Genomic DNA, 57,671 nt, shown 5'->3' on the forward strand with positions numbered 1-57,671 from the left:
GCAAAAAATATATACACTACATAAACTGGAAAGCCTTAGCTATAAGGAGATTGCGACAATGACAGATCTTTCTGAAAAGACAATTGCCAATCATATTTATCTCGCCAGTAAATTTATTCGAAAAAAAATCGAAAACCATTAGGAACTTTTGTGATCTCGTTTGTTATATATAAAACAGAATCATAAAAATGAATATTGAGGCTTATAAAACAGATATTACCACAAAGGAAGATGCAAGGTTTATTGTAGCTCTGCTTCAATTTGTTATCTCTGATTGTATCATGAATTTTGATCTGGAAGATTCTAATCATGTGCTAAGAATCGAAACCAACAGAGAGATAAAAGAAATGGTTTATGGTGTTTTTAATAAGCAAGGATTTTATTGTCAGAAACTTTAACGCCCCAAAGACATGAATGATAAAAAAATAGAAGACGAATTAAAAAAGATCTGGGATGAAACTCCCATTTCACACTCTGATAGTGAAAAAGAAGCTTCGTGGGAAGACTTTCAGTCGAAAGCTTTTACAGCAAAGAAACCTAAATTTAAAATTTGGCGTTATGCGGCAGCAGCGGCAGTTTTAATTTTTGCACTTATTGGAACCGGAATTTATTTTACCAAAGGTTCTGTAGAACAAAATATTATGGTTGCTTCGACAGTAATTGAAAATACGACTTCAAAAATAAAAACAGTTTTCTTACCGGATAGTTCTAAAGTTGAATTGAGTCCGAATTCGAAACTTAGGTACGCCAATAATTTTACGACTAATAGAAAGATTGAAATTGAAGGTGAAGGCTATTTTAAAGTACAGAAAGATAAAAAGCATCCTTTTGAGGTTTTTTGTAAAGAAACTACAACAACCGTTTTAGGAACTTCTTTTACTGTAAAAGAAAATACAGAAAAAGGTGTAAGTGTTTCACTTTACGAAGGAAGCGTTGAGATGAGTATAAAAAATCAGGACAAAAAATGGATACTGGTTCCGGGTGAAACTTTTACTTATGGGAACAATACTGCTGTTGTAACTGAATTTAACCGATTTACTGATTTTGACAATGAAAAACTAACTGCTGTCAGTGTATACATTCAGGAAAATTATGGTTATAAAGTGATAATTCCGCAGGAATATCATAACCAGCGAATTACAGTAAGAATCAATAAAAAAGAAGATTTAAAAATAATTGTACAATTAATATCAGAAATGTATAACCTAAACTTTGAAATAAACGATGAATTAAAAGAAGTTACTTTTCAATAGAAAAGAAAAGGATGTACTAGCCGCGAAACTACACATCCTCCTCATAGTAAGGATAGTATAAAACTATTCCATTTAATAATATTCAAAAATACAAAATTTCATGAAGCATATAATTTCCGCATGCTTTTTTTTATTCGGTTTGAGTGCGTTCTCCCAAAACATAACAGTAACGGTAGATAAAACAGTAGTCTTAAAAGAATTTTTTAAGCAAATTGAAAATCAAACTGATTTTAAATTTGCCTTTACGGATCAGATTAATACAAGTCAGAAGTATTTTAGCCATCACAAAACTTATAAGAATATTGAAATAAAAGAACTTATCAATGAATTAAACAAGACCGCATTAGTTCAGTTTTCAATCGTTGGCAATAATATTTTTGTAAAACAAAAAGCTACCAAAACACCTAAAAAAAAAAACAAGCTAACCGGTCAGGTTTTTGACGATAACAATGAGCCTATTATTGGAGCCAATGTTTATGTAAAAGAGGCAGAAACTGGCGCCACAACAGACAGAAACGGAATGTTTTCTATAGATCTGGACAAAGGCACTTATACGGTTGCAATTAGTTATATTGGGCTAAAGAATAAAGAAAGACAAGTTGAAATTACAGATGATGCAAGGATAAATTTTACCATGGATTCTGATAGTCAGGAACTGGAGCAGGTAATTATAACCACAAACAAAGCCGTTGATGTAAAAAACACTCAAATGAGTGTTAGTAAGCTTTCAATGGCAGAGATCAAAAGAATTCCGGCTGCTATGGGCGAGCCGGATCCTTTAAAATCATTATTGACTTTGCCGGGTGTTACAAATGCGGGCGAAGCTTCATCCGGTTTTAATGTTCGTGGAGGTGCGGCAGATCAGAATTTGATTCTTTTGGATGGTGCTCCCGTATATGGTGATTCTCATATGTTTGGATTTTTCTCCATTTTTAATGCAGATATTATAAACGGATTAGAATTATACAAAGGTGGAATTCCTTCTAAATATGGTGGGCGAGTTTCGTCAGTTCTTGATGTAACGCAGCAAACGGGTGATTTTGAAGATTATAAAGTAAGTGGTGGTATTGGTTTAATATCAAGCCGACTTATGGCACAAGGACCTATCGAGAAAGGAAAAGGTTCGTTTATTATTGCCGGACGTGCTTCTTATGCCCATTTATTTTTGAAACTGGATGGTAACAGTAATACAGCCATGTTTTATGATCTTAATGCAAAACTTAATTATCGTTTAGGTGCTAATAACTCCATTGCTTTTTCGGGATATTTTGGGAATGATGTCTTTGATATCGACAATCGTTTTACCAGCACTTTTGGAAACACAATGGGAATCGTGAGTTGGAAGCATAAATTCTCGGATAATTTAAATACCAATCTATCAGTTTTCTATAGCGATTACAGGTTTAATCTTGGCTTACCAACTGAATTTTTTAAATGGAACAATAACATTCAGACTTCCGGACTTAAGTATGCATGGAATCATACTTTATCTGAAAAGTTAAAATTGAATTACGGAATCGACGGTCAATATTATAATTTCAATCCGGGAACGGTAAAACCAACAAGATCAGATTCGCAGTTTAATTACGAACAACTAGATAGAAAATATGCTTTTGAATCTTCCATTTATCTGGACTTCGAACATCAAATTACAGAGAAACTTAATTTAAGATACGGACTTCGTTATAGTATGTTTTACCGTTTAGGAGGCGAGGAAATAAGCACGTATCAAAATGGACAAGCGGTTGTTTATAATCCGTTATACAACATTTATGAAGAAGGAACTCCAACAGGAACGATCTCTTATAAAAGAGGAGAAACAATAAGTAAATTCGATAATCTGGAACCGCGTGCGGCGTTGTCATACGCTTTTAACGACAACACTTCTGTAAAGGCAAGCTACAATAGAATGGCGCAATACATTCATATGCTGTCTAATACGCAGTCGCCTTTGCCAATGACGATCTGGACACCAAGCGGACCTTTTACAAAACCACAGATTCTGGATCAGTATGCAATAGGATATTTTAAAAATTTCAAAGACAAAGAATATTCTTTTGAAGGAGAATTGTTTTATAAGAAAATCCAAAATCGTATCGATTATATCGACGGAGCAGATATATTGGCAAATAATAATATAGAACAGGTAATCCTGAATGGTAAAGCGAGATCGTACGGTATGGAATTATCGCTAAGAAAAAATACCGGACGTTTTACAGGATGGGTTTCATACACTTTATCAAGAGCCGAACAAAAAACGCCGGGAAGAACACCTGAGGAACCTGGTATTGCAAATGGTGATTGGTATTTGTCAGGATATGATAAACTGCACAATTTGAGTATTGTAGGAAGTTACGAATACAATCCTAAATGGTCTTTTAATGCCAATTTTACTTTGCAATCAGGTCAGCCTGTAACGTATGCAAATAGTTATTATGAATTTGGGAAGATCAATATTCCTAATTTTTCTTTGAGAAATGAAAACAGACTTCCGCTTTTTCATCACTTAGATTTGGCAGCGACTTACACACCAAAACCGGACAAAAAGAAAGGATGGCAAAGCTATTGGGTATTTAGTCTTTATAATGTTTACAACAGACAAAATGCCGCCTCAATTACGTTTACAACAAACGATGATACAGGAGAAAACGAAACCAGAAGACTGTCTATTTTTGGTGTAGTCCCAGGTGTTTCTTATAATTTTAAATTTTAATGAATATGAAAAGTATTAATAAGTATACTTTTAAGAGTAAAGCATTGGCTTTTTTAAGCCTTCTTTCAGTCTTGTTTTTTTCATCTTGTGAAGAGGTTGTAAAACTGGATTTAGAAACCGGACCAACAAAACTAGTTGTAGATGCAGAAATTATTTGGCAAAAAGGAACAACTGGTAATGTACAAGTTATCAAGGTTAGTAAAACGGCGCCATATTACAATAAGACCACTCCAAAAGTTTCTGGAGCACAGGTAAAAGTTGAAAACAGTAATGGTGATGTTTTTACTTTTACCGAAACAGAGCCGGGTTCTTATGTATGTAATAATTTTGTACCTGTGATAAATATGGATTATACACTGTCTGTAACTGCAGAAGGACAAAGTTTTAAAGCAGTTGAAAAACTAACACCTGTAGTGCCAATTGACAGAGTAGAGCAAGAAATCCATAAAGATGGAGCGGGAGAGGAAAGCATTGAAATAGTATTTTATTATAAAGATCCTGTTGATCAGACGAATTATTATCTGACTGATTTTAAAAGTGATTTCCTGATATATCCGGAATATGGACTTTTAGATGATGAATTATTTAATGGAAACGAGATAAATAACCGATTCGCAAATGAAGACGGCAAAATAGTACCGGGAAAAACTATTGAGATTACACACCGCGGTATTTCTAAGAATTTCTATAATTATATGAAATTAATTTTAGAAATATATGGAGGAAGTCCTTTCTCAATTCCTCCGGGAAATATTAGAGGAAATATTGTAAATACAACTGATCCAAATAATTATGCTTTTGGTTACTTCCGACTTTGCGAAGCCAATAAAGTATCTTATTTGGTAAAATAAAAAATTATTGGACGTTGATTTGTAATTGCATCTGACATATAAGCATTTATGTCAGATGTTTTTTTCAATGATTTATAAATTTCTTGATTTGCAATAAGTTTTATCAGAGTTGGTTGTTTTTAAATTCTATTTTGTTCAAATCAATAGTGTCAGCTTCTTGTCTGTCAATTTCGTATGATATCTCTATTTCATTTTCAGATACAAACTCTATTTTCTTATCACATCCTGTAGCGCAGGATTCTACAGTAATTGGGAAATATAATTTTTTATTCTTGTCATATCCAATAATATTATTGCGAAAATAGGTAACAATCTTATAATCGGCATTTTCGATGAATTGATCTTTATCATAATCTCCATTATACTTAAAAAGATCTTCAGAATAATAAGTGCTTTTAACAATAGCAGGATATAAAGTTTCACTATCTTCGCCTTTGGGATAATTGTCCAAATACCATTTTTGTTCAAAGTTCCTGTAATAATTAATGTCTTTATCTCGTCCAGAAGGATTGTAAATCCATTTGCTTTTATTGGCAAACTCATATAATTCTTTCTTTATGGCTAAGTTAGAATCTAAACTTTTATCTTCACTGAATTTACCATCAACAAAATTTCCAGATCTTAAAGTAGATTCTCCCTCATATTTTAAGGTATAAAATTTTAAAGTCTTGAGATTTAACATAAAAAAACTCAAGTATAATCCTGGATCTCCATTACCAAGAGGTGATTCCATTGTCGCAAATAGAAAATAATCCTTTTTTCTTAAAAAGTGTTTTCGGTCAATAGTTACATGATTATAGTCACTTATAAGCAAGGTATCCTTCTGAATTAGTGACTGATTTTTCTTGTCTTTTTTATATTTCGAAACAATAAGTATATTTTTTTCACCAACTAGAAAAAAATCATCATTATCACTGGCTTCACTACCAGATATTTTAATTATTTCAGTATTGCCCTCATTGTTAAAGTTGAATAAAGTAACAGTTCTGACACTCATTTCAGTACTATCTTTTTTCGTATTTGAGATGCTGTTTGTTTTTTTTATATCATCAGATATTTTCTGATCATTTTTACAAGAAGAAAGCACGATGAAAGGCAAAACAACGGTAATCAATATCTTATTTTTAATCTTTTTCAATTAATTTTTATTTTTAGGTTATTGGCAAAATCAAAATTACAATTGATAATTTATACTTTAATTATTTTTGAGTAGGTAATTTTTTTCTGCACAAAATAATTATTTTTTAGTGTAAGTTATATAGAAAATAAGAAAAAAAAATATATTATTTTCGTGTCTGTATGAAAAACAAAGAATTAATCAACTAAGATAGAGATGAGAAAAGTTAGTATAGTTCTTTATTTTATATTTCTTTCTTTAGGTATATATTAGGTGATTTTTTTGAACAATTTAATATTTGAATTTATGTGCGAAACCGGAAAAGAAATTAAACTCTGTACTTGCTTTCCAGCAACTATGAATAAGGTTGTACATCACAAAAATTCCAGAAAAGCTAAAAATAAAAGACTTAATGATTTTACGTGGACATTAGATAGATGCTTGGGACCAAGTAATACTACAATGGACGGAATGGGTTATATGCCAGAAGAAGCTTTATCTGAAGATTTAACAAACGAAAAAATGCTTGTTTATCTTAATAGTAAAAATTGTTTTGATTTTGATTATGAACCCCAGGAAGGAGATAATCTTAAAATTTATACTCCGGAAAATCGCATTAGAGAACACCTGTCTTTTATTTTTGAAAACGGAGAATGGATAGCTGATCATTACGGACCTTTTACACATCTGTTCGAAAAAATAAATTATGGTAAAGTAACTTTTGAAGATAATAATGAAGATAAAAAGGATTAATTTTTCAGCTACACTATTTCAAAATAAGTACTTATAAAATGTTGATTGCCATTTCTTTGAAGTAATTCCATTTCTAATTGATTTGAGTTGAATTTCTGACCTCTGTAAATCCATCTGAAAATATTGGGATAAAGGTTTTCGTTGACAATATTTCTTTGATTTGTAATTTCTTCTTCTTTCAAATCATAAACAAAACAAAGATTTGAAAACGCCTGAATAATTTGAATTTGTTCGGAATTAATAAAGTACGCCCATTCGATATCAACGTGTTCATCAAATTTGATTCTCTTTTTTTCTAAAGTTGCCAAATCTGTTACGACTAAACTTCTTTTGTTAATTAATAAATGAAAATCAGGATAAAAAAAACTGCCAACTAAAGAATCCAAAACCATCGTTCTGTCAACTCTGTGATACGTATCTAAGTTTGTTTTGTTATAATTGGAAATATTAATCAAAAAAGAACCGCGAGCCGAAATGAAACCAAAATTTTTAGTGGGATGTTCAATTTCGATTTTTTCATCAATAGAAGATTGAATTTCCTTTTCTCCAAAAAGCTCCTTTGTTCTGTCAAATTCATCAATTAAAACAGCATGATAAACAATCATTTGCCCGGCACTTCGTTCTTCCCAACCTTTGTATTTTAATTGTATTCGGTTGTTTATATTTTTAATGGAACTAAGGCTTTCTATTTGTTTTAGTTGTATCATATTGTAATACCAGATCCGATTTTGTTATTATTAAATTTATTACTTAGAAGCAAAAAAACAGTTTCAGTTTGAAAGGTAAGATAAATATCTATTGCGATTATTTTGCTTTTTAAAAATCTTCAAGAAAAGAATACTGTTTAATAATTTCATCATATTTTACGGCAGGAATTAAACCTTCTGAAATTAATTTTTCCTTCATCATTACAATTATTTGAAAAACTTCTAGATCGTAAAAGTTTACAATATCTTCGATAAGTTCTCTTTCATTGATGTAAAAACTATATTCTGCCCGATGTTTAAAGAACTCAAAAAAGAGTCTCTTTTCTTCAATAGTAAATTGTGGATTAGTGAAAAGATATTCAAAAGGATTGACACCAATAATTCCGTTTAAAAATAAAATATCACAGTATGATCCTGAATTTATATCTTTAAAAGAATGTTTATCAAATTTTTCTCGAGGAAACATTTTCGTTATTAATGTCGTCCAGTTTTTTAAGTCAAAATCTTTCCATAAATGTGGGCAACAAAGCATTAATGATACATTAAATCCTTTATCGTAATTTTTAAAACAATGTGCTAAGAGATCAATTTTGTTATCATTAGATAAATTATAAAGTTCATTTCCAAAATTAAATTGAAAACCTTTCAATAGAGGAGACGAGTTATAAATTTTATGGGCTAATGTTATTATTTTTTCCACTTAACTGATTGTAAATAAAGTTTGAATTTCTGTATGTTAAAATTATTTCAAATGTAGAGTTATTTTTATGCGAATAATAAAGTAATTTAGAAAATTATATAGTTTTAGAGAATGAAAGAACAGCTTGCCAAAATAATAAAGGAAGTTTATAGTAAAAAAAATCGAAATCTATTTACATTTTTGACAGGAGCCGGAATTTCTGCAGATAGTGGTATCCCAATTTACAGAGGAGTAGATGGAATATGGGTTAAAGGGACAAAATTTCATAAACCGGAGGAATTTGGAACCTTCAAATATTTTAAAGAAAATCCAGAAGAAGTCTGGCAATATTCGCTATTTAGAAAAAAGATGTTTGAAAATGCTCATGCCAATGAAAGTCATAAGGAAATAGTCGAAATAGAAAACCTTTTACAAGATAGATTTCATTTAATAACTCAAAATATAGACAATCTGCACAGACGCTCCGGTACAAACAGAATCTATGAAATACACGGGAATAACAGAGAGATTAAGTGTTCGAATGGCTGTCAAGCAATTGAATATCTTCCTGCCGAGATTGAAGGAAAAGACATAGACGAAGATTTAACAGAGAAAGATATTGAATTATTAAAATGTAAAGAATGCGGTGGTTGGATGCGACCAAATATTTTATGGTTTGACGAACGGTATGATGAAAAAACAAACAAGAAATTTAGTTCCTTAAAAATGGCTAAGAACTCTGGACTTCTTTTTATTGTTGGAACATCCGGAGCGACAAATCTTCCAATGGCAATTGCAGAAACAACATTAAAATATGGCGGAACAATCGTTGATATCAATACCGAAGACAATTTGTTTACAGAACTTATTAAAGACAAGAAAAATAAAATTATTATTCGCGAAACTTCAACCGAAGCATTAAAAATAATACGAGAATTATTAGAAAATATCGTAAAAGAATAATTAGTTTAATAGCGAAATTTATGTGTGAAACCGGAAAAGAAATTAAGCTTTGTACGTGCGTTCCAAATGGTATAGATAAAATTGTACACAACAAAAAATCCCGTAGATTTAAGCATTTGCGTAAAGAATATACCTGGACATTAGCAAAATACGTTGGCGATACTGATTTTACAATGGACGGAATGATAATTTTTCCAAACGATTCTTTATCAGAAGATTTGACAAACGAAAGTATGTTGATAGTTCTTAACAGCAGACATTCTTTTGATTTTGATTATGAACCCAAAGAAGGAGATAATCTACAAGTTTTTGGTCCACAAAGTGATTTCAGAAAGTTTTTATCTTTCATCTATAGAGATGAGAAATGGATCACGGATTATTATGATGGTTTCAAGGATAAGACAGAAAAAATAAATTATGGTACAGTAGCTTTTGAAGATAAAACGGAAAATAAAAATGATTAAAAAAATATTTTTTTTACTATTAACACTTTTGATAATTACAGCGTGTAAAAATCAAAAGGATGAGAATAAATCTCTAAACAAAAAACAAGAAAATGACAATGATTCCATCTATCTTTTAGCAAAGAATAAAAACGCTCAACCTTTTAATTTAGAAAGCCTCAAAGGGAAATGGGAACTTAAAAAGTCATCAAAATCAGGAGATTCTAAAACTTATAATTTTGAATTATTAGACAGCGAGTTCATTTTAAATGACGGTATTTGTGATGCTTCTTTTGAAATTGATACAATACATAATTTGGAATATCATGTTGAGGGACATTTTTACAATCATTCGCTAAAAGAGGAAATGAAAACTCTGGAGGACAAATTGTATAATTTGTTTAAAATTAATTTAAACACATTTCAAGGCGTTATAACAATGAAATGTTCTCCTCCATTTCATAAAATATATGTTTTTGGAGATGATTTACTAGTTTGGTACTCCGGAAATTATATGCATTTTACCAAAAAAAGCGAACCAAAGGAACTTCTTTTCAAATGCAAAGAAAATGACAACGGTAAATCAAGGTACGACGATGCTTTAAACAAAACGTGTGTTTGTAATAAAAACACGTTTAATAGTGCTTATAAGATATTTTATAATGAGTCACCGGATTACCTAAAAACTAGTTTGCTGAAAGAATTGCCACAGCAAAATCGCGAGTGGAAATCTAAAGATGCGGATGTTTCTTATAGGTGGATTTTGCAGGATACCTTAAAAATAGATATGTATTTTCAAGGTGGCGAAAACTATTATGTCTTTTATAAAAACAGTGATAATAAAATTGAATACAAAGAATATTTATCACTGCCATAACTTAGATTTTTAATCGCACGCCATACCAAATAAATCTAATCCCTGAACATATATTGTTTTAAACGAATTGTCTTTTTTCTGAATAAGAATTCGTCTTTCGGGAAATAGACATTTTGATTTTTTTACATTGGTGTTCCATAAAAAATCATCATTATAAACAAAATAGGCCGGTCCTATATTTGCGAAAACTTTTACTTTAATACTGTCAAGGTCACTATATCTGTAAACAATACTATCATCTATTTTTTGAATTTTCCTTTGGGTTGCAAAATAATTTTTGCCGTAATTTAATTTTATTGGTTTGCTGGAGCAAAAAAGAGGCTTTCCGTTTTTAGCGGTATCGAAATTTTTAATGGTCAAGGCAATAAAATTTTCTCTGCAATCATCAATTCGGCAAACCACTTCGTCAACAGTCATTTCGGCAAAACCTTTAGTTCCGTAAACATAATATTTAGGAGCAATGATTTTTTTAATCTCAGTTTCTAATTTTTTACTTTTTATAAGCTGGATGGTTCCCAGGGTGTCGTAGTATTCAAATTTTCTGTTTATAGCAGCCGGATGTTTATAGAAATCATTTTCTAGTGAATCAGCATCGTTTATTTTTCTGTATACTTTTTCAAATTTAGATCTGGATAGGCTATCAGTGTCAAACATTGTAAGTACAATAGCAGTTGTTTTACTGGTTAAATTATATACAGGATAGATTGTATCTTTTAGTATTTCTAATTCTAAATCTTTAGTATCATCTTCTATTTTTTTTATCAGAACACTCGGTTTTGCTGCATTTTTGTCTTTACAGGAAATAAACAACGAAAATGAAATTATGAAGATTATAATAAATGTCTTTTGCATTGGTAATAGCGGTGTTTTTTATAAAAAGGATTAGCTGTATTCAGGCTTTTAAAGTATTAGAATCTTTAACAACATCCAGTAATGTCAACTGCTTTTTTTAGTTTTTTCGAATAACCAATATAGGTTGTATCTTCTTCTCCACGTGAGATCGTGAATAATGGCGTTTTATTATTTCGGCACTCTATAAATGCATCATAATCTATAAAATCTTCTTTTGGCCAATTAAGAATATCATCAGCATCCATTTTATTTTTATCAGGTATAACAACAAAAGAATCTCTGTCTAATATCTCTTTAGCCTTAGATAAAATATATTTTTCCATTTCATCATCATTTCTAATATGCCTTAAATCATAACCGTTTGCGAGATAACTTGTTTGAAATTTACTCTCGTATATTAGTTCACCGGCATTATTGAAAATTTGAAATACGGAGGTAGTTTTATTTATATTTCCTTTAGGAACATTAAAAACAAATTTATCTTCTGTTGAAAGGTCAGAAAAATTTGCGAACAGGGAATCGTTGAATTCTTCTTTAAGTTCAGTATTAACAGCATTATAATAAACATCAGAATCTGCTTGTGTAACTGAAGCTAAAGTGTCTTGTTCAGGTTTAATTTTTGCGCTATCATTTGCAATTGCAGTATTTTCGGTTTGTTTCTTTTCAACTCGGTTACAGGCAAAAAGTAATAGAATAGTGATGGCGCAAATTATAGTGTTTTTAAGCATATTGGTTGTTTGGATTGGTCATGGTTCCTTTAATCAAATATAGAAAAGTATTCTTTTAAACTTACAACGAGTAAAGAAATTGATTAATTCATTCTAAAAAAAAAACACTCAGTACAAATTTGAACTGAGTGTTTTTCTAAGCTATAAAAGTAAAATTTAAACAATAAGTTTTCTTCTAAATTACCATTTTATATGCATACTTCCCCAAGAGAATCCTGCACCAAAAGCGGTTACTATAATATTATCTCCTTTTTTGAAGTCGTTTTTAAAATCCCATAAACATAAAGGAATCGTTGCTGCTGTAGTATTTCCGTATCGCTGAATGTTTATTTTAAATTTGTCGATACCAATTCCGATATCTTCACTTACAGCCTGAATAATTCTCAGGTTAGCCTGATGTGGTATTACCCAGTCTACCATTTCGGGAGTTAATGAAGCTTTTTCCATTAATTCCTTTGATGTTGCGCTCATATTTTTTACAGCTTGTTTAAAAACAGTTCTTCCTTCTTGCTGTACAAAATGCTGTTTATTATGAATCGTTTCTTTAGATGTCGAAAGTAGAGAACCACCGGCACGTACAGTAAGATATTCAGCACCCGTTCCGTCAGTTCTAAAAATATTTTGTTGTATACCTCGTCCTTCTGTATTTGGTCGCAAAAGTACTGCTCCGGCACCGTCACCAAATAAAATACAGCTGTTTCTATCTTCATAATTAACAATAGAACTCATTTTATCTGCACCAATTACGATTACATTTTTATATCTGCCGCTTTCAATGAAACTTGCACCAACTGAAAGAGCGTATAAAAAACCGCTGCAAGCAGAATTAAGGTCAAATCCCCAAGCGTTTTTCAAGCCTGCTTTTTCGCATACTAAGCTAGCTGCGGGAGTTAAAATACGGTCTGGTGTAGAGGTTGCCAGAATAATACAATCAACATCCAGAGGATCGATTGCGTAGTTTTTAATTAAATCTTTAACTGCAAAAGCTGCCATATCTGAAGTCGCCAATGTTGGATCATCAAGTATTCTTCTTTCTTTTATACCTGTGCGCGAAGTAATCCACTCATCTGAGGTATCAACCATTTTTTCTAAATCAGTATTGCTTAATACCGTTTCCGGTACATATCCTCCAATAGCAATAATGGAAGCGTTAATTGTATTCATTTATTTTAATGTTTCTCTATTGTGTGTTTTTTTTATTTTGGTTCCCATTTACCTGGCCCATTTTCTTAAAGTCAGTTAAAAGAACCTGCGGAGTAAAATGAAGTTCTGTGTTTTCTTTAATCAAAGTCATTCTTAATATTGTTTGTTTTTAAGTCAGGACAGCGGGAGAATCATTTCACGATAGCAATCAAAATGATTTTTTACCGCGAATAAAAAAACGTCTGACTCATAAATTTGAACCTAAGTAATTTTTGGTGCAAAGATAGAAATGAACTAGAAGTAAACCTAAATTTATTTGCCTGTACAAGAGGTTTACAGTATTAAAAAATTGTTAAACATGCAAAAAATGAGAGTGAATTATGTTTTGTACACCATTTTATCCCTGTTATGTCTATATGAACTTAGAATTTTATAAAATTTATGTCTTCGGATTTTAGTTTGAAGAAATTGGCTACATTAAATTAAAATTTATAATAAAGTGACCGTTTTTGTTTGTTGTGGTATTAATTGGAGCGATTTACAAATTAAAACCTATAAGATGTTAGAAGAAAGATGTTAGAAGAAAGAAGTTAGAAGGAAGATGTTAGAAGAAAGAATTTAGAAGAAAGATGTTGAAAGAAAGATGTTAGAAGAAAGATGTTGGAAGGAAGACTTAAAAAGAAGAAAGAGGTGCTGAATTAATTATTTAGCACTTCTTTTTGTTATGAGAAAGGAATGTGTTTTACTACGGATTTAAAATTTCACTTATAAACATCAAAATGTCTTTGAATACTATATGTATTAATTGCAAAAATATCCAGCTACAAACGATGCCTATTCCTATAAATTTTAAAAAATAAAACAGGCTTATTGTCCAGTTTTCTAATTGTTTGGAGTAAATTATGGTATTGTTTAAATAATAATACTTTTTAGCTATTGCATAAGAGACTCCCAATAGAATTAGCCAGTAAATTAAAATTGTAGTTTCCAGATTCATAATTTTAATTTTATGTTATAAAAAAACTATTGTTTTGAGGACCATGACTTTAGGTGCTTTATAATTGCTTTTTTAGCAAATCTCTGATGTCATTTTTTGAAATGTGTTACGAGAAATCGACTCGGAATAAATAAACAATCGGGATATCTAATCCATTACAGTAAAATTATAAAATTTAAGTTATTTGAATTCAGGTTTTTAAGTGAAGTTATTGTAAAGTTTTCTGACTTAATTGGCTTATTTAGCACTTCTTTCTGTTTATGTTTTGATGAAAAAAATCTGTTGTATTTAAAGATAAATTTTATTTTTAGTCTATTTCTATTTTACGGATTGTATTCTTTCTTTAGAATTTTATCTTTAAATTTGAATAGCTGCTAACGTATAAATTTAAAGTATGAGTCAATCACAAAACGTCACCGATTATCCAAATAATAATACCATTTTCATGGTATGGAAATTTAAAAATGAGGCTAATATAAAGTCTGCATTTGAGAAACTTTGTGCATTAGTAAGCAATTTAAATAATTCGTATACCATAAGAATCCCAGACGGACGAACCAGTTGTGTAATGGGTGTTGGACATGATGCCTGGATAAAACTTGGTTTACCAACACCGTTGCCTAAGGAATTGGTAACTTTTGAAACTATTGCAGGCGTGAAACATACAGCAAAATCTACTGCCGGCGATCTTCATTTTCATTTAAGGGCTCAAAATGCGGCGATTTGTTTTGATATGGCGATGGCTATTTCGAAGGTTTTAGAATCTGTAGCGGAATGTCTTGAAGAAGTTCACGGATTCAGGTATTGGGATGGTCGTTCTATAATTGGTTTTGTAGACGGTACAGAAAATCCGATAGGCGGGGAACGAGATTTTTTTAGTGTAATTGGTGACGAAGATCCTGCGTACAAAGGAGGAAGTTACTTGTTTGTTCAGAAGTACTTTCACAACATGAAAAACTGGGAAAACTTATCTACAGAAGATCAGGAAAAAGTAATTGGAAGATCTAAAATGAACGATATTGAAATGGCAGACGATGTGAAACCAACAAATTCTCACAGTGCTCTTACCGCCATTACAGACGAAAATGGTAATGATCTTAAAATTGTAAGAGATAATATGCCTTTCGGAAATCCTTCTAAAGGAGAAGTTGGAACCTACTTTATTGCTTATGCGAGTAAATTTAGCACTACAAAAAAGATGTTGGAAAACATGTTTATAGGTAACCCACCCGGCAATTATGACCGAATTTTGGATTTTAGTACGGCACAAACCGGAACATTATTTTTTGTACCTACATTAGATTTATTAGATGATTACTCCGCTGATGCTTAAATTGTTTTAAGAAATCGGGAACAACAAAAGAAAAAGAAGAACAAGTAACCAAACAAACTTATGCAGATTGAAACTACGATCACGATCATAGAAGAAAATGTTCATCACTTTTTATTGGACCTGAAAAAAGAAGGACAAGGAGAAGAGGAGGCAGGCTTAATTATTCAGAAATATATAAAAGAAGGGAAAATAAGCGACGAAGAAGAAAATATCTTAAAAATACAACTTTGTGATTCGTTCAAGATAATTGGTATTGGGATTCCTTTTTTATTGATTCCCGGAGCTTCTGTTTTAATGCCAATATTGATAAAAGTAGCCAGTAAATATAATATCGAACTGATGCCTTCAGCGTTTAATAATCCTGGTCAAAACAATGATGAGTAAATTTAAATCTTTTAAGTGTAACTCACAAAATTTCATTCAACACATAGAAACATAGACTTTTAATCTTCACATACTTTGACGCTGGCTCACCTGTGTTTTTTGTTTCTTTGTTAAATCTCTCGCAATCCCGATAGCCATCGGGAGCAGAGTCGCAAAGTTTTGTCTCCTCATTTTATGTCATTTCGACGGAGGAGAAATCACACGCGTAACTCGACAAAGATTGGAACCTTTAGGAATGGAATTTCTCGTGTGATTTCTCCTCCGTCGAAATGACAATATTGGGTTTTGATTGCGAATGATGGATTAAAATCCATCCCTACAATATATTTCCTTCCTGCGGAACTGCCTAAAAAAAATCGGAGAAATGATTTATATTCTAGCAAGGTCCCAAGGATAAACTTTGCGACTCTGCGCCTTTGCGCGAAATTAATTTTTGTTTATAAAAGCTTAATTTATTGACATTGCCCGAAAAGACGAATCAAATTACAATTGATTTATTCGGTCATAAATTGTGCTATCGTGTTTTTTAATTTTAATCTTCACGTATTTTGATGCCGGCATATTACTGTCCTTAACCACATTGTTTACCGAAACAAGAACGTTTGTTTCAGGAAAATAAGTAACTGTATTTCTCTCCGGTATTTGATATGAAACAATGATAAACAAAGGTGCAATTCGCTCGATATTGTCATCATAATTAAACAAATCGACCTTGTCGCCGGCTTTAAAACCTGCTTGTTCAATATCTTTTTGATTCATGAATATTACCCTGCGTTCGTTTTTTATACCACGATAGCGATCGTCAAGCCCATAAATTGTGGTATTAAATTGATCGTGTGTTCGGGTTGTGGCCATCATGTATTCGTCAGGAGCAAGTTCATTATTTGGTACAGCAGTTAATGTAAAAGGTGCACGATCTCCAAACGTTTTAGTGATAAATTGTCCCTCTCGCGCTGCATTAGGCAAATAAAAGCCTCCTTTTTGACGCACTTTTGTATTATAATTTTCAAAACCCGGAATACATTTTTCGATATCGTCTCTCACAGCATCATAACTATCATGATAACGCTGCCAGTCAATCACTGATTTGCTTCCTAATGTTGCGATTGCCATTTTACAGACAATTTGCGTTTCATTAATAAGATTATCAGATACCGGTTTAAGCATTCCTTTTGAGGATTGTACAACTCCCATAGAATTCTCTGTAGTTACAAACTGAATTTCACCATTTACCATATCAATATCGCTTCTGGATAAAGTAGGCAATATGAGGGCTTCTTGTCCGTGAATCAGATGAGTACGATTGAGTTTAGTAGATACGCAAACCGTTAAATTAAGTTTTCTTAATGCACTAGCGGTATAAGTTGTATCTGGTGTTGCCGATAAAAAATTACCACCCATACAAAAAAGTAATTTTATTTTTTCTTCCTGCATTGCTTTAATGGCCCGTACAACATCGTAACCATGTTTGCGAGGCGGATTAAAACCGTAAAATGCCTGTAGACGATCCAATTGTTCATCTGTAGGTTTTTCATCAATCATCATCGTTCTGTTTCCCTGCACATTGCTGTGACCACGAACAGGACAAACTCCTGCACCGGGTTTACCAATGCTTCCTTTTAGCAAGAGAATATTAAGAATTTCCCTGATCATTTCGACACCGTTGGGTTGTTGTGTAAGTCCCATTCCCCAGCAAACTATAATTCGTTTTTTGAAGGCTAACATTTCGGCAGCTTCATAAAGCGCTTCTTTCGAAACTCCCGAAAGCTGGGCAAGATCATCCAGATTATAATCGTCAAACTGTTTTAGAAATGCATCATATCCAGTTGTTTTTTCTTTGATGAAGTCGTAATCAAATACTTTTCCGGGATTTTTCTTTTCAAATTCAATCAATATAATTTCGAGAGCTTTTAGCAAAGCCATATCCCCGTTTATTTTTACAGGCAAAAAAAGATCTGCTAGTTTAACACCGCTTCCAATAACACCATTTATTTCCTGCGGATTTCTAAATCCCATTAAACCTGCTTCGGGTAAAGGATTGATAGCAATAATTTTGGCTCCGTTTTTTTTACCCCTTGAAAGTGCGCTCATCATTCTGGGCGCATTGGTTCCAGGGTTTTGTCCAATAATTACAATCACATCGGTATCATAAAAATCATCCAGTGTTACGGTACCTTTTCCAATTCCAATTGTAGGTCTTAAAGCAGATCCGGAGGTTTCGTGACACATATTTGAGCAATCCGGCATATTATTGGTACCGTATTCTTTTGCAAAAAGCTGATAAAGAAATGAGGTCTCATTACCTGTTCTTCCTGAGGTATAAAAAGCCGCCTGATCTGGAGATTCCAGTGCGTTAAGATGTGCTGCTATTTTTTTGAATGCATCATCCCAGGTTATTGGCTGATAATGTGTACCATTTTTAGGCAAATACATCGGATCAGTCAATCGTCCCATTTTGCCAATCTGATAATCGTCTAATTTGGCAAGATCATAAACGGAGTTTTCTTTAAAAAACTCGGCTGTAACTTTTTTGGTAGTTGCTTCCTCTGCCAATGCTTTAGCACCGTTTTCGCAATATTCGCCAAGCGGAGATCGTTCATCATCAGGATCAGGCCATGCACAGCTTGGACAGTCAAAACCACCAACCTGATTCATCTTAAATAGCGCTTTTGTTCCTCTAACCATAGTTTTTTCTTCAATAAGATCACTAAAAGCCGCCATAACAGCAGGAACACCCGCAGCCCAATCTTCAACTTTTGTTAATTTCAAGTCTAAAAGTCTGTATGGATTTTCAGCGTCCGGTAGTTTTTTATTATCAGTATTTTTGTTGTGTTGATCCTCTTTCATGGCTTTTCTATTTAATTAGCACGTTAACAGAAGTTTTGAATAATGATGATTTTTGTTCTTTTTTAATTCTTAATCAGTTTAATCCTGATAAGAAGTTTGTATGACTACATTATCACAAGAATTATAGATATTGAATCGATCTTCTTTGAGAAAACCCAAAAGGGTTATATTAAATTCTACGGCTAATTCTACCGCAAGACTTGATGGAGCACCAATTGCCGCAACAACTGATATACCTGCCATAGCCGCTTTTTGAATTAACTCAAAACTGGCCCTTCCGCTAAGAAGTAAAATATGTTTGTTTAGCGGCAGTAAATTGGCAGCCAAAGCAGCGCCAATAAGCTTGTCTAAAGCATTGTGTCTGCCTACATCTTCCTGTAAAAGGATAAGATTTCCTTCATCCGAAAAAAGACCGGAAGCATGAATACCTCCCGTAGTTGCAAAATCGCTTTGGGCTATTCTTAATTTTTGAGGTAATTGATATAATACATCCAAAGAAAGATTTAATCTTTGTCTGTTTAAAGTACTAAATGAGCTAACGGTTTTTATAGATTCAATAGAACCTTTTCCGCAAACGCCGCAGCTGGATGTGGTATAAAAGTTTCGGTCCGCTTGCATTAAATGAGGAACAAAGTCTTCTTTAAGTTCGACCTGAATACTGTTTTTCTTTTCTTTTGTGCATCCTGTTTGTAAATGACTGACCTCTTTTACAACTTCGTAAGATGAAATGATTCCTTCAGTAAATAGAAAACCTACCGCAAGTTCCGGATCATTGCCGGGAGTTCGCATTGTTACTGATATATTTTTTTGTATCCTTTGATTTTCAGGTCCGTATAAGATTTTGATTTCCAAAGGTTCTTCGACAGAAAGAATATCTGATACTGCCGAACTTTTAAAACCAGCGACTTTTTTAATTAGTACTTCCTTAACGGAAACTAATTCCAGATTATTCATTTCCATGTAAGTTGATTATAAAAAGATAAGTAAATTTAAGAAAATAAATGATTAATAAAGATATCTTACTTCTTATAATTAAATGCTATACGGAACAAATATTAGGAGTCTTTTTTCTTGATACATCGACCTCTGGGTTCATCTCCTTCATGAAGTACAATGTCAGAATGTAGAAACTGTGCGGCTTCTGCTGAATCTTTTACTTTGGTAGCACTGCGTTCTAACATTTCTGATTCAAACTCTGTTAAGACACTTTTTCGTATTCCAATTTCTCTCCATTGAGAGGAAGGTCTGCAGCCTCTTACTATTTTTCGGGCCAGTTTCAAAGCATCGAGCAATGCCTGATTTGCACCCTGTCCTTTAAACGGACTCATTGGATGTGCTGCATCACCAATCAGTGTTATTTTTCCGGATTTCTCCAATAATTCTGATTGCAATAATTCGCGGTCATATACAGGATATCCTGAAATTTGAGCTTCGTTAGTTGCGGATAAAATTTGAGGAATAGGATCGTGCCATTGTGTTCTGCGACAAGCTTCTTCTTTGAGTGCCTTAGGTCCTTTGGCACTTAATGCTTTAGCTTCTTCTTCGGACATTGGAAAACTAAGCTGCCACATTACAGAATCTGCTGTATAGGGCATTATATAAATTCGCTCATTGCCATTTGCAGTTTGAAAAACAGTAGCTGAGTCGAGTAAAGAACTGTCAAGATTTTCGAGAACATTCAAAGGACAAATTCCTAAAATTACGATACAAGCCAGATAACGCAAAGGAGAAATATCCTCACCAATTATTAATTTTCGAACTGTGCTTCGAATTCCGTCTGCACCAACTATAAGATCAGCTTTGGTGGTTTTTATTTCGCCATTTACCTGAAAGTTTAGTTCAACGCCTTTATCTCCAAGATCTTTAAAATCTATTAATTGATGTCCCCATTGTACGGCATCATGTCCGCCAAGCTGTTCAAGCAGTGCTAAACGCAAAGATTGGCGTGCAATATGCATATTGGAACGTTTGGTAGAGGTTTTCTCTTCGGATTGTATCCATTTTCTGATTCCCCATTCTCCAATTACTTTTCCCTCGGTAGTATGAACCAAATGTCTTGTTGAAATAACACGATCTTTCAGGGAAAAAATCCCTAATCCTTCAATGGCTTTACTAGCCTGCTGCAAAGTAAGTCCGTAACCCTGAGATCTGGCATCAAAACTAGTATCGCGCTCATAAATAGTAAAAGGAATTTTGCGATGTAAACAAGCTATAGCCAGAGCTGTACCGCCAATTCCACCACCAATAATAGTAACGTGTGGATAATTTTCATTGTCGGCAACAGGAGGTTCTGCAGTAGGAATCAATCCGGAACCGGAACATTTTAAACAAATATGCTGATGTCCTTTAGGAGGAATAGGAGGTGTTCCTTCACCATTGGCTTGTTCAAATTGCTCTAAGGCTTTCTGATAGCGAAGTCGTGCTTTGTTGGTAATTCCCCGACTTTTTTTTCCACGTCCCAGACAGTCTTCACAAATCGTCCAGTTTTTTCCTTTATTTTCTACTTTTTTCACTTCGTTTTTTACTTGGTATTGACGCGCATCCTGATTGGACAAATAAAAACAATCATTTAATTAAAGATTGATTTCAATGGAACAAAAAGATATTAAAAAATGCTGAATTTTTGGATTTAGCATTTTTTATTAATGATTGCAAAAATACAATTTTCAAACCATTTTAGGTGAGATTTAAAGAAATTGGATAGGAGTGATGCTTTATAGGATTAATTAAGCCGGCTGTTTCATGTAATTATTTTAACACATAGAGACATAGATTTTGTATGTTCAAAAAAGGCGTTTCACTCAGCATTAATTCATCCCGAAGCTTCGGGACTATGTGTGAAGAAATGTGTTTCTTTTTTTACAATCTTTTTACAACTCAAAAACCTATGTTTCTATGTATTAAATGATGTATTAAGGCATAAAGCAGGCATAAAACATATTTAAACCGATAGTTCAAATAAACTTACTGCTGCATTATGATAATGTTCCGGCAGTTCGCTGGTGTCTTTTAAATCAAATAAACCTAAATATTCGAAACCTAGTTTTTCATAATGACTAATCAGTCCTAAATTTTTACCTACAGTATCTAATCGGATCAATTTTTTATTGTTTTCCTGAGCGTATTCTTTAGCCCATTTTATGATAATAGCGACTAAGTTTTGCCCTCTAAAAGATGGATTTGTAGCGATACGATGAATGTAGATTGAAAAGATATTGTCTTTCTCTTCCCAAATTTGCGGATCCTTATAGGTTAATGTCCAGATACAGGCTATTTCATTATCAATAATAATTTTATACTGGCGTTTTTCGTTAATGTCGGTTTCAATAAGATTGTGACTGAATATTGGCCAGATTGTGGCTGATTTTATTTTTTGATATTGTCGTGCTACTTCATAAAGTTCTGAAATTTTTTCAATATCGGCGAGGGTACAATTTGTTATCTGCATTGTTGTAAAATTTAGTTTAAAGAGTGTTTTTAATATAAGACGCTAAGTCTTTTTCTACAGTATTATTACTTTGTTCAAGTTCCTGTATAATTCTTTTTCTTTCAATTTCTGATTTGTTCTGACTGAGTTTTTTTTGCCCTTGTAAATCAGATACTTCAAGATCAAAAGCAACGATACCTTTTATCATTCCTTTTTTGAATTTATCAGAAAGATTATCCCATTGTTTTTTATAATCCTTATCATAGAACTGGATCATTTGTTCTAAGGCTTTAATTTTAGAATTTTCATCTGTTATAATATTTGCTTTTCCGTAAGCGTGTACCGTAATATAATCCCAGGTTGGAACGCTTTGTTCCTTATCATAATGCGAAGGAGAAATATAAGCATGAGGTTCAGAAAAAATTACCAAAGATGTATTTGCTTCGATGTATTTAGTTTGTTCATTAGCTGCTGCAAAATGAGCGCTTAATATTAATTTACCAGAACGTTCCTCAATTATAAAAGGCAGTTGTGTCGCAATGGGTACATTGTCTTTGTTTGTAATTATGGTTGCAAAACTGTATTGTTTCATAAAAGCAATTTTATCAATTTCGCTTTCGAATTTAAACATATTGGGGATAAACATATAGTGTTGTTTTAGGGTTAATTGTAGCTTTTGATTGGTGTTGGTTTTTTAGAAAACTTCTTAGTTCCGGCAACGCAAAGAACAACACCTGCGGTAACTCCTAACATGCCGATACTCACTTTTTCATGAAGTAGTGTTGAAGCTAATGCTAAGCCAAAAAGTGGTTGCAGTAATTGTAATTGTCCTACAGTTGCGATTCCGCCCTGAGCAAGTCCGCGATACCAGAATATAAAACCAATGAACATACTAAATAGCGAAACGTAGCCTAAACTCATCCATGAACTTGTTTTTATTCCTGAAAAAGATTCCGGCTGAAGAAAAAAACTTAGAGGAATCATAAGAGGCAAAGACAATACAAGCGACCAGGAAATTACCTGCCATCCGCCTAATGTTTTTGAAAGTTTTGCGCCTTCGGCATATCCAAGTCCGCATAAAATAACTGCTGATAACATAAAGAAATCACCAATTGGGGAAGCAGTGAGCCCTTGAGAAATGGCATATCCAACTACTATAAGACTTCCTATAACAGAGAAGAGCCAAAATATTTGGGGCGGACGTTCTCCTCCTCTGATTATACCAAATATTGCGGTGCATAAAGGCAAGATTCCCACGAAAACTATCGAGTGGGCAGAAGTAATATATTGTAGCGCCAGGGCAGAAAGTAAAGGAAATCCAATCACTACACCTAATAAAACAATAATTAACGGGAATATTTGTTTTTGCGTTGGTCGTTTTTCTTTAGAAAGTACTAAAAGACACAGAGCAAGTAAACCCGCAATAGTGGCTCTGGCAACGGTTAAAAATTGCGGATTAAAATCTGAGACAGCAATTCGGGTTGCCGGCAAAGATCCGCTAAATATTATCACGCCAATTAAGCCGTTTATCCAACCGTCTGATGTGTTTTCTACAGAGTTATTAATGTTGTTGTTTTTCATGTTTTGATTAATTATCTGAACAAAATTATGAAGACATAAAAACTAAGCACAGTATCAATTTTGTATATTTGCATGGATACAGTTTAAAATATAAAAATGAGCAAGACCTTTAAGTATATTGAAATTGCAAACGGAATTGCATTTCAAATTAGAAATGGAGTTTTAAAATCAGGGGATAAATTGCCCTCTGTAAGAGCCTTATGTCAGGATTATGGCATTAGTATGAATACGGCAAAACGGGTTTTCTGGGAATTGGAAGCGCAATCTTTAGTAGAATCAAGACCGCAATCGGGATTTCTGGTGAGCAAATTAACGTACTTAAATTTACCTCTGTCAGAAGTGAGCCGTCCTTCTCTTGTAGCAAATAATAGTGAACCTGATGAGTTGATTACCAAAGTTTATTCAAACATGGGACGTGAAGATCTTACGCTATTTTCTATTGGTATTCCTTCGGGAAATTTATTGCCGGTCGCTAAGTTAAAAAAGGAGATTGTTTATGCTACACGTGAGCTAAAAGAAGGTGGTACCGAATATGAACCTTTGCAGGGCAATGTTAAACTAAGAAGAATGGTTGCTGTAAGATCTCTGGCATGGGGTGGTAATTTACATGAAAATGATCTGATTACTACAAGCGGAGGAATGAATTCTTTGTCTTTTTGTTTAATGGCTTTAGGAAAACCAGGGGACACAATTGCGATAGAAAGTCCGTGTTATCCGGGTATTTTGCAACTTGCTATCAGTTTAGGTCTAAAAGTGTTAGAACTGCCTACGCATCCAACAAAAGGAATAGAGCTGGAGGTATTAAAAGCAGTTGTTTCAAAAATCAATCTTTGCTTGTTGATTCCAAATTTTAATACGCCTTTAGGAAGTTGCATGTCTGATGAAAACAAAAAAGAGGTCGTAAATATCCTGTCAAAGAATAATATACCTCTAATTGAAGATGATATTTATGGCGATTTGTATTTTGGTTCACAGCGCCCAAAATGTTGTAAATCTTTTGATACTGATGGTAACGTTTTATGGTGTAGTTCGGTATCCAAGACTTTAGCACCGGGATTTCGTGTTGGTTGGATTGCTCCGGGAAAATACAAAGACAAAATATTGAAATTAAAACTGGTTCATTCCATATCTTCGACTTCTATTATTCAGGAAGCAGTTGGTAATTTCTTAAAAACAGGAAGATATGAAAATCATTTGAATCACCTTCGCCGCACCTTACAGCAAAACTATCAAAATTATGTTGAGGCAATAGCAGAATATTTTCCGGAAGGCACCAAAACGAGCCGGCCACAAGGAGGACTTGCGATTTGGGTTGAGTTTAATAAAAACATTGATACTGTTGAATTGTATGATTTGGCTATAAAACACGGTATAAGTATTTCTCCGGGCCGAATGTTTACGCTGCAAAATCAATTTGAAAATTGCATGCGCCTTAGTATTGGTTTACCATGGACAGACGAACTTAGGTTAAAACTGAAACAACTTGGAGATTTAGCACAAACACTTTCATAAATTGCTTGGTACTGTTTTTTTGCACGCTATTAAAATAAAAATAAAGTATCATTTTATACTAAGTAAACTAACATTTTTGAATTCGTATTCATAAATACTATTCCTTTAGGTATTAATTACTATTTAAATTGTGCTAAAAACTTATAAACGAGTACTCTAAAAAGTAGCTTTGTAAATTTTGATAAAAGTTAAGAAGTAAAAAAGTAATTTTGAGTTGATTTTTATAGATTTGTATAATCTATGCAGTCCCAAAAAAATAGTTGGGAAATAATTATAAATGCTGAAAACAATGAAATCTGTTACAACGATATTTTTATTTTTCATTTTTATTTGCTCTACATCTTACGCACAATTGAGCTCAGATCAAATATTTGACAGCTTTAAACAAGGAGAACGAACAAATTGCTCATCAATTGCTTTAATCAAAGCTTCGCTAAACGTTTATGGATTAGACCTTTTTGTGACTGAAAAAATAAATGACAGTTTACAAAAAATAACATTGAAGAATAATGCATCGTTTAATCTGAAAGAAGAAGAATTAGATAAAGCTAAATTTTCTGCCGGTTTTGTATTTATAAAAGACAATTGTGAGAGCGAAGAAATTACTGAATATGCAATATTGGCCTACGCCGTTATGGCAAAATACAAGCAGATTGTAGATAATGAATCAACTTTTGCTAAAGCATTAGAAGATTTAGAAGATGGCGAAGTTTATACACCAACAATTTATAAATATCTGGGATTTGAAAAAGGCAAACAAATAGAAAAGTTAAAACGAGAATCAGGAAACGAATTTTGCGGAGTTGTTGCCTGGTCAAATGCGCATGCAGTTTTTGTTTGTGAAGAGTTTATGGACTATTATGGCAACAAAAAAAGTATATGGATAAAAAAATATCCGGGACGTTTTAGAATAATCAAATCAGAAGAAGGGAAAAACGGCTATAAAACTTCCGGACTTTCAAAAGATACTCTTACTTATGATAACGTTCCAAAATGATACAATATTAAAACGTTAAAATTTTTTTTGAAAAAAAGAAATCAATAAAATTGCAGTTTAACTTAATTTATATATTTTTGCTTTCACTAACAACCAATTACATTAACAAAATGAAGAGTAAGATTATCCTACTATGCGTCCTTTTCTTCTTGACGACCGGTGCGATTTCAGCACAGGCAAAAAACGCTCCAAGAAGTATTATCAGTACAACAGCTTTAATCCGTAAATACCATGATCAGAAAGAATTAAGTGGTATGCAAAAAGGAGAACTTTTAGAGTTATACATCGAGCGTATTAAAGTTTTAGTAAAAACTCTTCCTTATATTGCTTTGGTTACAAAACCGGGTGTTACTATGGCAGACTTAGGTATTCCAGACGATAGTGAGCACAAAAAAGTATTAGATACTCAGGCAGAAGGTACTACGGTTTTCTTAGATACTACGGTAGATTTTCAAAGAAAAATGATGCCATATTCTGATAAAGGAAATTTAATTGCAGCAATTTTATTTTACGAAAGTACATTGAAATCATTACACGAATTGAATGATTTGAACTAATTGAAATAGAAGTAATAGATATATAAAAAAGCCCATTTCATATAAGAAATGGGCTTTTTGTTTGCACGAAGAAGGCAAAGAAAGTCTAAATTTCTATTTCATTTCCCATTAATGGAACACTGCATTTAAAACCGTATTGCTTCTGAATTTTAATGCGTAACTCATCAGCCGGGAGATTTTCGCCATGCACTAAGTAAACACATTTGGGCGTGTTTTTAAGAGCTGAAAGCCAGTTTAAGAGATCTTGCTGGTCTCCATGTGCAGAAAGTCCTTCGATTTGGAATATTTTGGCCTTTACATTATAGTAATTTCCGTATATTTTAATTTCATTAGCTCCTTCAAGAAGTCTTCTTCCGCGTGTACCTTCAGCCTGATAGCCAACAAAAATGACTGTAGTATTTTCAATACTTATATAATGTTCAAAATACGATAATACACGTCCGCCTGTCACCATACCACTTGCGGCAATGACCACTTTGGGCTGAGGATTTGAGATAATACGTGCCGTTTCTTCAAAATTAGAGACAATAGTAAACATTTTAGACATTTGATGGCAATCATCGATCGAAAGTTTGTGCCATTGCATGTTTTCTAAAAATACATGAAATGCATTTGCTCCCATTGGAGTATCAAGTATGTAGGGAATATTTGGGATCCTGCCTTCTGTTTTGAGTTGCCATAACAGGTACATTATCGATTGTGCTCTCTCTACGGCAAAGCCAGGAATAATCACGGTTCCTTTTTGTTTTATAGTAGTGTTTATATGTGTTTCCAGTTCTTTCTTTACATCTAAATCAGGATGAAGACGGTTTCCATAAGTACTTTCCAGAAAGAGATAATCGGCCATAGTAGGTTTTGTTGGCGGAAACATCAATACATCATCATCTCGTCCTATATCACCAGAAAAAACTAACGTTTTGCTCTCGAGAGTTAGTGTAATACTGCAGGCACCTATGATATGTCCGGCATTTTCAAAAACAGCCGTGATATCATCTGTGATCGCTACAGCTGTATTTGGAGGTATGATTTTAAAAAACGGAGTAACAGCCTCAGCCTGCTGTACTGTGTAGAGTGGCTCGGGATGTGTATGTTTAGAATAAGATTCCTCGCTGGCTCTATTGGCTTCTTCTTCCTGAATTTTAGCGCTATCCAAAAGAACTAATTTAGCTATAGATTTGCTTGGAGCGGTACAATATATTTTGCCTGTAAACCCTTGAGAAACGAGTAGGGGTAGCCAGCCACAATGATCCAGATGACCATGGGTAAGAAGCACACAATCTATTGTGGAGGGTAAAATAGGCAACGGATCCCAATTGAGTTCCCTAAGTGATTTAAGACCTTGAAAAAGACCGCAATCAATTAACATTCTAAAGCCGTTAGTTTCGATGAGGGTTTTTGAACCTGTTACAGTTCCTGCACCTCCTATAAATTTTATTTTCATTTTAAAAATGTTTACAAAGTTGTGAAGCTTCTCTTAGTATATTTTTAATCCGATTATTGCTAAGTCCAATTTTATGTAGGCTTTGCGAATCGTGAAGAAGATCTTTGACAAGTATTTGGTCCAGAATAAGTAATTTTTCTTTTTCAACCATTGACAATGTTGTAAGACAGGTAATCGGGTAAAGGTAGCCTTTGTCTATTTTGTCTTTGAGATTATTGTTTTGTGGATAATCCCAGCTTAAAAGTGAGATTCCGCTGCAATTAGCAAAATCCTGTGCATCTTTTGTAAAACGATTGTTGGTTACTATAATGCAGGAGTTAATGCTTTCATTATTAGAAAAAATGAGGTGTTGTCTTGCTCTTAGGTCGTTAAAACGAGAAAGAATATACATGGGCACTTTTACATCTGTAGAAGCTTCCCGACTGCCGTGAAACTTACATTCGACCATAGCTATCATGTTGTTTTTCAAGATTGCTATGTCAACTTCATGCGATACACACTTTCCTAGCAGCGTTAAATTTGTTTTTGTTCTAAATCCATCAGCTTCATACAATCTTGCAATGTATTTTTCAAAGAAAAACCCTGCCGGACCAAGTAATTGTAAAGCAAGCCTGATGTTGTAACGTGCCGCATGTCCATTTGATGCTTTTTTCAAAAAATCAAAGGCAAGTTTGTATATTTCCTTTGTTGTTATGCCGTCATATATTCGCTTTTCTATTTCTGCCAGAGAATCATTTATAAGATCACTACTAGCTCCTGATTTTTCAAGAGAAAGTTTTAGTTTTTCTTTATCGAAAGGTACTTTATGGCCCGAATGTTTCGTTATTTTCATAATATACAATGAGTTTTACCAGTTGATTTCGTTTAATTTAAAAGAAAAATAGGTTATACCATCAAATAATATTGAATTACACTTGTTGTATCTAATGATGCAAACTTTTTTATCGGGGCACTGTAATTTGTTTAAGCGGTATGCGGCAGGAATAGCATTTTATTTGGCAATGCTAAGTTTTAAAATTCCACTTTTGTGATAATGAATCTTATTTAGTTGCAACATTTTTCAAGAAATAAAAAAGAGCAACTAAAGGAACAATCTGTTTATTGTACCAACAAATTTCGGAAAATGTTTTTGATAATTAATGTTTTATGTACTTGAATTTATACAATAGTGTAAAAACTAAATAGTTATTTCTCTTTAGTTTCTTTTTTTTGCCAAGGAAATCTTCCTTCGATTTCTACTTCAAGTGATAAGCTTAAAAATGTTCTTATTAATACAATTACAGCTAACGAAAGTACACGGTCCATTGTTGGTTCGGTAACTACGGTTCCAATGATGTCGCCGGCAACCAATATTTCTAATCCTAATAAAATAGCTTTACCAAGTTCTTGTCTCAATATTATATAAGAACGGGTAACTGTTCCTTGCAAAGTGAAAATAAATTTACCCATTGCTAGCACTATTCCTATAATTATTGTAATGATACCGGCTATTTCTATAGATTTTGCGACATATTCAATGTATAGTTTTATTTCTTCCATCTTTCAGTAGTTATCGGATTATTCTATATAATTTATGTGATGTAAAATTTATATTTTTTTCCTGGATTTAATGGTGTTTTCAATAGATGATGTTTCTAACTGCTTAATCACGGCTTCTATGAAAGCGAAGAATGTGGTTCTTGTCTTTTCATGAGGCATCAGTTCAGGGCTTTGAATAAAATTGCTTAAAGCGATCGTATAATCATAAGTTTCCAAAAATTCAGTGCACCCTTCTTCAAGTATAAAGGCAACTTTACTGTTTTTTGAAATAACATTTTCATACAATTCGTTAAAAGATTTGAATTGTCCGGTGACAGAAAAAATGATGACCAGATTGTTTTTACTCAATAAATCATTTATGGATGTTTCGTGTGCAACGGCCCATATTGGGACTTCCAGCAGGTTTCTTAGTTTATACTCAAAATACTGGCCCGCAATAAACGAAGGACCGTAGCCAAATAAGATAATTTTCTCGAATTTTTGAAGATAAGCAGCGAAATCATTGCTAATGGCAGAATTAAAGTTCTCTAAGAATTTATTCAAGCGTTCATTTTCATTTGGAATAACAGTAGAGGATCTCCCGCTTACAAATGCCAGATATTCTTTATAGCTTTTAAAACCCAGTTTCTGTACAAATTTTGAAATTTTAGAAGGAGAACAATTGCAAACCAATGCAGCATCTGTAATAGATAGTGTGTCGTTTTGCTTTATTTCTTTGATTAAAATTGAAAAAATACTTCTCTCCAGAGCGTTAAGTGACTCTTTATTTATGATATACATTTTCCGTAATTATTTTTAGTAAAAATATTACATTTTTTTAAATTGATAGGCTTTCTATATGCTTATCTGTGTTATTTAAAAACCTCTAATGTGATTTAAGTTCGCCGTGGAGGATCTAATGGTGCTTTTATTTTCCATTTAAAAATAAGTCTTATTGGGTTGAGAATAAAACTTTTTTTTCCTTTTTTAAAGCTTTTTAGCGTTTTTTAGCCGTTTATGGGAGTTTTTTTCTGATTTTATATTTTTTGAATCTGCCGTTTTTTGTAATTATTTTCCATTATTATGTGTTAAAATTAAATTTAAGGAAAATAAATATTTATAATGAAATATTTTTCCTACGTTTGCTATATCGTAATAGTTGTATTACAAGTTAAGAAATAATGCAAAATAAAAATGAAGATGGATTCTAATCAAAAAAGTTCAAAAAAGATGAAAGAAAATGCGATGATTTTAAAAGATTTACAAAAGATGCTGACGCAGAAGCAAATAAACATCGATCCGGATGATTTATATGAAGCATCGGCAGACCGATATAAAAAATATGCTAAAGCAAAGAAAGTTTTGGATGTTCCGGCTCCACTTGCAATTGTTTATCCTGATTCTGCAGAACAGGTTTCTGAAATCTTAAGATATTGCAATGCATACGGAATTAATGTTATTCCAAGAAGTGGCAGAACTGCAACAGAAGGAGGTCTGGAAAACTGGAAAGAACAGACTTTAGTTGTTGATGGAAAAAACTTGAAGAAAGTAATAAAAATAGATTCTTATAATATGCAGGTTACAGCGCAATCGGGCGTTGTTTTGCAAGAATTGGAAGATGAAGTTAGAAAGCATGGTTTAACGATGGGACATTCTCCTCAATCTAAACCAGTTGCTCAAATGGGAGGTCTGGTATCTACTCGCAGTATTGGGCAATTTTCTACTTTATATGGGGGTATAGAAGATATGGTTGTAGGACTGGAATGCGTTTTTCCTGACGGACATATTTCTCGTATCAAAAATGTACCAAGAAGAGCAGGAGGACCGGATATTAGACATATTGCCATTGGTAACGAAGGAGCTTTATGTTACATAACAGAAGTTACGGTTAAGTTATTTAGATATTTCCCTGAAAACAACCGCTTCTTCGGCTATTTAATTAAAGATGTAGATACAGGTATTAGTATTCTTAGGGAAGTAATGGCAAACGGTTACAGACCTTCTGTAGCCAGAGTATATTCGGAAGAAGATGCTGCACAGCATTTTGTCGGTTTTCATAAAGGGCAGTGTGTTTTGATTTTTATGGCAGAAGGCAATGGAAATATGGTAAATGCTACTGCTGCGGGAATAGAAGAAGCGGTAGAAAAATATAGAACAGGAATTAATGAAAAGGTTGATTCTAAATTTATTTTGGAGTGGTTTAATCATCTTAACTGGAGTCAGCAGAGAATAGAAGACGAGATTAAAGATATGGTGACTAAAAATTCTCACGATGGTTTTACAACCGAAATATCTGCAGATTGGGAGAACGTTACTAAAATTTACTACAATGTAATAGAAAGAATTCGAAATGAATTTCCGCGCAGTAAAGATATTACCATGCTTGGCGGACACTCTTCTCACAGTTATATCAACGGAACCAATATGTATTTTGTATACAACTACAACATCAATTGCGAGCCGCAAGATGAAATGCGTCTGTATCACCACCCAATACAAACTATTATCGTCGAAGAAACCCTGAAACTTGGCGGTTCTATGTGTCATCATCACGGAATTGGAAAGTACAGAAATGAATGGACCAAAGAAGAGCACGGAAGTGCATACTATATGCTTGAGAAGTTAAAAGAAGCTTTTGACCCTAACGGAATCATGAATTTCGGAACCATTTTCCCTCAGGTTGAAGGAGAAAAATATCAAAAATAATAGCATTTAAAAACCAAGTGTATGAAACGGTATATTCAATTTCTTCTCATTGTGCTGGCTGCGGGAGCAATTTATCCGCTGATTTATTTAAGAACAAATTATCAGGAAACTATTTTATCCGTTTTCGGAATTGGTTTGGACGATCTTAATATAATCTATACCGTATTGGGCTTTATATTCATATTAGGCTATTTTCCGAGTGGTATTTTAAGTGATAAATTTTCGGCTAAGTATCTGCTGGTTTTCTCTTTGTTAGGTACAGCGGTCGGCGGATTTTGGTTTGCTCAGATTCCAAGTTATGGTTCAGTCATAGGAATATTCTGTTTGTGGGGAGTTTTCTCTGTATTTACTTTTTGGGGAGCTCATATGAAACTGGTAAAATTATTGTCTACTCCGGCAGAAGAAGGACGTTTCTTTGGGTTTCTTGATGGAGGCCGAGGTGTTGTCGAGGCAATATTGGCAAGTGTAGCGTTGCTTATTTTTTCTCATATTTTAGGAAAAGGAGAAACGCTCGAAAATAAAACCGAAGCACTTAAGTCTGTTATTTATATGTACTCTGCCGTGTTGCTTACAGTAGGAATTCTAATTGCCCTGTTTGTAGAAAAAGAGGTCGTTAAATCAGATAAGAAGGAATTAAAAGTAATAAAAAACACTCAGGAAGAAGAAGAAAAAGGTTTTGATTTTAAGGATGTCAATTCCGTTATTAAAAACAAGTTTGTGTACTTAATGGGGGCAATTATTTTTTGTTCTTATGCCGTAACATGGGTAGTTTATTATTACGGAGGTTTTATGGAAAAAAATCTAAAAATCACTCCCGTAACCGTAAATACAATTATGGTAATTGTACTGTGGATGCGACCTGTAGGCGGAATTTTAGGCGGTTTTCTGGCAGATAAATTTGGAAAAACCCTGGTATTGGTTTCTGCTTTATGCGGAGCAGTTCTTACGCTGTTTGCAATTGCATTCCTTCCTATAGCAACCACAAATTTCTATATCTACTACATTCTGATAATATTAGGAGGAACATTTGTTTATGCCATTCGCGGTACGTATTGGTCATTGTTGGGCGATAGTAGAATAGACAATAAAATTATGGGTACAGCGGTAGGTTTTATTTCGCTTCTGGGATACTTGCCGGACATCTTTATACCCTATTTCAGTACGGTGGTTTTTAACAAATTTGGTACGGAAGGAGGCTACAATGCCTATTTTACCATAAGCGCAATTCTTGGAATAGCAGCAATTTGTTTCGTAGCTGTTTTTAAACAACAAAGTCAAAAAAAATAAATTAAAAATATACAATATGGAAATTACTGATTTTAAAATGGACTATTTTTCTCTTAAAGGGAAAAACGCAATTGTAACAGGAGGAAATACAGGATTAGGACAAGCTTTCTCTTTGGCTTTGGCAAAAGCAGGCGCTAATATCTTTATGCCAAGTATTATGCCGGATGATGCTCAATTCAATAAACTGATAGAAAACGAAGGTGGAAAAGCAGTATATATGTCAGCAGACATTACCAAAGACGGGATACCTAAAAAAATTGTAGAAGAATGTGTATCAACATTAGGATCAGTAGATATTCTGGTGAACTGTGCGGGAATTTGCTTAATTGCAGATGTTCTGAATTTTACAAGAAAAGAATGGGATCCGATGGTAAGTATCAATCTGACTGCTGCTTTTGAAATGTCGGCAGAAGTAACCAAGTTTTTCATTCCTCAAAAAAGCGGAAAAATCATTAATATCTGCTCACTGTTTTCTTTCTTAGGCGGACAATGGTCTCCGGCATATGCAGCTACAAAACACGGATTAGCAGGTTTAACAAAAGCATATTGTGATGAATTAGCACAATACAATGTTCAGGTGAACGGAATTGCTCCGGGTTATTTTAAAACAAAAGTAGCTCAGGCATCTATAGATAATCCTGAACGTAATAAATGGATCGTAGATCATACACCAGAAGGACGTTGGGGAGATGTTGCCGATTTAATGGGAACAACAGTATTCTTGGCAAGCCAGGCTTCTCACTTCGTAAACGGACATATTCTGGCTGTTGACGGCGGATTTTTAACGAGATAAAACGAATTGTTATGGAACAATATTTTATTTCAATCGACAACGGGTCTCAAAGCACAAAAGTATATATTATTGACTCTAAAGGGGAAATAATACATTCTGAAGTTGAGCCCCTAAAGCCTATGATGTTCAGGGAAACCGGATATGTAGAGCATCCTGATGATGATTTGTGGGACAGTATAAAAGTAGCCCTAATCAGGTTAATGAAAAACTTTAAAGGAGATGTAAATCTTATAAAAGGAGTTGGACTTTGTACCATTCGCTGCTGCAGGGTGTTCATGAAAAAAGACGGAAATCTGGCTGCCCCCGTGATGAGTTGGATGGATGTAAGAGCCTATGAACCTTTTGAAGATTCAGAAGAAATTGCTTATACGTGTCCTACCACAGGATATATCACACATCGTCTTACAGGAGAATTAAAAGATACAGCGGCAAATGCTTTTCAGTGGCAGTTTCCTGTTGATATGGATACTTGGAATTGGTCTGAAGACCCAGCAGTTCTCAGCAGTTTTAAAATTCCGAATGAGAAATTATTAAGGCTCCAGATGCCAGGAACAGTTTTAGGAACTGTAACCAAAGCCGCAGCTCAACTAACCGGTTTGCCAGAAGGACTGCCTGTTGTGGCTACGGCAAATGATAAAGCGGTAGAAGCCTTGGGAGCAGGATTAATAGATTCCTCAAGAGGGTTGTTTTCTTTAGGCACCTATATTACGTCGATGGTTGTAGGTAACGAAAACAGACCGGCTCATGATAATTATTTTACAAATTTATCCTGCATCCCAAATCGTTATTTATTCGAAAGCGGCGGAGTAAGGAGAGGAATGTGGTTAATATCATGGTTTAGAGATCTTATAGGCGAAGAACTAAATATCAAAGCAAAGGAAAAAGGAGTTTCACCGGAACAAATTTTAGAAGAAGAAGCTTTGAAAGTTCCTGTAGGATCAGACGGTTTAATGATCGTTCCGGATTGGCTTGCACCGGCATATCAATCCTATAGAAAAGGAGTAATGATTGGTTTTAACGGTCATCAGGGACGGGGACATATTTACCGTGCCATTCTGGAAGGAATTGCATTGACACTAAACAATCATTATCAATTAATGAATGAAACGCTGGGGCATCATCCTGAAAAGATTATTATTTCTGGAGGCGGGGCCAATAGTGATTTATTCCTGCAGATTTTTGCTGATATAACGGGAACTCCCATTGTACGAAACGAAATGAGCGGTTCGGCTGCATTAGGCGCTGCTATTTGTACAGCAGTAGCGACAGGATGTTACCCGGATTTTGAAACTGCAGTGAAAAAAATGGTAAAAGAAAAAGAAGAGTTCCTTCCTAATTTAGAAACTCATAAAAAGTATAAACAAATCAATGATAAAGTTTATCATAAATTACCGCAACTGTTAGAAAACACATTAAAAGAAATGCAAAGTTTAGAAGCGGAATAAAGCTTCGTTTTCTTTCCATTACATATAGCCTTCTATTGTCAGATTAGGAGGCTATTCTTCTCAAGCATAAAATCAATTTACAATAAAAAGAAGGCATAATGTGCAGTTGTACATTTCATGCCCTTATGTTGTATGCTCTCGATGAAAGCTTGAACGAATCTGAATTTTATAATTCAAATACTAAAAATTATGCATTACAACTATGGCAGATTTCTGTTGATTTTAGTCACACTCTCTATAAGTAATTTTGTTTATTCGCAGGCAGCAGATATTGACATCAAAGCAGATACTTTGGCTGTAGATTCTGAAAAGCCAAGGTTTACAATAAACGGAGCATTTAGAGTGCATTATAAAGATGAGTTTTATAATGAAACAAGAAAAAAAGAAGGAGGCGAGTTTGGTTTTGACCTTTTTGGACTTGTGGTAAATGCTTCCCATAAAAAGTTCAAAATAATGGCCGATATGAGATTTATGCCGGCTTCATCTGGTGGAATAATGCTAAAAGAAGGCTGGGTAGGTTATGATTTTCAAAACGGAGATGATATTCAGGTAGGTTTAGTACAAAGTCCTTTTGGGAACTTAGAATATAATTCATACAGTTGGTTTTTAGGAATAGGATATGCCCTTGGTTTTGAAGGTAAATATGCTATGGGAGCGAAGTACCATCATAAAGGAAACACTTGGGATTGGCAGCTTGCTTTTATGAAAAATGCAATGGAAACTTTTACAAACGATCCCGCTTTAAGGCAAAATCAATGGTCTGCAAGTGTATTAGGGGACAATAAAGAGATCAATGAACTCGCCGGACAGATTGTATATAAGATCAAAACAAATAATTTTTTGCATAAAATTGGTGTTTCCGGACAATTTGGACAACTCTATAACTTTGTAGAAGACAGAATGGGAAGCCGAAACGCCTTTGCGTTTCACTACAATATGGATTACAAAAACCTGGGGATAAAAGCAGAAGTTTATAAATATGAATTTAACCCAAAAGGAAAGAGTTCAGAATATGTAGATATGGGATCTTTTGGGTATACGTATCAGGTGGTTTCAAAAGGAGATGTTTATGCATTATCAGCTAAATATAGTATTCCTTTTAAAGGCAAATCATTAAATGAAATCGCATTTTACAGCGAGTACGGCTATTTAGGAAAAAAATATAACCTGAAGGCATCAGAGATGCTTACAAACGGCGTATTGATTAGAGTATTAGACGGAATATATACTTATGTAGAATATGTTGCAGGATATAATCATCCGTTTTTAGGTAGTAATCAAGCCAGTTTATATAACGATTATGATAATAAGTGGCATGCTCGTCTGCAATGTAACATTGGTTATTATTTCTAATTTGGTAAACCGTTAGGCAAATGTCATTGAGTTAAGCTTTTTAATATATTGATCTTGCAACTTTATAAAAAATATTTATAATGAAATTCATCGCAAACGAAGTTATTAATAATCTCGCAAAGACGCAAGGTCGCAAAGTTTTGTCTCCTCATTTTATGTCAATTTCGACGAAGGAGAAATCACACATGTAACTCGACAAAGAAAATCTATAATCTTTGTCGAATTGCTTCTGATGGATGGATTGATCCCGAAGCCCAATGTCATTAAGTTAAGCATTATAAAAAATAAAATTATTGCAAATCAAATCGGTTTTTATCAGCGTTTTTACGAAGTAAATCTGTTTTATCCGTGTCAAAATTAGACACTGATTTTACTGATTCGCTAAAGCAAAAATGCTGATAAAAACGGATTTTTACAATTACTTTCTTGATTAAACACTCTTAAACTTCGCAGGAATGATTTATTTTGTAGCGAAGGATTTTAATCCCTTGTAACCCCAATATTGTCATTTATATCTAAAATCATCATTCAAATTTAAAATTGAGTGGTGATTTTTTTGTTTCCCCTAAAACTAATTTTCTGATTTTAAGGTTCAAAGGTTTAAAAAAAGGTACTTTATTTTTCTTACAGCCAATAAATGCAAAAATTAACAAAAGTTGTTGAGCCCAGTCGTTAAGTGCTTTTACGTGTGCTCGATAACACTAATTTTATGTGCACGAGCACATTTTTTTAATTTTCATTTTTTTATTAAAAAATAATATATATATTCTTCATCAAATTAGGAATAATATTGTTTTATTTTTAAATTAAAAATGCTAAAACAACTTTTTTAGCATCTTTTTTTATTTTTTTTAAGAAATAACTGTAGCCTGAATATAGCTGTTTTTGTGCGATTTTAAAATAAAAAAGTAAAACAGAATAAACCATCTCTTTTGATGGAAAAAGCGCTCTCAAAAAGTAGGATAATACTAAAAATAATGAAGAAAAAAAAAGTAATAATCGTTTCATTGTCAAACGTATAAAAATATAATATGGAAGAAATAATTCAGACCGTATTTAAAGATTTTTATCCGGACAAACCAATCCTTGGTCATACAACCATACACAGTGGCTTGATTAATAGCACGTATAAAATTGAGACTGCAGATGCAGATTTTATTTTGCAGAAAATGAATCAGGTTGTATTTCCAAATATAAAAGCTTTACTGAATAATAAGATAAAAACCACTCGTTATCTGAACGCAAACGGATTTCCTACTTTGACATTTATTGCCAATAAAGAAGGACGGTTTTATTCTAAACATGGCGAAGCAATTTGGCAGCTTTCTACCTATATCCCGTCAGTGGTTTTGGATCGAATTGATTCGAATGCTGTAGCAAGTCAGGTAGGGGCTTATTTGGCAAAGTTTCATACAGCGTTGCTCAATTTTCCAGTTTCGGATTTAGAATATACAATTCCGGATTTTCATAATACCATAAAGAGGTTTCATGATTTTGAGCAGAGTATAAAAAAAGCTTCGGCAGAAAGAGTATTAAAAGCAGAAGAATCAATAGAGTTTTTAAAATCTAATTTTGAAAGTATAGAGGATGTTGCTATTGCTATAAATATAGGTAAAATCCCAATGAGAGTAGTACACAATGATACCAAGATTATGAATATGCTTTTTGATGAAAATGGAAATATTCTTTGCATTATAGATTTTGATACAGTAATGCCCGGGAGTATTTTTCATGATATTGGCGATGCATTACGAACTGGTACCAATACTTCTACAGAAGAGGAAAAGGATTTGTCTAAAGTACGCTTCGATACCGAAATATATGAAGCTTTTATGAAGGCATATATTGATGAAGCCACCTCTTTCATGTCTGAAGAAGAGGCAAGAAACATTCATTTAAGTCTGCCATTGATTCTTTTTGAGCAAGCCTGCCGCTTTCTGGGCGATTATTTAAACAATGATAGTTATTACAATACAACATACGAAGATCAAAATCTGATAAGAGCCAAAACTCAAATTAAGCTTATGGATAGTGTACAATCGTATTTGAGAATAAAAATTAATACCTAACAATGGCAAGTGCCCATTAAAATTAAATAGTTTCAAATGAAAAAAAGTCTTTTTACCTTGTTTTTATTCCTTTTGTTAGCGGTAAGCGCAACAGGTCAAACTAAACACACATTTGCTATTACTGATGGTAATTTTGTTTTAGACGGTAAACCCATTCAGATTCATAGTGGCGAGATGCATTATGCACGTATTCCTAAACCGTATTGGCGCCATCGATTAAAAATGATGAAAGCCATGGGATTGAATGCTGTAGCGACTTATGTTTTTTGGAATTATCATGAAACAGCACCCGGTGTTTGGGATTTTAAAACAGGTAATAAAGATATCGCAGAATATATCAAAATTGCACAAGAGGAAGGATTGTACGTTATTCTGCGTCCGGGGCCATATGTTTGTGCCGAATGGGAGTTTGGTGGATATCCGTGGTTTTTGCAAAAAGTTCCGGGAATGATTATTCGAGGTAATAATCCGCAGTATTTGGCAGCTACTAAGGCTTATTTTACGGCACTTTATGGTCAGGTGAAGAAACTATTGATTACCAATGGCGGACCAATAATTATGGTTCAGGGCGAAAATGAATTTGGATCTTATGTGGCGCAGCGTAAGGATATAGCCCTGGAAGAGCATAAGAAATATAGTGCTGCAGTTTTTCAGCAATTAAAAGATGTGGGTTTCAATGTGCCTTTCTTTACTTCTGATGGAAGTTGGCTGTTTGAAGGAGGCGCACTTCCGGGAGCTTTACCAACTGCAAATGGTGAAGATGATGTTACGAAATTAAAAGAGATTGTCAATAAATACAATGATGGAAAAGGACCATATATGGTTGCAGAATTTTATCCGGGTTGGCTGGATCATTGGGCCGAGGAATTTCCGAAAGTGTCTACAGAAAGTGTTGTAAAACAAACACAAAAGTACCTCGACGGTGGCGTTTCTTTCAATTATTACATGGTTCATGGTGGAACTAATTTTGGTTTTACCTCTGGAGCAAATTATGACGGAAACCATGATATTCAGCCAGATTTAACGACTTATGATTATGATGCACCAATAAGCGAAGCAGGCTGGGGAACAGAAAAATATAATGCTTTGCGTACGCTATTAAAAAATCCTAAAACGCCGGAAGTTCCGGCAAAGATTCCAGTAATTACAATCCCGAATATTCAATTAACAAAAGCCGTAAGTCTGGAATATCTAAAAAGTAAAGTAAAACCGGTTACCGCAGATTCTCCTTTGACTTTTGAAGATTTAAATCAAGGTCACGGTTATGTTTGGTACAGTAAGAAATTCAAACAGCCTATTAGCGGAAAATTAGAACTAAATGGACTTCGTGATTATGCAATTGTTTATGTAAACGGAGTAAAAGTAGCAGAGTTAAATCGCTATTATAAAAAATATGATTGCATGATTGATGTGCCTTTTAATGCCACTTTGGACATTATTGTAGAAAATATGGGACGTATTAATTATGGTGCCGATATTATAAATAGTACTAAAGGAATTATTTCTCCGGTAATCATTAACGGACAAACGATTACCGGAGATTGGAACATGTATATGTTACCAATGGATGTTGTGCCAAATCTAATAGCTGCTAAAAACACGGCAAAAGTTGGACTTCCTGCGGTTTATCAGGGAACTTTTAACCTGAGTAAAACAGGTGATACTTTTCTTGATATGCGCGACTGGGGCAAAGGAATAGTTTTTATTAACGGAATCAATATTGGACGTTATTGGAGTGTTGGCCCGCAACAAACTTTATATGTGCCGGGATGCTGGTTAAAAGAAGGCGTTAATGAGATTGTGATTTTCGAACAAAAAAATGACAAGATTCAAACATCAGTAGGAACTTTAGAAACCCCTATATTAGAAAGTTTGCAACCTGAAAAAGGCTAAGCAAACGCTCAAAAAGCCTGTAGTAGCTCGAAAAATTGCTACAGGCTGATAATCATAATTATACATTTTTTTTCAATTGAGATTTTTACAAGGTTAAGCCACATTGGTTTAATTCTAGCTCTTTCTATGCTTTTTTTAAAATAAATACCGCAAAATATTTCAAAATAAAAGGACGCTTTTTGTCTTCATTTTACCCTTTTTTAAATTAAAACTTAACCGATTTTAATTTTAAAAAACAGGATTGAAAACCCATTCATAAAGAATGAACCGGAAGTTATTTTACGAATGAAACTTTATGAATGCTGCATAAGTAACCAATTTATTAACCAATAAAAAACCAATTTTATGAAAAACCTGTTAGACCCGGTAAATATCGGGATGTTAACGAAACAAAAGAAGCTCTTTCTTCGGATGAAAAAGAAATCGATCTTTTTTTGTGTGACCTTATTCAGTATCTCTTCTTTTGGGCATACTTTATTGAACGCTCTCCATTTAAACAAAACCAATTTGATGGAGTATTCTGAGAATTTAAAAACAGAAAAAGATTTAACTTTCCTCATAAATGATAATATCATCACCGGAAAAATTTCGGGAGAACTAGGCGAAAACTTATCAGGTGCTATTATCAAAGTAAAAGGCTCAACCACGCAAGCCGTTACTACAGAAGATGGGAGTTTCTCTATTGCAGCAAAAGAAGGCGATGTTCTTATAATCTCTTTTGTTGGTTATGAAGGCAAACAGATAGTTGTAGGCAGTCAGAAAAATTATAATATTAAACTTAAATCGGCACAAAATGACTTGAGTGATGTTGTAATTATTGGATATCAAAAAGTACATAAAAAAAATGTCAATGCTGCTGTATCAACCATTAGCAGTAAAGATTTGCAGGATATTCCGGTAATCAGTGTTTCTTCTATCATTGGTAGTTTGGCGACAGGAATACAAACTCCTACCCAAACAGGAGCTCCCGGCGGAAGAGGATCTTTAGTCATTCGTGGGAACACCAATTTATCCGGTTCAGGATACAGCAGTCCGCTTTATGTAATTGACGGAGTACAGACTTCACTCGAAGATTTAGCGGGATATAATACTTCTAATACAGACTTTTTAGCTTCCCTGAATCCAAATGACATTGACAAAATAGATTTCCTGAAAGATGCTTCTGCGGCTGCGATTTACGGATCACGCGGAGCAAATGGGGTTATCATAATTACCACCAAAAAAGGAGGCGCTATGGATAAACCCGAATTTACTTTTTCATTAAACACAGGAATATCACCAATTCCTAATTTAGTACCAATGAATATTGGGTCTGCCGAAAGAAATGCTAAGATGGCAATGGTAAATAAATGGTGGAAATCTGATGATGTACAAACATCGTATCTGCCAATGGTTTTATCTGATAGTTTGAATCCGGCGTTTAATAACAAAGTAGATTATCAGGGATTATTTTACAGAACCGGAATTTCTAATAAATACAATTTAAGTATGAGAGGCGGTAGCGAAAGTACCAATTACCGTTTGTCATTAGGATATGATAATGTAGAAGGAGTTATTCAAAACTCAGGTTTTAAACGCTATACTTTTTCGGGGAATGTTAATTCTAAAGTAGGTCAGAATTTTGACAATCAATTTAGAGTGAATTTAGTGCAAACAGAAAATCAAACGGGTCAGGGAAATCCTGATGGCGGAAAATTTCAGTTTAACAATACCTTACCAACAGATCCTTCTGACTTAAATTCTTCTTTGTTTTATGTGTCTGATGCTAAAGCTAAATCGCTAAAAGGAGAATTGTCAGATAAACTAAATACTGACGAAACGGTACAAATGACTTTGTCAGATTTTATGAAGTATGATTTCACCAGTGCGTTTTCGCTTAATGCGCAATTTAATTATGTGTATAGTTCTGAAAAGAAAAATTATTATGAACCTTCGACAGTGCGTGAAGAAGGAGATGGTTTTGCCAGTTATGCGTTGTATAATCGTAAAAATTTATCATCAGATCTTTATGCCAACTATTATAAAAAATTCGGGAACAATACTGTTACGGCTGTACTTGGTCAAAAAACAGATTACAACAAATACGAAGATATGTTTATCTATGCCAAAGGATTTGGTGTAGATGCGATCAAGGTTATCAACGACCGTTATACTCAAAATCAGATTAATGGTTATACAAGTATTGAGTCGAATGCTTTACTGTCTTATTTTGGCCGTTTAGGATATCGTTACAAAGAGCGTTATATGATTGATATAGCTTTTAGTAGAGACGGTTCTTCTCGTTTTGGAGAAGATGTTCGATATGCTAATTTCTCTTCTGCCGCAGTAGGCTGGATATTTTCTGATGAACCATTCATCAAAAAACTAGGTTTAAACTTTTTAAGCTATGGAAAATTCAGAGCCAGTTATGGTGTAAATGGAAACGAAATTGATGAGAATTTTTTAAGATATGGATCCTACAAATTAGGATACGGCGGAAATCCATCTTCATTATGGTCTAACCTTATGAATGTTTCTACTTATGGAGGTACAACAGGAGTTGTGACAGATTACAACACTATCGGAAATCCAAATCTTTCCTGGGTAAGTTCAAAACAATGGGATATAGGTTTTGATCTGGATTTATTTAATAATCGTATCAATGTAACTTTTGACGCTTATAACAAGAAAACAGAAAATCTGCTATTCGAAACACTTTTTCCTGCTTATTCAGGATTCAATCAGGCAAAGTCAAATGTGGCAGGAGTAATGAATTACGGTTGGGAATCATTGATTAAATTCCAAATCTTCTCAAGCGAAAATCCTTGGAAATTGGAAATAAGCACGGGAGTTAGCCAAAACAAAAACTTTGTAACGAAGCTTCCTAATGGAAACAAAGATTACTACGGATATGATGTAAATACGGATAGAAGTTATGGATATGTAGTAGGAATGCCATTAATTCTTCCTGTACAATTCAAGAATGAATATATCGTTGATAATTTGAGTCAGTTACCGATAAATCCTTATACAGGTGAAATACTGCATGGTAAGTCTGCTTGGGGTACTATAGCACCGGGTACACCTATCTGGAAAGATTACAATGGCGATTATCTGTTAGATGAAGCCGGAGATTATAAATTGGATACTTCATTTAAACCAACACCGGATTTTACAGGTTTATTGAATTTGAACTTAAAATACAAAGGATGGTATTTACAAGCTTATAGCCAATTCTCGTTTGGTTCCGATATCATAGATTCGTCAACACAAAAGTATTTAGACAATTATGACCGAGGTGACGATTGGGCTGTCAAAGGACTGCAGGATCTAAGTAATCTTTCTTTTTGGCAGAATCCGGGAGATGGTGCAGCAGGAGCACATTATCCGGCTTTGTATCCTGCGAAGCCAAATACTACGCCGTATTATAGATTTAGAAGCGGTCAGTCGTTATGGAAAGAAAGTGGTGATTATTGGAAAATAACAAATGCTTCTATTGGATACACAATTGATAAAAGCCGTATTCTGGAACAAATACACATTTCTCGTGTACGCATTTACGGTTCGATTATTAATCCGTACCAATGGCAGCGTTCAAAAGTAGTGGCAGATGCTTCTCAGGTAGATGAAATGGGATATACTCTTGGAAACGGCTACCCACAAACAAAAACAATCTCATTTGGATTGGATGTTAAATTTTAATTGATTCGAAAATGAAAAAACATACACATAGTAAAATAATAGCCTTAATGCTTGTTTTGTGCAGCACTTTTGGCTGTACAGATATGCTGGACCAGGAACCTTTAGGACTTGCAACACCACAAAATTTCTGGGTGTCTCAGGAGAATGTAGAATCTGCTGTAGCAGGAGATTATGGTTTACTTAAAGAAGCTTTGATGACAGACTCGAACTTTATGTTATGGGGAGAGTTTACCGGAATGACTTTTATGGACAGTGAAAACTGGATTGTTGATTATATCGAAGGAAACGGAAATTACGTTTTAGCGTATCGTGATGCATCCCGTAATTGGAAAGGATTTTACAGAGCAGCAAACTGGGCACTTTCGATCGAGAAACACGTTAGTGAAATGCCGGACAGCAAATTCAAATCAAAAGCGGAGAAAGACAGACTAATAGGAGAAGCCGCTTTTATAAGATCGCTATCTTATTTCTACATAGCCCGTATTTGGGGCGATGCGCCTATTGTAGACGAAGTTATCGAAACGTCAGATCAATTGATTAAAGACGGTAATATTGTTACAAAACCAAGAGAAAACGAATTAAAGGTATTGGATGTTTCTTTGGCTGCAGCCAATAAAGCGATCAGTTTATTAAAATACTCTTCTCCTGGTGCTTCAAAATGGGCAATTACGGCCAATAAAGCTAGTGCCGAAGCCTTAAAAGCTCATATTGCGCTTTGGTACGCAAGCAGAGATCAGGACAATCTTGCGATGGTTAATCAGGCTCTTGCAGCTGCCAATTCTGTAATTGCAAATAGTAATGCTTCGCTTATTGATTATGTAAATGAAGGTGTAGATGGGTTTAATGATATGTGCATTGGACAATCAAAAACGGGACTTTTTGAGATTAATGTCAGTGCTACAATGAATGAATCGTACCGTGTTAGTGATGAAGATGCATATGTTACAGGATTAACATTAACAAATCCTTTTTTTAAAGACCCAAATGGTAATGCGCCAATTATAAGTGAAGATTTTTATGGCAAAGAAATGATGAATTCTAATAGTGATCGTGATAATGATATCCGTAAAACGTTATTTTTTAGTGATTTCGATTCTTCCGAGATTTCTTCTTTACTTAAATATTCCCAAACCGCTAAAGACGGGCAATCATCAGACTCATATGCAAGATTTTCAGAGTCTAATATTTTAATTTTCAGATTGGCAGATGTTTATCTTCTTAGAGCAGAAGCGAATATGAAATTAGGAAATGGTGCAGCGGCTGTTGCCGATATTAACACGATCAGATCTAAAGCCAATGTACCGGATTATACCGGAGCTACTGACCGTACATCATTAACCAAAGCCATATTTGATGAGCGTGCAATTGAGCTGGTAGGAGAAGGGCAATCAGGTTTTGACAGAATCAGACTGAATTACTTTTCCGGAGTAAGCTGGATGAATCCTAGCAGAATTGCACACAAAGGATGTTTTTGGCCCGTTGATCCATCAATTATCTCTATTAACCCGGCCATTATTCAAACGGATTACTGGAAGGGCAAACTGTAACTTATTTAATAATCTTTAAAGAACATAAACATGAAATATATATATGTATTAATAGTACTATTTAGCTTGACTTCCTGTTCAAACGATGACTATCTAATAGACGGAGGTTTGGCTAACCAAAATGTTGGGGTATCGACTTATGATTTTCTAAAATCAAATAAACAACTAGACACCTTAGCTATTTTAATTCAAAAAGCGGGTATGATTGATGTGGTTAATGCTAAATCAACCACACTCTTCGCTCCAAATAACTTGTCTATAAAAAAATATATCTATTATATGAAAGAGATAGAGGAGAATCAAAATTATGGTATTAACGATATTCCTGTAGCTAATTTGAAAGAAATGCTGGGCGCGTATATTTTTAACGAAAGTCTGGATCGCAGCAAATTGGTAAAAGAAGGAAAAGTTTATACAGCACATAATGGAGAGGAAAGATTACTTTCTCTTGAACCTGTAGAGGATTATAAAGACCAATTGGACCAATTTCCGGAGTATGTGTATTACACTGTTAAAGGTGGTGGTGACTGGGACCCGACAGATGCTGTAGATGATGATGTTAAAACGGTTGTCAGAACCTCTAATTTAATTTCTACGAACGGAGTAATTCATGTTCTTCAAGGGTCGCATCATTTTTCAAATTACATAGATTAAGTTCCTTATTTTAAGTAAAAGACATCTATTATAAAAAAATATCTATATGAAAAAAATAATTTATCTATTTGGGATTGCACTATTTGTGTTGTCCTGTGAGGAGCCCGAAGTGGGTTATATCAGTGATAATATACATTCACTACAAGACACGATAACAGTTCCTCGTGGCGTCTTTTTTTCTTCGGCTCCACCGGCTGTCGAAGGCTCCACCTATCCATTAGAGTGGGCGATTACCAGTATTACCGATAAAGACGGAAACTTAACCACAGAACTACAGGATAAACACGAAATTTTGACCTGGACGGCTCCATTTGACCCTACTACAGATACTACACTGGAGTTAGCAATGAAAAAGTTAAAGTTGAGTCCGCAGCCTTCGATTATAATGAATCCTGTAAGTGGAGAGTTTGTTTTTACACAAGCTTCGAAAGCAGTTGTTAATGATCATTTTGTCATCAATGTAAATGCAAAAAATATTCGCGGAGAACGTAAATTAGACAAGTTTACACGCGTAAAAATGGGGCCTTTCGTACCTATAGAGTTCAAAACCGAGATTAGATCAAGATTACAATTGGGTAGAGGTGCAGGTGTTTATGATACCGGATATACCTATTCTATAGTTAATGATAATGATCCAAAAGTGCCGGGTGTATTAGACGGGACAGATCCTTATGTTACTATTGTAAAAATAAGTGATGAGCCTAAATTGGCAGTAAAAGTAAAAATGATTATTGCAGATAGTCACGGTACACCTCTGGATCCTAATAAAGTTGTGTTTAACTATGGAGGAGGATCTGAGCCTTTACAAAATTATCATGATAATACGATAGGGACAGTCTTGGACTCTGAAAGTACCATTTTTGGTTTGCCGGCTCCGCCATTTCCGCAGTACGCCAGAAATTATACCGGAAATGATGCCTATTTAATGTATTATTTAACCACAGCTGATGCTTTTACGGTAGACAAAGCTGCATTTGAAGCAGATAATGGAGTAAAAGACTGGAGTAAATATCTTGACCCTTCTACAGGGCAAATTCGCAACAGAGCCTATATACGATGGGGGATGAAAATTAATGATTCAGGTACTTGGGAAATTAAAATGAAGATTCCGTACACAACGAAGAAATAGCTTTTTTATATATAAATAGATTTTTTTTAACCTCAAAAACAATAAAATTATGAGAAGAATTAAAGAAAGAATTGGAGTTATGTTAATTGTGTTAATAACTGGTGGTTTGCATTCTTGTAACAAAGAAGATATAGCTGCTAATGATCAAAACGGTTTGGTAGAAAATACCGGTAAACCCGCAGCATCTTCTTATACGGTTTCTATGGGAGGTAATGCCTATGTTACAAACTTGGCTGCTGGCGGTACAGAAAACGTTACGGCTACTTCTTTGGCAGGCTGGACAAATCCGAATAGTGTTTTTAGTGCTTATTTTAGACTGGGACTTACAGGAGCTTTAACAGTAAAAGTAAAAGCCAAAGTTCCGTCTGGAAGTAGTACTATTAAAGTAACGATAAACGGAACGGCTTACAACGTAAACCTAGCTGGAAAAAACTACGCAACTTTCAATGTGGGAACTGTCAATATTAGTAATGTAGGTTATGTAAAAGTAGATTTTCAAGGAGTTAGCAAAACAGGAAGCAACTACGCTGAGGTTTCTGATTTGGTAATTAGCGGTGCTGCAACAGCTTCAGATGTAATATATGCCAATGACCCAGCTAATTATTATTGGTCCAGAAGAGGTCCTTCAGTTCATTTGAGTTACGATGCAGGAGCACCTGCTTCAAACAACGAATGGAATTACAATGAAGTAACTATTCCTGTGGGTGAAGATAAAATAGGTTCTTACTTTATGGCGAATGGTTTTGGAGAAGGTTATTTTGGAATTCAGGTTAATTCAGCAACAGAAAGACGAATTCTGTTTTCTGTATGGGATCCTTCTGTGGGTAAAACAACATTAGTGCGCAAAGGTTCAAATGTAGTTGATAATACTTTTGGAGGAGAAGGCACTGGCGGACAAAGTTATTTGGTTTACAACTGGGTTGCCGGAAATACGTATAAATTCCTTACTCAGGCTAAGCCAGACGGAACAGGAGCAACTGTTTATTCGGCATGGTTTTTTGCTCCCGAAGCAGGAAGCTGGAAATTTATTGCGACCTGGAAAAGACCTAATACGGTTACTTATCTAACAGGGTTTTATTCATTCCTTGAAAATTTTGATCCGGAACAAGGATATCTTGGCAGAAAAGTGCTTTTTAACAATCAGTGGGTTCGCACAGTAGAAGGCACCTGGATAGAAAGAACCACAGCTGAATTTACAATCGATGCCACAGGAGACAACAAACAGCGAATGGACTACGCAGGAGGAATACAAAACGGTAGTTTTTATCTTCAAAACGATGGTTTTTTCCCTACATATGTTGCTAAATATACAACGTTTACAAGACCAGCCACGGGAACTCAACCAACAGTTAATCTTACGACATTGCCATAATTGTAGTTTTTATTTGTAGAATTTCTTACCAATGAATTGGTTTTTGATTAGTTGAAAAGACTTCATTAGAGCCTCTCTAATGGAGTTTTTTTGAACTAATTTATGGATTAAAGTAGGCAGGATTTTTATTTGTAAAAAGTAAAAATCTAATTTTTTAAAAACTTAAAAATGAATTACAAACATTATCTGATTCTTATAAGTCTTTTTTTAGTCTCACCCCGAGCATTAACACAATCGAAAATGACAAAGTCAGACTCGATTTTTTTAGTAGAAAATACAGTGTTTGTAACTGCTGTTTCAAAAGAAGTAGGAACCTATAAAGCACCCAAATGCCCTGAAGGTTTTAGTTTACAATTGATAGGTTCAGATAATCTTTCGGTGATAACTAAATCAGGAACTGTTTTTACTCCGTTGAACGATATGACGGTTAATCTATTGTTTAAAGCGGTTAAGACGGAGAATGGTTCGTCTATAGAAATTCCGTGCGTTGTAAACGTAGAAGGAACTTTTAATAATCAGGCAAAGAATGCAAAACCCTTTGTGATTCCGTCCTTGAGAGAATGGCATGGAGAGGAAGGAAATTTTACATTGACCTCAAAATCAAGAATTATAGTTGATGCAAAATATGCAGAAACACTTCTACAGGCAGCAAAAACCTTTCAGGACGATTTAGATAAAGCGTACAACTTAAAGCTAAAAGTTAGTACAGGTAATCCAAAAGCAGGAGATGTTTTTATTTCCCTTAATGGGAAAAATGAAGAATTGGGAGCAGAAGGTTATTCTCTTACCATTCGTGATTATGTTGCTATTAATGCTGCTCAGTACAAAGGAGCTTTTTGGGGAACACGTACCATTTTGCAAATACTGGAACAAGACACAAAACATTGCACTTTGCCTAAAGGAATTTCAAGGGATTATCCAAAATATGAAGTAAGAGGTTTTTTATTGGATGTAGGGAGAAAATATTTCAAGATAGACTTTTTGAGAGATTACATAAAGTTGATGTCCTATTATAAAATGAGTGATTTTCAGATTCATTTAAGTGACAACGCATTTGTAAAACATTTCGACAATGACTGGGATAAAACCTATAGCGGATTTAGACTTGAAAATGAGCGATATCCAAATCTACCCACAAAGGGTGAATTTTACACCAAGAAAGAATTTATTGATTTACAAATATTGGCAGAGCGTTACGGAATAAAGATTATTCCGGAGATTGACGTTCCTGCTCATTCGCTGGCTATTTCTAAAGTATTTCCGCAAGTTGCGAGCAAAAAATATGGTAAAGATCATCTTGATATAAAGAATCCGGAGACTTACACCATTGTAGAAAACATATTTAAAGAATATTTAGAAGGTAAAAATCCAGTATTTCGTTTTAAAGAAGTACATATTGGCACTGACGAATATGCCAAAGAAGAAGCTGAACCTTTTAGAAAGTTCACCGATCATTTTATAAAATATGTACAAAGTTTTGGCAAAGATGTTAGGGTTTGGGGAGCCTTAACACATGCTGAAGGTGTAACTCCGGTTACTTCAAAAGGGGTAACTATGAATGCGTGGTATAACGGTTATGCCGATCCTTTGAAAATGAAAGAGTTGGGGTATCCGCTTATCAGTACGCCAGATGGTTTTCTTTATATTGTTCCGGCTGCTGGATATTATTACGATTATTTAGACTTGAAATATTTATATGAAAAATGGGAACCTGTTGCCGTTGGAGCTATAGTTTTCAAGATGGGAGATCCTTTTATTCGAGGCGGTATGTTTACCGTATGGAATGATATAGCAAACAATGGAATTACCGCTCAGGATGTTACCGACAGAGTTTTTCCTGCAATTCAGGTATTAAGCGAAAAGATGTGGAGTGGAACGAATCAAAAGGTGAATTTTAATGATTTCTCAGGTAAGGTTAAATTTATCAATGAAGGTCCGGGATTGAATTTAAGAGGAAAATTTTTTGCTAAAGATCCTTTGGTTGTAAACTATGAGATGAAAGGCAACGACAAAGCGATTAAAAAAATAGCCGATGTAAGTTACGTAAAGGACGGAACCCGAAAGGTATTAAATTTTAAGAACAGCAGTAGTCAGGTGAAACTTCCTTACAAGGAAATTGGATATAATTATACAGTTGTTTTTAAAGTGAAACCTTCTGAAAACAATGCTGATAATGCAGTTCTTTTTCAATCAGATCATGCGATTGTGAAACTAAAACAAGGAAATACGTCTAATCTTGGTTTTTCTCACGAAGGGAAAGATTATGATTTTGGAGTTTCGATTCCGGAAAAGGAGTGGAGCAGCATTGCGATTTCAGGAGATAATAATTCGACTACATTATATTTAAATGGTAAGTTGGTTAAAAAAATGGAAAGAGAAGGAATTCCATACGGGAACAAAAAGGATACAATTTGGATTATGAAAACATTGTTTTTTCCATTGGATAAAATTGGAGACAGCAAGAATTCTTTTATCGGAAAAATGAAAAATCTAAAAGTGTTCAATCAGATTTTATCAGAAGCAGAAATTCAAGCTATAAAAGAAGATGAGTAATAGAGATATTGTCAACAACAATTTGTTCCATCGGAACATCTCATCGGTAGAAAAAAAATGCATCGTGAAAAATATCGTCTCATTGGGACGTTTGAGAAATTGAATATGTAATCAATATATATATTTACCAATATTATTTATAAAATCAAACGTTCCTACGGAACGTAAAAAATGCCGTATTTATTGGGCTACCGATGAGGTTTTCCGATGGAACAAAAACAGCAAATATAAATATGTGTATTAATAATGACAGTGAAATTTACTTTCGAATTTACCAATAGATTTTTAGCAAAAAAAAAGGTTTATACTGAAAAGTATAAACCTTTAATATAGATTATAAAAACGATTCCTTAATTCGTTCCGGCAGCACTTTTGTCTACCAGAAATAATAATTCACCAGAAACGGGTTTAATCAGTTGCATTGGGTAAGTTGCAGGATTATATGCTCCAGTTGTTACTTCCTTTAATGCAGGTGCTTTTTTCTCTCCAAAAGCCACTACAATAATCTTTTCGGCCTTGTTTATTAATGGTGCAGTAAGTGTAATACGGTGCATTTTTTGAGGTTCCAGATAGTAGGCAGAAACCCATTTAGTTTGCTCTTCTAATACAGGCTGACCGGGAAAAAGCGAAGCTGTATGTCCGTCGTCTCCCATTCCTAATAAGATCAAATCAAATTTTCCTTCTTCTCCTAATACTTTTCGAATAGATTGTTCGTACGTAACGGCATAATCTTCTGGTGTAACACCATCTTTGTACATTTCAAAAATATTTTCAGACGGAATAGGAACGTGGCTTAGCAATGCGGTATAAGACATTTTTGCATTGCTGAGGTCGTCATTAAGAGGTACCCAGCGTTCGTCTCCCCAGAATATAAAAACTTTACTCCAGTCTATTTTATTTTTATAATCGTCAGAAGCTAATAATTTGTAAATCCCTGCAGGAGAAGAACCTCCCGTAAGTACAGCAGTAAATTTATCTTTTTCGGCAATTGCTTTCTGTGCTAATGTTACAAAAAGATCTGCTGCTTCAATATTAATTTCTTCCGTACTATTGTATATCTGTATCATTTAAAATTTCTTCGTTTATTTTACTTTGTGTGTTCGGAATCCAGGCATGTCCCTGACGAGCCAATAATTCATCAGCTTCTTCTGGTCCCCAGCTTCCTGCTTTGTAATTAGGAAAATTGGTTGGTGCTGTAGTTTTCCATACTTGTTGAATAGTGTCGATAGCATCCCACGCTTGTTCTACCTGATCCCAACGCATAAATAGGGTAGGATCTCCTGCCAAAGCATCAGCAATTAGGGTTTCATAAGCTTCTGGTGACATTGTAGAGCAGGAGAAATAATCAAAGATCATTTCTGCCGGTCTTAAAGAAAGTGACAGACCAGGTTTTTTGGTCATAAATTGCAATTTGATATCCATTGCAGGCTGAATATTGATAATAAGCCTGTTTGGTGTCATACCTTCTTTTCCGTATGAAAATGCCGAATGTGGAACTGGTTTAAATTGTATAATGATAGAAGATTGTTTTTCTTCCATTCTTTTTCCGGTGCGCAAATAAAACGGAATTCCCTGCCATCTCCAGTTGTCAAGATAAATTTTCATTGCCACATAGGTTTCTGTATTAGAATCCGGAGCAATTCCTTTATCCTGACGATATCCCGGAACCGGATTTCCTTTTATTTCACCTGCATCATATTGACCTCTTACGACGTAATGATCAACTTCATCCGGTTTGATACGGCGAATAGATTTTAAAACATCGGCTTTACGGTTTCGAATATCATCTGCTTCTAATGAAGCCGGAGCCTCCATAGCTGTCATGCATAAAATTTGAAGTAAATGGTTCTGAATCATATCTTTCAATGCACCAACGCCTTCGTAGAATCCGCCGCGTTCTTCAACGCCAACTTCTTCTGCAACTGTAATCTGAACAAAATCAATAAAATTACGGCTCCATAGAGGTTCAAACATCGAATTTCCAAAACGGAAAGCAAGGATATTTTGAACTGTTTCTTTACCTAAATAATGATCGATTCTGTAAATCTGTTCTTCTTTGAAAGTTTGTGAAAGCATTGCATTAAGCGCAATGGCAGAAGTTTTATCGTAACCAAAAGGTTTTTCGATAATAATACGGTCTTGCTTTGGATTTGCGGCAAGGCCAATTTTATTGATATTACTTGAGATTGTAGTGATGAAAGAAGGTGTAATCGAAAGGTAAAAAAGACGATTGGCACGTTCTCCAAAAGACTCATCGATATTGTTTATCTTTTCATTTAAACTTTGATAAGATTCTTCTTTGTCAATATCAAGGCTATGATAGGTTATGTGGGAAAGAAATTTTTGAGTTTCAGGATCAGAAAGACCTTTTTTTCTTGAAAATGTATTTAGATTTTCTAAGACATAGCTGCGGAACTCTTCGTCGCTTTTTTCAGCTCTTCCAAGCGCGATAATCTGAAACTTGTCTGACATACGGCCATCAAGATACAGATTTTGAAATGCGGGAAAGAGCTTTCTCTTTGCCAGGTCTCCGGTTCCTCCAAAAATCACAATGACCGTTGGATTTATATTTTTGAACTTACTCATTTGTGTGTGTTGTGTTGCTTATAGTTCTTTATTCAGACCATTGTGTGTGGAAAACTCCAGTGGTATCAATACGTTCGTAGGTATGAGCACCAAAATAATCGCGCTGTGCCTGAATTAGATTTGTTGGTAGATTTGCAGATCTGTAGGCGTCAAAATAGGCCAATGAATTCATAAGTCCGGCTACAGGTAATCCTTGTTGAACAGCAAATTGAATTACGGTTCTTATTCCGGCTTGGTTATCGGTTAATTTTGAAGCGATGCCAGCATCTAAAAGTAAGTTTGGTAAATCTGATTTTGCAGCAAATGCTTTTCTAAAATCTTCTAAAGCATTCGCACGAATAATACAGCCTCCGCGCCATATTTTGGCAACAGTTTCTAAATTTAATCCGTAATTGTATTCTTTAGAAGCGGTATGAAGCTGTGCTAATCCCTGTGCATAAGTCACGACAATAGAAAAATATAATGCCGATTTTAATGCCGAAATTGCTTCGCTTGCATTTACATCAGTTGGATTCGTGTTCCAAACTAATTTAGTAGCGGCTTCAATTCTTTCCGGTTTAGTTTTAGACATATCACGCATGACAACTGCAGCATCGATAGTTGGAACCGGCACTTGCAAATCCATTGCGTTTTGAGAAGTCCATTTTCCTGTTCCTTTAGATTTTGCCCAATCCGAAATTTTATTGATTAATGCGCTTCCGTCTGCATCTTTTTCTTTTAGGATTTTTCCGGTAATTTCGATCAGATACGATTTAAGATCAGTGGTTTGATTCCATTCTTCAAAAGTTTTCTGAATCGTGTCTTCATCCAGATTATAACCTCTTTTCATCAGGTCATAAATTTCAGAAATCAATTGCATGATTCCGTATTCGATACCGTTATGAACCATTTTTACGTAGTTTCCGGCAGATCCGTTTCCTAAATATTCAACACAAGGTTCTCCATCAACTTTTGCTGCAATAGCTTCAAAAATAGGACGAAGTCTTTCGTATGCTTTCTGATCTCCACCAGGCATCATAGCAGGACCGAATCTCGCACCTTTTTCACCTCCGGAAATTCCCATTCCAAAGAAATGGATTCCTTTAGCAGATAATTCCAGAAACCTTCTGTCTGTATCGGTGAAATAAGTGTTACCACCATCGATTATAATATCTCCTTTGTCTAAATGAGGAAGTAAGCTTGCTATTGCGCTGTCAACAGGTTTTCCTGCCGGAACTAATAGCATAATGGCTCTGGGTTGCTGAATAAGATCTACGAAATGCTTAACATCTGTAGTAGCTTCAATAGTATGATCAGCATCAGCTTCCTGTTGAAGAGAGTTAACTTTTTCAGTATCTAAATCTAAACCTGCCGCTGCAAAATTATGGCTCGCAATATTTAAAAGTAAATTACGACCCATTACGCCGAGCCCTACAATTCCAAAATCAAATTTGTTCATAGTTTTCAATTAACTAAAATTATTAGAAAGATGCTTTTTCCAGAAAAAAAGTAAGAGAAAAAACAGTAATGCTTTTTCAATCAGTTTTTTGCGGAAAAATAAAGTTTGTTTTAATCTTACATTTTAAGATTTACTGTGCTAAGTTAAATAAAAATGATGAAACATTATAGGATAAACAGTCCTCTTTAAGGCTTTATTATATATTAAAATAATATTCAAGTTCGTTAAAAACACCTTTAAATTCATCTGTTTTATTTCTTATAAAAGTACTGAGATAATGGGTTATTTTGAGATAATGACATCAGTAATTTCTATTTTGATATCATTATAATTAATTCAACTTATCAACCGGAATAAAATCAAATTTCAAATATCATATTGTTACTTTTTTTATATCTTTCAAAAGATAAATTATAATTACTGCAAAATTTAGACATGAATCAACGACATATAAGAAACAGGCTTTATATTAGCCATGAAGAACAAGAATTAATAAAGAATACTCCCATATTATTAGGCGGGGCAGGTATAGGCAGTGTTATTGCCGAATGTTTATTAAGACTGGGTTTCGAAACTCTGACCATAATCGATGGCGATGTTGTTGAATTATCAAATTTAAACAGACAAAATTATACCGAAAAAGATATTTCAAAACCTAAGGTAGAAGCGCTTAAAGAAAGATTACTTGCGATTAACAGTGAAGCTAAAATTACAACTCATAATTGTTTTTTAACACCGGAAAATGTCGAAGATTATATAAAAGATCATAAAATTGCTATAAACGCTTTAGATTTCACTTCTGATGTTCCGCTTTTGTTTGACTCTATTTGCCAGAAAAAAAAGATACCGGTTTTGCATCCGTATAATTTAGGATGGGGAGCATTAGTATTGGTTATTTCAGATGATGAAGGATTAGATGTTTTAAGAAAACCGGACGAAAAATTTAGCGAAATTAATGTTGTCAATTATGTTTTAGAATATATGAGATATTGGGAAAATCCGCAGGACTGGCTGGAAAAAATTCTGGGGGAATATATAAATGAAAACAAAAATCTTTCGCCTCCGCAACTTTCTATTGCTTCCTGGTTAGTAGCTGGAATATGCAGTAATATTGCGTTTGATATCTGTATCAATAAACGCATAAAAGTATTTCCGGAGTTTTATTTAACGACGATCAGATAGAAAAAAAAATGAAATCTAAAATTTTAATCTAAAGAGATTACTTTTTTAGATTAATTTATTACTGGTTACAAAAGCAATTGCTTCTGAAATATTCGTTACTTCTAATTTTTGAAAAAGATTTCTTCTGTGAAATTTTACCGTATCCGGCGAAATAAATAGCGCTTCGGCAATTTCATTTATAGTAAAACCCCTGGTCGAAAATTGTAAAATTTCTTTGTCTCTTTTAGATAAAGCAATTTTTTTGGAATCTTCCCAATGATTCAGTTCAAGATTATACTTTTGAACCGTGTTTGCTCCGTTTTTGTGTATT

The 57,671-nt window shown here is 34.1% G+C and carries 48 protein-coding genes (2 of these 48 only partly in view); 28 read left to right on the plus strand and 20 right to left on the minus strand.

The genetic code is table 11. The annotated features are described in order from the left end of the window. The 5 genes from CHB81_RS06835 to CHB81_RS06855 form a co-directional block, all read left to right on the plus strand. Positions 1-142, plus strand: partial view of an RNA polymerase sigma factor gene (locus tag CHB81_RS06835; RefSeq protein WP_089351140.1) — the end only. Its footprint begins 380 nt before the window's first position; the window shows 142 of its 522 coding nt (coding positions 381-522); its start codon lies beyond the left edge, outside the window; its stop codon occupies positions 140-142. A gap of 46 nt (positions 143-188) precedes the next feature. After that, complete coding sequence (locus tag CHB81_RS06840; protein ID WP_089351141.1) at positions 189-398, plus strand: hypothetical protein; 210 nt, start codon at positions 189-191, stop codon at positions 396-398. 12 nt (positions 399-410) lie between these two features. Next, a complete protein-coding gene (locus CHB81_RS06845) occupies positions 411-1,253 on the plus strand; it encodes a FecR family protein (protein WP_089351142.1) in 843 nt (280 codons plus the stop codon). 100 nt (positions 1,254-1,353) lie between these two features. Then, positions 1,354-3,966: a TonB-dependent receptor gene (locus CHB81_RS06850; protein ID WP_089351143.1), complete on the plus strand. Its 2,613-nt coding sequence runs from the start codon at positions 1,354-1,356 to the stop codon at positions 3,964-3,966. A 5-nt stretch (positions 3,967-3,971) separates the two neighbouring features. Continuing rightward, positions 3,972-4,817 (plus strand): DUF4249 domain-containing protein, encoded by an 846-nt coding sequence (locus tag CHB81_RS06855; protein ID WP_089351210.1) that lies wholly within the window; start codon positions 3,972-3,974, stop codon positions 4,815-4,817. Positions 4,818-4,920: 103 nt separating this feature from the next. Here the strand turns inward: CHB81_RS06855 and CHB81_RS06860 are convergent, their stop codons facing one another. Beyond that, positions 4,921-5,955 carry a hypothetical protein gene (locus tag CHB81_RS06860; protein WP_089351144.1) on the minus strand — a complete coding sequence of 345 codons (1,035 nt, stop codon included), beginning with the start codon at positions 5,953-5,955 and terminating at the stop codon, positions 4,921-4,923. Positions 5,956-6,291: 336 nt separating this feature from the next. Here CHB81_RS06860 and CHB81_RS06865 point away from each other — a divergent pair, with 336 nt between their 5' ends. Continuing rightward, positions 6,292-6,687 carry a hypothetical protein gene (locus tag CHB81_RS06865; RefSeq protein WP_141130364.1) on the plus strand — a complete coding sequence of 132 codons (396 nt, stop codon included), beginning with the start codon at positions 6,292-6,294 and terminating at the stop codon, positions 6,685-6,687. Positions 6,688-6,695: 8 nt separating this feature from the next. On the opposite strand, the gene CHB81_RS06870 is transcribed toward CHB81_RS06865, so the two are convergent. Both CHB81_RS06870 and CHB81_RS06875 read right to left on the minus strand, forming a co-directional pair. Next, complete coding sequence (locus tag CHB81_RS06870; protein WP_089351146.1) at positions 6,696-7,394, minus strand: hypothetical protein; 699 nt, start codon at positions 7,392-7,394, stop codon at positions 6,696-6,698. Positions 7,395-7,503: 109 nt separating this feature from the next. Next, positions 7,504-8,094 carry a hypothetical protein gene (locus tag CHB81_RS06875; protein WP_141130365.1) on the minus strand — a complete coding sequence of 197 codons (591 nt, stop codon included), beginning with the start codon at positions 8,092-8,094 and terminating at the stop codon, positions 7,504-7,506. 111 nt (positions 8,095-8,205) lie between these two features. Between CHB81_RS06875 and CHB81_RS06880 the strand changes: the two genes are divergently transcribed. Genes CHB81_RS06880 through CHB81_RS06890 form a run of 3 tightly spaced genes read left to right on the plus strand, consistent with a single transcriptional unit; the run spans position 8,206 to position 10,356 of the window. After that, positions 8,206-9,036, plus strand: coding sequence for a Sir2 family NAD-dependent protein deacetylase (locus tag CHB81_RS06880; protein ID WP_089351148.1), 831 nt, complete (start codon positions 8,206-8,208; stop codon positions 9,034-9,036). Between the two features lie 20 nt (positions 9,037-9,056). Next, positions 9,057-9,500 (plus strand): hypothetical protein, encoded by a 444-nt coding sequence (locus CHB81_RS06885; protein ID WP_089351149.1) that lies wholly within the window; start codon positions 9,057-9,059, stop codon positions 9,498-9,500. After that, positions 9,493-10,356, plus strand: a complete 864-nt coding sequence (locus CHB81_RS06890; protein ID WP_089351150.1) for a hypothetical protein — start codon at positions 9,493-9,495, stop codon at positions 10,354-10,356. Before CHB81_RS06885 ends, CHB81_RS06890 begins: the two co-directional genes overlap by 8 nt. 9 nt (positions 10,357-10,365) lie before the next feature. Here CHB81_RS06890 and CHB81_RS06895 read toward each other — a convergent pair whose 3' ends face one another. The 3 genes from CHB81_RS06895 to CHB81_RS06905 all read right to left on the minus strand — a co-directional run bounded on the left by CHB81_RS06895 (position 10,366) and on the right by CHB81_RS06905 (position 13,100). Then, complete coding sequence (locus tag CHB81_RS06895) at positions 10,366-11,208, minus strand: hypothetical protein (protein ID WP_089351151.1); 843 nt, start codon at positions 11,206-11,208, stop codon at positions 10,366-10,368. A gap of 65 nt (positions 11,209-11,273) precedes the next feature. After that, on the minus strand, positions 11,274-11,936 hold the full coding sequence (locus CHB81_RS06900) for a hypothetical protein (RefSeq protein WP_089351152.1): 663 nt from the start codon (positions 11,934-11,936) through the stop codon (positions 11,274-11,276). Between the two features lie 180 nt (positions 11,937-12,116). Beyond that, on the minus strand, positions 12,117-13,100 hold the full coding sequence (locus tag CHB81_RS06905; protein WP_089351153.1) for a beta-ketoacyl-ACP synthase III: 984 nt from the start codon (positions 13,098-13,100) through the stop codon (positions 12,117-12,119). Positions 13,101-14,470: 1,370 nt separating this feature from the next. Here CHB81_RS06905 and CHB81_RS06910 point away from each other — a divergent pair. Together CHB81_RS06910 and CHB81_RS06915 are read left to right on the plus strand one after the other, a co-directional pair. Further along, complete coding sequence (locus CHB81_RS06910; RefSeq protein WP_089351154.1) at positions 14,471-15,409, plus strand: Dyp-type peroxidase; 939 nt, start codon at positions 14,471-14,473, stop codon at positions 15,407-15,409. A 60-nt stretch (positions 15,410-15,469) separates the two neighbouring features. Beyond that, a complete protein-coding gene (locus tag CHB81_RS06915; protein ID WP_141130366.1) occupies positions 15,470-15,793 on the plus strand; it encodes a hypothetical protein in 324 nt (107 codons plus the stop codon). Between the two features lie 483 nt (positions 15,794-16,276). Here CHB81_RS06915 and CHB81_RS06920 read toward each other — a convergent pair whose 3' ends face one another. From CHB81_RS06920 to CHB81_RS06945, 6 genes are all read right to left on the minus strand, one after another. Beyond that, positions 16,277-18,640 carry an FdhF/YdeP family oxidoreductase gene (locus CHB81_RS06920; RefSeq protein WP_089351156.1) on the minus strand — a complete coding sequence of 788 codons (2,364 nt, stop codon included), beginning with the start codon at positions 18,638-18,640 and terminating at the stop codon, positions 16,277-16,279. A gap of 78 nt (positions 18,641-18,718) precedes the next feature. Next, on the minus strand, positions 18,719-19,600 hold the full coding sequence (gene fdhD / locus CHB81_RS06925) for a formate dehydrogenase accessory sulfurtransferase FdhD (RefSeq protein ID WP_089351157.1): 882 nt from the start codon (positions 19,598-19,600) through the stop codon (positions 18,719-18,721). A gap of 95 nt (positions 19,601-19,695) precedes the next feature. Then, a complete protein-coding gene (locus CHB81_RS06930; protein ID WP_089351211.1) occupies positions 19,696-21,153 on the minus strand; it encodes an NAD(P)/FAD-dependent oxidoreductase in 1,458 nt (485 codons plus the stop codon). Positions 21,154-21,581: 428 nt separating this feature from the next. Then, a complete protein-coding gene (locus CHB81_RS06935) occupies positions 21,582-22,088 on the minus strand; it encodes a GNAT family N-acetyltransferase (protein ID WP_089351158.1) in 507 nt (168 codons plus the stop codon). Positions 22,089-22,104: 16 nt separating this feature from the next. Beyond that, positions 22,105-22,713 carry an FMN-binding negative transcriptional regulator gene (locus tag CHB81_RS06940; RefSeq protein ID WP_089351159.1) on the minus strand — a complete coding sequence of 203 codons (609 nt, stop codon included), beginning with the start codon at positions 22,711-22,713 and terminating at the stop codon, positions 22,105-22,107. A gap of 17 nt (positions 22,714-22,730) precedes the next feature. Beyond that, complete coding sequence (locus CHB81_RS06945; protein WP_089351160.1) at positions 22,731-23,648, minus strand: DMT family transporter; 918 nt, start codon at positions 23,646-23,648, stop codon at positions 22,731-22,733. Between the two features lie 96 nt (positions 23,649-23,744). Between CHB81_RS06945 and CHB81_RS06950 the strand changes: the two genes are divergently transcribed. From CHB81_RS06950 to CHB81_RS06960, 3 genes are all read left to right on the plus strand, one after another. Next, complete coding sequence (locus CHB81_RS06950; RefSeq protein ID WP_089351161.1) at positions 23,745-25,160, plus strand: PLP-dependent aminotransferase family protein; 1,416 nt, start codon at positions 23,745-23,747, stop codon at positions 25,158-25,160. 289 nt (positions 25,161-25,449) lie between these two features. Next, positions 25,450-26,157, plus strand: coding sequence for a hypothetical protein (locus CHB81_RS06955; RefSeq protein WP_254920994.1), 708 nt, complete (start codon positions 25,450-25,452; stop codon positions 26,155-26,157). 110 nt (positions 26,158-26,267) lie between these two features. Further along, positions 26,268-26,714: a hypothetical protein gene (locus CHB81_RS06960; protein WP_089351162.1), complete on the plus strand. Its 447-nt coding sequence runs from the start codon at positions 26,268-26,270 to the stop codon at positions 26,712-26,714. Positions 26,715-26,799: 85 nt separating this feature from the next. On the opposite strand, the gene CHB81_RS06965 is transcribed toward CHB81_RS06960, so the two are convergent. The 4 genes from CHB81_RS06965 to CHB81_RS06980 all read right to left on the minus strand — a co-directional run bounded on the left by CHB81_RS06965 (position 26,800) and on the right by CHB81_RS06980 (position 30,474). Next, the gene (locus tag CHB81_RS06965) at positions 26,800-28,155 is read right to left on the minus strand and encodes an MBL fold metallo-hydrolase (RefSeq protein ID WP_089351163.1); all 1,356 of its coding nucleotides are present in this window, start codon (positions 28,153-28,155) and stop codon (positions 26,800-26,802) included. Position 28,156: 1 nt separating this feature from the next. Next, the gene (locus CHB81_RS06970; RefSeq protein WP_089351164.1) at positions 28,157-28,987 is read right to left on the minus strand and encodes an ATP cone domain-containing protein; all 831 of its coding nucleotides are present in this window, start codon (positions 28,985-28,987) and stop codon (positions 28,157-28,159) included. A gap of 353 nt (positions 28,988-29,340) precedes the next feature. Then, positions 29,341-29,694 carry a DUF1622 domain-containing protein gene (locus CHB81_RS06975; protein ID WP_089351165.1) on the minus strand — a complete coding sequence of 118 codons (354 nt, stop codon included), beginning with the start codon at positions 29,692-29,694 and terminating at the stop codon, positions 29,341-29,343. Between the two features lie 48 nt (positions 29,695-29,742). Continuing rightward, entirely contained in the window at positions 29,743-30,474 is a 732-nt protein-coding gene (locus CHB81_RS06980; protein WP_089351166.1) for a MurR/RpiR family transcriptional regulator, read from the minus strand. Between the two features lie 399 nt (positions 30,475-30,873). Between CHB81_RS06980 and CHB81_RS06985 the strand changes: the two genes are divergently transcribed. From CHB81_RS06985 to CHB81_RS07050, 13 genes are all read left to right on the plus strand, one after another. After that, positions 30,874-32,379: an FAD-binding oxidoreductase gene (locus CHB81_RS06985; protein WP_254920995.1), complete on the plus strand. Its 1,506-nt coding sequence runs from the start codon at positions 30,874-30,876 to the stop codon at positions 32,377-32,379. A gap of 21 nt (positions 32,380-32,400) precedes the next feature. Beyond that, on the plus strand, positions 32,401-33,666 hold the full coding sequence (locus tag CHB81_RS06990) for a nitrate/nitrite transporter (RefSeq protein WP_089351167.1): 1,266 nt from the start codon (positions 32,401-32,403) through the stop codon (positions 33,664-33,666). 16 nt (positions 33,667-33,682) lie between these two features. Beyond that, the gene (locus CHB81_RS06995) at positions 33,683-34,459 is read left to right on the plus strand and encodes an SDR family oxidoreductase (protein ID WP_089351168.1); all 777 of its coding nucleotides are present in this window, start codon (positions 33,683-33,685) and stop codon (positions 34,457-34,459) included. A gap of 11 nt (positions 34,460-34,470) precedes the next feature. Beyond that, positions 34,471-35,904, plus strand: coding sequence for an FGGY-family carbohydrate kinase (locus CHB81_RS07000; protein WP_089351169.1), 1,434 nt, complete (start codon positions 34,471-34,473; stop codon positions 35,902-35,904). A 189-nt stretch (positions 35,905-36,093) separates the two neighbouring features. After that, on the plus strand, positions 36,094-37,257 hold the full coding sequence (locus CHB81_RS07005) for a hypothetical protein (protein ID WP_089351170.1): 1,164 nt from the start codon (positions 36,094-36,096) through the stop codon (positions 37,255-37,257). 1,031 nt (positions 37,258-38,288) lie between these two features. Further along, the gene (locus CHB81_RS07015; protein ID WP_089351172.1) at positions 38,289-39,326 is read left to right on the plus strand and encodes a phosphotransferase enzyme family protein; all 1,038 of its coding nucleotides are present in this window, start codon (positions 38,289-38,291) and stop codon (positions 39,324-39,326) included. A 36-nt stretch (positions 39,327-39,362) separates the two neighbouring features. Beyond that, positions 39,363-41,219 carry a beta-galactosidase family protein gene (locus CHB81_RS07020; protein WP_089351173.1) on the plus strand — a complete coding sequence of 619 codons (1,857 nt, stop codon included), beginning with the start codon at positions 39,363-39,365 and terminating at the stop codon, positions 41,217-41,219. Positions 41,220-41,564: 345 nt separating this feature from the next. Then, the gene (locus tag CHB81_RS07025; RefSeq protein ID WP_089351174.1) at positions 41,565-44,900 is read left to right on the plus strand and encodes a SusC/RagA family TonB-linked outer membrane protein; all 3,336 of its coding nucleotides are present in this window, start codon (positions 41,565-41,567) and stop codon (positions 44,898-44,900) included. A gap of 11 nt (positions 44,901-44,911) precedes the next feature. Continuing rightward, on the plus strand, positions 44,912-46,447 hold the full coding sequence (locus CHB81_RS07030; protein WP_089351175.1) for a RagB/SusD family nutrient uptake outer membrane protein: 1,536 nt from the start codon (positions 44,912-44,914) through the stop codon (positions 46,445-46,447). A 30-nt stretch (positions 46,448-46,477) separates the two neighbouring features. Next, entirely contained in the window at positions 46,478-47,101 is a 624-nt protein-coding gene (locus tag CHB81_RS07035; protein ID WP_089351176.1) for a fasciclin domain-containing protein, read from the plus strand. A 46-nt stretch (positions 47,102-47,147) separates the two neighbouring features. Next, positions 47,148-48,230, plus strand: a complete 1,083-nt coding sequence (locus tag CHB81_RS07040; RefSeq protein WP_089351177.1) for a DUF5007 domain-containing protein — start codon at positions 47,148-47,150, stop codon at positions 48,228-48,230. 49 nt (positions 48,231-48,279) lie between these two features. Further along, positions 48,280-49,602, plus strand: a complete 1,323-nt coding sequence (locus tag CHB81_RS07045) for a DUF5077 domain-containing protein (protein WP_089351178.1) — start codon at positions 48,280-48,282, stop codon at positions 49,600-49,602. Between the two features lie 240 nt (positions 49,603-49,842). Beyond that, positions 49,843-52,155, plus strand: a complete 2,313-nt coding sequence (locus CHB81_RS07050; RefSeq protein ID WP_217899717.1) for a family 20 glycosylhydrolase — start codon at positions 49,843-49,845, stop codon at positions 52,153-52,155. A gap of 350 nt (positions 52,156-52,505) precedes the next feature. Here the strand turns inward: CHB81_RS07050 and pgl are convergent, their stop codons facing one another. From pgl to gndA, 3 genes are read right to left on the minus strand one after another with little or no spacing between them, the layout of a single operon-like run. Then, positions 52,506-53,222 (minus strand): 6-phosphogluconolactonase, encoded by a 717-nt coding sequence (gene pgl / locus CHB81_RS07055; RefSeq protein WP_089351179.1) that lies wholly within the window; start codon positions 53,220-53,222, stop codon positions 52,506-52,508. Further along, a complete protein-coding gene (zwf, locus tag CHB81_RS07060) occupies positions 53,203-54,741 on the minus strand; it encodes a glucose-6-phosphate dehydrogenase (protein ID WP_089351180.1) in 1,539 nt (512 codons plus the stop codon). The genes pgl and zwf overlap by 20 nt, the downstream gene beginning before the upstream one ends. A gap of 28 nt (positions 54,742-54,769) precedes the next feature. After that, positions 54,770-56,179, minus strand: a complete 1,410-nt coding sequence (gene gndA / locus CHB81_RS07065) for an NADP-dependent phosphogluconate dehydrogenase (RefSeq protein WP_089351181.1) — start codon at positions 56,177-56,179, stop codon at positions 54,770-54,772. Between the two features lie 435 nt (positions 56,180-56,614). On the opposite strand from gndA, the gene CHB81_RS07070 reads away from it, so the two are divergent. After that, entirely contained in the window at positions 56,615-57,361 is a 747-nt protein-coding gene (locus CHB81_RS07070; protein ID WP_089351182.1) for a ThiF family adenylyltransferase, read from the plus strand. Between the two features lie 45 nt (positions 57,362-57,406). Here the strand turns inward: CHB81_RS07070 and CHB81_RS07075 are convergent, their stop codons facing one another. After that, positions 57,407-57,671 carry the 3' end of a response regulator transcription factor gene (locus CHB81_RS07075; RefSeq protein WP_089351183.1) on the minus strand. 500 nt of this gene lie beyond the right edge of the window, so the window shows 265 of its 765 coding nt (coding positions 501-765); its start codon lies beyond the right edge, outside the window; the stop codon is at positions 57,407-57,409.

Origin of the sequence: Flavobacterium sp. ov086, assembly GCF_900187965.1 — a bacterium.
Lineage (GTDB): Bacteria > Bacteroidota > Bacteroidia > Flavobacteriales > Flavobacteriaceae > Flavobacterium.

Excerpts from the sequence above, each read along its gene's own strand:
- CHB81_RS06905 (WP_089351153.1), bottom strand. The coding sequence starts at position 13,100 with ATGAATACAATTAACGCTTCCATTATTGCTATTGGAGGATATGTACCG.
- CHB81_RS06865 (WP_141130364.1), top strand. The coding sequence starts at position 6,292 with ATGAATAAGGTTGTACATCACAAAAATTCCAGAAAAGCTAAAAATAAA.
- CHB81_RS06850 (WP_089351143.1), top strand. The coding sequence starts at position 1,354 with ATGAAGCATATAATTTCCGCATGCTTTTTTTTATTCGGTTTGAGTGCG.
- CHB81_RS07020 (WP_089351173.1), top strand. The coding sequence starts at position 39,363 with ATGAAAAAAAGTCTTTTTACCTTGTTTTTATTCCTTTTGTTAGCGGTA.
- CHB81_RS06980 (WP_089351166.1), bottom strand. The coding sequence starts at position 30,474 with ATGTATATCATAAATAAAGAGTCACTTAACGCTCTGGAGAGAAGTATT.
- CHB81_RS07015 (WP_089351172.1), top strand. The coding sequence starts at position 38,289 with ATGGAAGAAATAATTCAGACCGTATTTAAAGATTTTTATCCGGACAAA.
- CHB81_RS06880 (WP_089351148.1), top strand. The coding sequence starts at position 8,206 with ATGAAAGAACAGCTTGCCAAAATAATAAAGGAAGTTTATAGTAAAAAA.
- CHB81_RS06900 (WP_089351152.1), bottom strand. The coding sequence starts at position 11,936 with ATGCTTAAAAACACTATAATTTGCGCCATCACTATTCTATTACTTTTT.
- pgl (WP_089351179.1), bottom strand. The coding sequence starts at position 53,222 with ATGATACAGATATACAATAGTACGGAAGAAATTAATATTGAAGCAGCA.
- CHB81_RS06945 (WP_089351160.1), bottom strand. The coding sequence starts at position 23,648 with ATGAAAAACAACAACATTAATAACTCTGTAGAAAACACATCAGACGGT.
- CHB81_RS07025 (WP_089351174.1), top strand. The coding sequence starts at position 41,565 with ATGAAAAACCTGTTAGACCCGGTAAATATCGGGATGTTAACGAAACAA.
- gndA (WP_089351181.1), bottom strand. The coding sequence starts at position 56,179 with ATGAACAAATTTGATTTTGGAATTGTAGGGCTCGGCGTAATGGGTCGT.
- CHB81_RS06895 (WP_089351151.1), bottom strand. The coding sequence starts at position 11,208 with ATGCAAAAGACATTTATTATAATCTTCATAATTTCATTTTCGTTGTTT.
- CHB81_RS06955 (WP_254920994.1), top strand. The coding sequence starts at position 25,450 with ATGAAATCTGTTACAACGATATTTTTATTTTTCATTTTTATTTGCTCT.
- CHB81_RS06990 (WP_089351167.1), top strand. The coding sequence starts at position 32,401 with ATGAAACGGTATATTCAATTTCTTCTCATTGTGCTGGCTGCGGGAGCA.
- CHB81_RS06910 (WP_089351154.1), top strand. The coding sequence starts at position 14,471 with ATGAGTCAATCACAAAACGTCACCGATTATCCAAATAATAATACCATT.
- CHB81_RS07000 (WP_089351169.1), top strand. The coding sequence starts at position 34,471 with ATGGAACAATATTTTATTTCAATCGACAACGGGTCTCAAAGCACAAAA.
- CHB81_RS06855 (WP_089351210.1), top strand. The coding sequence starts at position 3,972 with ATGAAAAGTATTAATAAGTATACTTTTAAGAGTAAAGCATTGGCTTTT.
- CHB81_RS06845 (WP_089351142.1), top strand. The coding sequence starts at position 411 with ATGAATGATAAAAAAATAGAAGACGAATTAAAAAAGATCTGGGATGAA.
- CHB81_RS07035 (WP_089351176.1), top strand. The coding sequence starts at position 46,478 with ATGAAATATATATATGTATTAATAGTACTATTTAGCTTGACTTCCTGT.
- CHB81_RS07030 (WP_089351175.1), top strand. The coding sequence starts at position 44,912 with ATGAAAAAACATACACATAGTAAAATAATAGCCTTAATGCTTGTTTTG.
- CHB81_RS06840 (WP_089351141.1), top strand. The coding sequence starts at position 189 with ATGAATATTGAGGCTTATAAAACAGATATTACCACAAAGGAAGATGCA.
- CHB81_RS06915 (WP_141130366.1), top strand. The coding sequence starts at position 15,470 with ATGCAGATTGAAACTACGATCACGATCATAGAAGAAAATGTTCATCAC.
- CHB81_RS06885 (WP_089351149.1), top strand. The coding sequence starts at position 9,057 with ATGTGTGAAACCGGAAAAGAAATTAAGCTTTGTACGTGCGTTCCAAAT.
- CHB81_RS07005 (WP_089351170.1), top strand. The coding sequence starts at position 36,094 with ATGCATTACAACTATGGCAGATTTCTGTTGATTTTAGTCACACTCTCT.
- CHB81_RS07045 (WP_089351178.1), top strand. The coding sequence starts at position 48,280 with ATGAGAAGAATTAAAGAAAGAATTGGAGTTATGTTAATTGTGTTAATA.
- fdhD (WP_089351157.1), bottom strand. The coding sequence starts at position 19,600 with ATGGAAATGAATAATCTGGAATTAGTTTCCGTTAAGGAAGTACTAATT.
- zwf (WP_089351180.1), bottom strand. The coding sequence starts at position 54,741 with ATGAGTAAGTTCAAAAATATAAATCCAACGGTCATTGTGATTTTTGGA.
- CHB81_RS06960 (WP_089351162.1), top strand. The coding sequence starts at position 26,268 with ATGAAGAGTAAGATTATCCTACTATGCGTCCTTTTCTTCTTGACGACC.
- CHB81_RS06950 (WP_089351161.1), top strand. The coding sequence starts at position 23,745 with ATGAGCAAGACCTTTAAGTATATTGAAATTGCAAACGGAATTGCATTT.
- CHB81_RS06985 (WP_254920995.1), top strand. The coding sequence starts at position 30,874 with ATGGATTCTAATCAAAAAAGTTCAAAAAAGATGAAAGAAAATGCGATG.
- CHB81_RS07040 (WP_089351177.1), top strand. The coding sequence starts at position 47,148 with ATGAAAAAAATAATTTATCTATTTGGGATTGCACTATTTGTGTTGTCC.
- CHB81_RS07050 (WP_217899717.1), top strand. The coding sequence starts at position 49,843 with ATGACAAAGTCAGACTCGATTTTTTTAGTAGAAAATACAGTGTTTGTA.
- CHB81_RS06870 (WP_089351146.1), bottom strand. The coding sequence starts at position 7,394 with ATGATACAACTAAAACAAATAGAAAGCCTTAGTTCCATTAAAAATATA.
- CHB81_RS07070 (WP_089351182.1), top strand. The coding sequence starts at position 56,615 with ATGAATCAACGACATATAAGAAACAGGCTTTATATTAGCCATGAAGAA.
- CHB81_RS06940 (WP_089351159.1), bottom strand. The coding sequence starts at position 22,713 with ATGTTTATCCCCAATATGTTTAAATTCGAAAGCGAAATTGATAAAATT.
- CHB81_RS06890 (WP_089351150.1), top strand. The coding sequence starts at position 9,493 with ATGATTAAAAAAATATTTTTTTTACTATTAACACTTTTGATAATTACA.
- CHB81_RS06970 (WP_089351164.1), bottom strand. The coding sequence starts at position 28,987 with ATGAAAATAACGAAACATTCGGGCCATAAAGTACCTTTCGATAAAGAA.
- CHB81_RS06920 (WP_089351156.1), bottom strand. The coding sequence starts at position 18,640 with ATGAAAGAGGATCAACACAACAAAAATACTGATAATAAAAAACTACCG.
- CHB81_RS06975 (WP_089351165.1), bottom strand. The coding sequence starts at position 29,694 with ATGGAAGAAATAAAACTATACATTGAATATGTCGCAAAATCTATAGAA.
- CHB81_RS06995 (WP_089351168.1), top strand. The coding sequence starts at position 33,683 with ATGGAAATTACTGATTTTAAAATGGACTATTTTTCTCTTAAAGGGAAA.
- CHB81_RS06965 (WP_089351163.1), bottom strand. The coding sequence starts at position 28,155 with ATGAAAATAAAATTTATAGGAGGTGCAGGAACTGTAACAGGTTCAAAA.
- CHB81_RS06935 (WP_089351158.1), bottom strand. The coding sequence starts at position 22,088 with ATGCAGATAACAAATTGTACCCTCGCCGATATTGAAAAAATTTCAGAA.